Origin of the sequence: Pseudomonas sp. ICMP 10191 (assembly GCF_001467335.1) — a bacterium.
GTDB classification, from domain to species: domain Bacteria; phylum Pseudomonadota; class Gammaproteobacteria; order Pseudomonadales; family Pseudomonadaceae; genus Aquipseudomonas; species Aquipseudomonas cerasi.
Map to the genome: position 1 here is coordinate 1 of NZ_LKGW01000146.1, position 57,671 is coordinate 57,671.

At 59.9% G+C, this 57,671-nt stretch carries 36 protein-coding genes (1 of these 36 running past the window's edge); 21 read left to right on the plus strand and 15 right to left on the minus strand.

The features are described from left to right. Nucleotides 1–318 precede the first annotated feature (318 nt). A complete protein-coding gene (locus AO388_RS21960) occupies nt 319–813 on the minus strand; it encodes a DUF934 domain-containing protein (protein ID WP_003369387.1) in 495 nt (164 codons plus the stop codon). After that, nucleotides 797–2,455, minus strand: coding sequence for a nitrite/sulfite reductase (locus tag AO388_RS21965; protein WP_003369389.1), 1,659 nt, complete (start codon nt 2,453–2,455; stop codon nt 797–799). The genes AO388_RS21960 and AO388_RS21965 overlap by 17 nt, the downstream gene beginning before the upstream one ends. A 553-nt stretch (nt 2,456–3,008) precedes the next feature. Here AO388_RS21965 and AO388_RS21970 point away from each other — a divergent pair. Beyond that, the gene (locus tag AO388_RS21970; RefSeq protein ID WP_003434136.1) at nt 3,009–4,109 is read left to right on the plus strand and encodes an ABC transporter substrate-binding protein; all 1,101 of its coding nucleotides are present in this window, start codon (nt 3,009–3,011) and stop codon (nt 4,107–4,109) included. Between the two features lie 11 nt (nt 4,110–4,120). On the opposite strand, the gene metH is transcribed toward AO388_RS21970, so the two are convergent. Further along, the gene (gene metH, locus AO388_RS21975; protein WP_058417115.1) at nt 4,121–7,840 is read right to left on the minus strand and encodes a methionine synthase; all 3,720 of its coding nucleotides are present in this window, start codon (nt 7,838–7,840) and stop codon (nt 4,121–4,123) included. Nucleotides 7,841–7,997: 157 nt separating this feature from the next. Here metH and AO388_RS21980 point away from each other — a divergent pair, with 157 nt between their 5' ends. From AO388_RS21980 to nfuA, 3 genes are all read left to right on the plus strand, one after another. Next, entirely contained in the window at nt 7,998–10,310 is a 2,313-nt protein-coding gene (locus tag AO388_RS21980; protein ID WP_058417116.1) for a fatty acid cis/trans isomerase, read from the plus strand. A gap of 180 nt (nt 10,311–10,490) precedes the next feature. Then, complete coding sequence (locus AO388_RS21985; protein ID WP_003369396.1) at nt 10,491–11,513, plus strand: acyltransferase family protein; 1,023 nt, start codon at nt 10,491–10,493, stop codon at nt 11,511–11,513. Between the two features lie 70 nt (nt 11,514–11,583). Beyond that, nucleotides 11,584–12,177, plus strand: coding sequence for a Fe-S biogenesis protein NfuA (gene nfuA, locus AO388_RS21990; protein WP_002553665.1), 594 nt, complete (start codon nt 11,584–11,586; stop codon nt 12,175–12,177). A gap of 82 nt (nt 12,178–12,259) precedes the next feature. Here nfuA and AO388_RS21995 read toward each other — a convergent pair whose 3' ends face one another. The 4 genes from AO388_RS21995 to AO388_RS22010 are packed head-to-tail and all read right to left on the minus strand — an operon-like array spanning nt 12,260 to nt 17,880. Next, nucleotides 12,260–14,209, minus strand: a complete 1,950-nt coding sequence (locus AO388_RS21995) for an acetyl-CoA carboxylase biotin carboxylase subunit (protein ID WP_058417117.1) — start codon at nt 14,207–14,209, stop codon at nt 12,260–12,262. Further along, nucleotides 14,206–15,081 (minus strand): gamma-carboxygeranoyl-CoA hydratase, encoded by an 876-nt coding sequence (locus AO388_RS22000; RefSeq protein ID WP_058417118.1) that lies wholly within the window; start codon nt 15,079–15,081, stop codon nt 14,206–14,208. Before AO388_RS22000 ends, AO388_RS21995 begins: the two co-directional genes overlap by 4 nt. Before the next feature lie 14 nt (nt 15,082–15,095). Beyond that, complete coding sequence (locus tag AO388_RS22005; protein ID WP_054081473.1) at nt 15,096–16,703, minus strand: carboxyl transferase domain-containing protein; 1,608 nt, start codon at nt 16,701–16,703, stop codon at nt 15,096–15,098. A gap of 13 nt (nt 16,704–16,716) precedes the next feature. Next, on the minus strand, nt 16,717–17,880 hold the full coding sequence (locus tag AO388_RS22010; RefSeq protein ID WP_058417119.1) for an isovaleryl-CoA dehydrogenase: 1,164 nt from the start codon (nt 17,878–17,880) through the stop codon (nt 16,717–16,719). A gap of 216 nt (nt 17,881–18,096) precedes the next feature. Between AO388_RS22010 and AO388_RS22015 the strand changes: the two genes are divergently transcribed. Next, nucleotides 18,097–18,354 carry a hypothetical protein gene (locus tag AO388_RS22015; protein WP_058417120.1) on the plus strand — a complete coding sequence of 86 codons (258 nt, stop codon included), beginning with the start codon at nt 18,097–18,099 and terminating at the stop codon, nt 18,352–18,354. 285 nt (nt 18,355–18,639) lie between these two features. Here the strand turns inward: AO388_RS22015 and AO388_RS22020 are convergent, their stop codons facing one another. The 3 genes from AO388_RS22020 to AO388_RS22030 form a co-directional block, all read right to left on the minus strand. Further along, nucleotides 18,640–19,539, minus strand: a complete 900-nt coding sequence (locus AO388_RS22020) for a hydroxymethylglutaryl-CoA lyase (protein ID WP_003369418.1) — start codon at nt 19,537–19,539, stop codon at nt 18,640–18,642. 29 nt (nt 19,540–19,568) lie between these two features. Continuing rightward, the gene (locus AO388_RS22025) at nt 19,569–19,961 is read right to left on the minus strand and encodes a MerR family transcriptional regulator (protein ID WP_042930746.1); all 393 of its coding nucleotides are present in this window, start codon (nt 19,959–19,961) and stop codon (nt 19,569–19,571) included. 164 nt (nt 19,962–20,125) lie between these two features. After that, the gene (locus AO388_RS22030) at nt 20,126–21,055 is read right to left on the minus strand and encodes a LysR family transcriptional regulator (protein WP_003434117.1); all 930 of its coding nucleotides are present in this window, start codon (nt 21,053–21,055) and stop codon (nt 20,126–20,128) included. A gap of 184 nt (nt 21,056–21,239) precedes the next feature. Between AO388_RS22030 and AO388_RS22035 the strand changes: the two genes are divergently transcribed. Beyond that, complete coding sequence (locus AO388_RS22035; RefSeq protein ID WP_003369425.1) at nt 21,240–22,469, plus strand: acyl-CoA dehydrogenase; 1,230 nt, start codon at nt 21,240–21,242, stop codon at nt 22,467–22,469. A gap of 11 nt (nt 22,470–22,480) precedes the next feature. On the opposite strand, the gene AO388_RS22040 is transcribed toward AO388_RS22035, so the two are convergent. Continuing rightward, nucleotides 22,481–23,824 (minus strand): substrate-binding domain-containing protein, encoded by a 1,344-nt coding sequence (locus AO388_RS22040; RefSeq protein WP_003369427.1) that lies wholly within the window; start codon nt 23,822–23,824, stop codon nt 22,481–22,483. Between the two features lie 154 nt (nt 23,825–23,978). Beyond that, nucleotides 23,979–24,791: an exodeoxyribonuclease III gene (xthA, locus tag AO388_RS22045; RefSeq protein ID WP_003369429.1), complete on the minus strand. Its 813-nt coding sequence runs from the start codon at nt 24,789–24,791 to the stop codon at nt 23,979–23,981. A gap of 191 nt (nt 24,792–24,982) precedes the next feature. On the opposite strand from xthA, the gene AO388_RS22050 reads away from it, so the two are divergent. From AO388_RS22050 to AO388_RS22100, 11 genes are all read left to right on the plus strand, one after another. Beyond that, entirely contained in the window at nt 24,983–25,654 is a 672-nt protein-coding gene (locus AO388_RS22050; protein ID WP_003345438.1) for a GNAT family N-acetyltransferase, read from the plus strand. Between the two features lie 59 nt (nt 25,655–25,713). After that, nucleotides 25,714–27,438 carry an autotransporter assembly complex protein TamA gene (locus AO388_RS22055; RefSeq protein WP_003369431.1) on the plus strand — a complete coding sequence of 575 codons (1,725 nt, stop codon included), beginning with the start codon at nt 25,714–25,716 and terminating at the stop codon, nt 27,436–27,438. Next, complete coding sequence (locus AO388_RS22060) at nt 27,435–31,124, plus strand: translocation/assembly module TamB domain-containing protein (RefSeq protein ID WP_058417121.1); 3,690 nt, start codon at nt 27,435–27,437, stop codon at nt 31,122–31,124. The genes AO388_RS22055 and AO388_RS22060 overlap by 4 nt, the downstream gene beginning before the upstream one ends. A gap of 119 nt (nt 31,125–31,243) precedes the next feature. After that, nucleotides 31,244–32,161 carry a LysR family transcriptional regulator gene (locus AO388_RS22065; RefSeq protein WP_058417122.1) on the plus strand — a complete coding sequence of 306 codons (918 nt, stop codon included), beginning with the start codon at nt 31,244–31,246 and terminating at the stop codon, nt 32,159–32,161. Between the two features lie 89 nt (nt 32,162–32,250). Further along, entirely contained in the window at nt 32,251–32,751 is a 501-nt protein-coding gene (gene tpx, locus AO388_RS22070) for a thiol peroxidase (RefSeq protein WP_003369437.1), read from the plus strand. 153 nt (nt 32,752–32,904) lie between these two features. Further along, nucleotides 32,905–34,209 carry an MdtA/MuxA family multidrug efflux RND transporter periplasmic adaptor subunit gene (locus AO388_RS22075; RefSeq protein ID WP_058417123.1) on the plus strand — a complete coding sequence of 435 codons (1,305 nt, stop codon included), beginning with the start codon at nt 32,905–32,907 and terminating at the stop codon, nt 34,207–34,209. Beyond that, a complete protein-coding gene (locus AO388_RS22080; RefSeq protein WP_058417124.1) occupies nt 34,206–37,316 on the plus strand; it encodes an MdtB/MuxB family multidrug efflux RND transporter permease subunit in 3,111 nt (1,036 codons plus the stop codon). Before AO388_RS22075 ends, AO388_RS22080 begins: the two co-directional genes overlap by 4 nt. Next, the gene (locus tag AO388_RS22085; RefSeq protein WP_003369446.1) at nt 37,313–40,420 is read left to right on the plus strand and encodes an efflux RND transporter permease subunit; all 3,108 of its coding nucleotides are present in this window, start codon (nt 37,313–37,315) and stop codon (nt 40,418–40,420) included. Before AO388_RS22080 ends, AO388_RS22085 begins: the two co-directional genes overlap by 4 nt. After that, the gene (locus AO388_RS22090; RefSeq protein ID WP_058417125.1) at nt 40,417–41,880 is read left to right on the plus strand and encodes an efflux transporter outer membrane subunit; all 1,464 of its coding nucleotides are present in this window, start codon (nt 40,417–40,419) and stop codon (nt 41,878–41,880) included. Before AO388_RS22085 ends, AO388_RS22090 begins: the two co-directional genes overlap by 4 nt. 167 nt (nt 41,881–42,047) lie before the next feature. Next, entirely contained in the window at nt 42,048–44,159 is a 2,112-nt protein-coding gene (locus tag AO388_RS22095; protein ID WP_058417126.1) for a putative bifunctional diguanylate cyclase/phosphodiesterase, read from the plus strand. A 112-nt stretch (nt 44,160–44,271) separates the two neighbouring features. Next, entirely contained in the window at nt 44,272–45,018 is a 747-nt protein-coding gene (locus AO388_RS22100) for an SDR family oxidoreductase (protein ID WP_058417127.1), read from the plus strand. Between the two features lie 48 nt (nt 45,019–45,066). Here AO388_RS22100 and AO388_RS29410 read toward each other — a convergent pair whose 3' ends face one another. Then, nucleotides 45,067–45,225 (minus strand): hypothetical protein, encoded by a 159-nt coding sequence (locus tag AO388_RS29410; protein WP_072366551.1) that lies wholly within the window; start codon nt 45,223–45,225, stop codon nt 45,067–45,069. Between the two features lie 294 nt (nt 45,226–45,519). Between AO388_RS29410 and AO388_RS22105 the strand changes: the two genes are divergently transcribed. Genes AO388_RS22105 through glgB form a run of 3 tightly spaced genes read left to right on the plus strand, consistent with a single transcriptional unit; the run spans nt 45,520 to nt 53,106 of the window. Next, nucleotides 45,520–47,538: an alpha-1,4-glucan--maltose-1-phosphate maltosyltransferase gene (locus AO388_RS22105; RefSeq protein ID WP_058417128.1), complete on the plus strand. Its 2,019-nt coding sequence runs from the start codon at nt 45,520–45,522 to the stop codon at nt 47,536–47,538. A gap of 19 nt (nt 47,539–47,557) precedes the next feature. Beyond that, the gene (gene treS / locus AO388_RS22110) at nt 47,558–50,884 is read left to right on the plus strand and encodes a maltose alpha-D-glucosyltransferase (RefSeq protein ID WP_058417129.1); all 3,327 of its coding nucleotides are present in this window, start codon (nt 47,558–47,560) and stop codon (nt 50,882–50,884) included. Then, entirely contained in the window at nt 50,881–53,106 is a 2,226-nt protein-coding gene (gene glgB, locus AO388_RS22115) for a 1,4-alpha-glucan branching protein GlgB (RefSeq protein WP_058417130.1), read from the plus strand. Before treS ends, glgB begins: the two co-directional genes overlap by 4 nt. 30 nt (nt 53,107–53,136) lie before the next feature. On the opposite strand, the gene AO388_RS22120 is transcribed toward glgB, so the two are convergent. Then, nucleotides 53,137–55,821, minus strand: coding sequence for an autotransporter family protein (locus AO388_RS22120; protein ID WP_058417131.1), 2,685 nt, complete (start codon nt 55,819–55,821; stop codon nt 53,137–53,139). 267 nt (nt 55,822–56,088) lie between these two features. Further along, the gene (locus AO388_RS22125; RefSeq protein WP_003434094.1) at nt 56,089–57,273 is read right to left on the minus strand and encodes an MFS transporter; all 1,185 of its coding nucleotides are present in this window, start codon (nt 57,271–57,273) and stop codon (nt 56,089–56,091) included. Between the two features lie 163 nt (nt 57,274–57,436). Here AO388_RS22125 and AO388_RS22130 point away from each other — a divergent pair, with 163 nt between their 5' ends. Further along, on the plus strand, nt 57,437–57,671 hold the start of the coding sequence (locus AO388_RS22130) for a lactonase family protein (RefSeq protein ID WP_058417132.1). 899 nt of this gene lie beyond the right edge of the window; only the first 235 of its 1,134 coding nucleotides appear in the window; it begins with the start codon at nt 57,437–57,439; its stop codon lies off the right edge, out of view.

The window sequence follows — 57,671 nt, forward strand, 5'->3', positions numbered from 1 at the left end:
TGCTTTAAAGTGCTTTTCAACCACGATGGCACTGACGACGCAGAGTGCGACGTTAGTGACAGGCGAAGGAACACGACGAAGTCGGGCCGGAAACAGGAGCGAGGACTTTGCCTACTTTGGTCCCTCAAAGTAGGGCGCCGAGAGGCGAAAAGGGGGCTTGAGTCTTATCTGAATCTACCTGGCATCGAAGAACCCTTTTGTGACGCGCAGCGCCACAAACGAGGACGCAAAGCGTCCAGAACTGCGCTCCCACGCTGGAGCGTGGGAACGATAGTCATCTTAGGTGAACACCGGAGCGATGACTCAACGTCGCCTGAATCAGCGGCGGCGGAACAGCGGCAGCGGCTCGTCGGTCGCGGCCTGATAGGTGACCGAGAAGTCCTTCAGGCCTTCCAGCGCCTCGTATGGATCCTTGTCGGCACGCACCGCAAACGCATCGAAGCCACAGCGGCGCATGTAAAACAACTGATCACGCAACACGTCGCCGATGGCGCGCAATTCACCCTTGTAGCCAAAACGATCACGCAGCAGGCGCGCATTCGAAAAGCTGCGGCCGTCAGTGAACGCCGGGAAATTCAAGGCGATGACCTGAAACTGGTCGACGTCCTCGCCGATCTCCTCGGCTTCCTCATCGCTGTCCAGCCACACACCCAGACCGCCGTCACGTGCCTTCAGCGAATGCGCGTGTTCGCGCCACAGCGCCAGCGGCACGATCAGGTCGTCGCAGTTCGACAGGCTGTCAAAGGCAGTATCCTTGGGCAGCAGATGCCAGGTTTCATCGATGACTTCGTTGTTCTTAATGATTCGCTGCATAGACGCGCTCCTTGAAAGGGTCAATGCCAATACGTTGGTAGGTATCGATGAAACGCTCGTCTTCAGTCCGTTTTTCAACGTAGACGTCGATCAGCTTCTCGATCACGTCCGGCATCGCCTCCTGGGCAAAGGAAGGGCCGAGAATCTTGCCCAGGCTCGCATCACGGCTGGCACTGCCGCCGAGCGAGACCTGATAAAACTCTTCACCTTTCTTATCCACGCCCAGCACGCCGATATGGCCGACATGGTGGTGGCCGCAGGCGTTCATGCAGCCGGAGATATTCAGGTCCAGCTCGCCGATATCGAACAGGTAGTCCAGATCGTCGAAACGACGCTGGATGGATTCGGCGATCGGGATCGACTTGGCATTGGCCAGCGAGCAGAAATCACCGCCCGGGCAGCAGATGATGTCGGTCAGAAGGCCAATGTTCGGCGTGGCGAAACCATTGTCGCGCAGCTCGTTCCACAGCGTGAACAGCTCACTCTGCTCGACATCGGCAAGAATGATGTTCTGCTCGTGAGAAGTGCGCAGTTGACCGAAGCTGTAGCGATCGGCCAGGTCGGCAATGGCGTCCAGTTGCTTGTCGGTCACATCGCCTGGGGCGACGCCGGTTGGCTTGAGCGACAGGGTCACGGCAATGTAGCCGGGCTTCTTGTGCGCCAGCACATTGCGTTGACGCCAGCGAGCGAAGCCGGGGTGCTGAGCGTCCAGCGCTGCCAGTTCGGCGTGCTGATCGCTGAGGGTCTTGTATTGCGGGTCGACGAAGTGGCGGGAAACGCGCTGCACTTCGGCTTCGGTCAGGGTGGTCTGACCGCCGCGCAGGTGCGCCATTTCAGCGTCGACCTTGGCGGCGAACACTTCAGGGGTCAGCGCCTTGACCAGAATCTTGATTCGCGCCTTGTACTTGTTGTCGCGACGGCCATAGCGGTTGTAGACCCGCAGGATGGCGTCGAGGTAGCTCAGCAGGTCCTGCCACGGCAGGAACTCATTGATGAAGGCACCGACGACAGGAGTACGGCCAAGGCCGCCACCCACCAGAACACGGAAGCCCAGTTCGCCCGCTTCGTTGCGCAATGGCTCGAGGCCGATGTCATGCACTTCGATGGCTGCACGGTCACTGGTCGAACCGTTGATCGCGATCTTGAACTTGCGCGGTAGGTAAGCGAATTCGGGGTGGAAAGTGGTCCACTGACGGACGATCTCGCACCATGGGCGCGGGTCTACCAGTTCGTCTGCCGCCACACCGGCAAACTGGTCGGTGGTGACGTTGCGCAGGCAGTTGCCACTGGTCTGGATAGCGTGCATCTGCACGGTCGCCAGTTCAGCGAGAATATCGGGAACATCTTCAAGCGCAGGCCAGTTGAACTGTACGTTCTGGCGGGTACTGATGTGCGCGTAGCCTTTATCATAGTCGCGCGCGATTTTCGCCATCATGCGCGCCTGGCGCGAGGTCAGCTGACCGTATGGAACGGCCACGCGCAACATGGGCGCGAAGCGCTGAACATAAAGACCGTTTTGCAGGCGCAACGGTCGAAACTCTTCTTCGCTCAGTTCCCCGGCCAGGTAGCGTCGGGTCTGATCCCGGAACTGCTTGACGCGGTCCTCGATGATCTTCTGATCGTAATCGTCGTATACGTACATATAGGTCCTGTTCTCAGGCTTCGTCATGAAGCAGGGCAGTGGCGTCAGTCTGGAAAAAGCCCGCTGCTCGTTGTTTCCTGCTTCATCTGGTCAATTCTGCGCGCACGGCCGCGCACTCTTTGGGGAGCGAAGGCGACGATAGCAGTTTGCAGTTATCGATAAAAGTGATGTTTATATATATGCAAATCACTAAAAGCGATAAGCAAAACCGCGTCCGTGCATATCCCTGCTTGCCGTGTGGGCAAGACTCGACTTAACTGAATGTTGACCGATGCCGAGCAGGTGTCGTGACACTCCTATTCATGTGCAATCACCCACAAGACCGACAAGAGGCGATGCGATGAGCAAGCACCCGAAAGTAGCCAAGCCAGGCAGATCCGTGGACACCTGGGCCATTTTATTCATTGTCATTCTGGTGGTAGGCGCAGCGATGTTCTGGGCCAGCAGCCAGTGAAGGGCTGATAAAGAATCTGCCGGAGTCTCCAGAATCTTGCTGCCGCAGCCGATAACACGCTCGTAGTGCTAAATCCCTGCTGCTTCAAGGTTCGTTGATATGAAGGCGTTACATGCTGGCTGGCTGTTACTGTGCAGTTGTCTCTGGGGCGGGGCGACACATGCCGCCTCGGTGGTATTTCTGAACCCCGGCGCACCATCCGATGGCTATTGGCAGAGTTACTCCCGGGTCATGCAGACGGCTGCCGACACCACCGGCATGTCACTGAAAATACTCTATACCGAGCGCGACACTCGCAAGTTGCTCGATCTGGCGCGAGCGGCGCTGCAAGGTGATGAGCGCCCGGATTACCTGTTGTTTTCCAATGAGTTGAATATCGCCCCTGAAGTCCTGCGTATGTCCGTGGGCAGCGGGGTCAAGCTGTTTGCCGTCAACAATACGCTGACCGAGGACCAGATTCGGATTCTCGGTGATCTGCCATCGCGTTATCCGGACTTCATCGGCAGCCTGGTGGGCAACGATGAACAGGGCGGCTATCTGACGGCAAAGCGGCTTATCAGTCTCGCGGCGCCTGGCGCAGACGGTCAGGTCATCGACATGCTCGCGTTTTCCGGGACCAACACCACGCCCGTTTCCCTGCTGCGTGAAAAAGGCATGCTGCGGGCCTTGTCAGAGCACCCAGAGGTGCATCTACGGCAGATTGCGCTGGGTGGCTGGCGCCGTGATCGCGCGCTCGAGCAGGCGCGCGTGCTGTTCAAGCGCTATCCGCAGACACGCTTGGTGTGGGCTGCCAACGAGCAAATGGCGTTTGGTGCGATGGATGCATTGCGCGAGAGCGGCGGCAAGCCGGGGCAGGACGTACTGTTCAGTGCGATCAACGGCACGTCGCTTTCACTGCGGGCTCAGCTCAATGGCAGCCTGAGTGTCGTGGCTTCAGGGCATTTCACCCTGGGCGGGTGGGCCATCATTCTCTTGCACCACTATGACACTGCTCAATGGCAGGCCCGGCAACAGATCGGCACACGAATCATTGATGTGATTCACGTGGTCGAGCCACAGGATGCGCAGCGCTTTCTGGATGCCGCCCGGGACGAGCATTACAGGCTCGATATCCAGGCATTCAATATGGAAACTTCTGGCGAAGCGTCGCCATTTTCGCTGAAAGGCATGTTGCCGCCTGACCACTCAGGCGGCAGATAACCGGTCAGGCGTTACTCGTCGTAGCCCAGGTTGGGTGCCAGCCAGCGTTCGGTGACGCTCAGGTCCTGACCCTTGCGGGCGGTGTAGCTTTCGACCTGATCCTTGTCGACCTTGCCCACTGCAAAATACTGCGCCTGGGGGTGGGCGAAATACCAGCCGCTGACCGCTGCAGCCGGGAACATCGCATAGTGCTCGGTCAGGAACACGCCGCTCTTGCCTGCGATATGTTCGGCGCTGCCTTCCGGCAGTGGATCGAGCAGGGCGAACAGGGTGCCCTTTTCCGTGTGATCGGGGCAGGCCGGGTAGCCCGGCGCCGGGCGGATGCCCATGTATTGCTCCTTGATCAGCGCTTCGTTGTCCAGCGCTTCGTCCTGCGCATAACCCCAGTATTCCTTACGCACCTGCTGGTGCAGCCACTCGGCGCAGGCTTCGGCGAGACGATCGGCAAGCGCCTTGACCATGATCGAGTTGTAATCGTCGCCCTTGTCCTGATAAGCCTTGGCGACTTCCTCGGCGCCGATGCCGGCAGTGGCGATGAACCCGCCGATGTAGTCGGTCAGGCCGCTGTCCTTTGGTGCAACGAAGTCGGCCAGCGAGAAGTTCGGCTTGCCGTCGGGCTTGATGGTCTGCTGGCGCAGGTGATGCAGCCTGGCCAGCGGCTTGCCGTCGTCGCCATAGACTTCCAGATCATCGTCATTGACCTGATTGGCTGGCCAGAAGCCGAATACCGCGCGGGCGCTGATCAGATTCTCGTCGATCAGCTTGCGCAGCATCTGCGTGGCGTCAGCATACAGCGCAGTGGCCGCTTCACCGACCACTTCGTCGGTGAGGATGCGCGGGAACTTGCCAGCCAGATCCCAGGAAATGAAGAACGGCGTCCAGTCGATGTACTCGGCCAGCACGTTCAGATCGATATCCTGCAGCACCCGGGTGCCGGTGAACGTCGGTTGGGCAGGGGTGTAGTTTTCCCAGTCGAACTGCGGCTTTTTGGCCACCGCAGCACCGTAGCTCAGGCGTTCGGTGCGCGCGCTGCGTGCCGAGGTGCGCTCACGCACTTCGACGTATTCGAGTCGGGTCTTTTCAATAAAGGCCGGCTTCAGCTCTTTCGACAGCAACTGGGTCGCGACGCCGACCGCTCGGGAAGCATCGGTGACGTAGATTACTGCGTCATTGCTGTATTTAGGCTCGATCTTCACCGCCGTGTGCGCCTTGGACGTGGTCGCGCCGCCGATCATCAATGGCAGGTGGAAGTCCTGGCGCTGCATCTCTCTGGCGACATGGACCATTTCGTCCAGTGACGGCGTGATCAGGCCGGACAGGCCGATAATGTCGCATTTCTCGTCGCGGGCCACTTGCAGGATTTTCTCTGCAGGCACCATCACGCCCAGGTCGACAATGTCGTAGCCGTTACAGCCCAGTACTACGCCGACGATGTTCTTGCCGATGTCATGCACGTCGCCCTTGACGGTGGCCATCAGGATTTTGCCCTTGGCTTCGGGCTTGTCGCCCTTTTCCAGCTCGATGAACGGAATCAGGTGCGCCACTGCCTGCTTCATCACGCGCGCGGACTTGACCACCTGAGGCAGGAACATCTTGCCTGCGCCAAACAGGTCACCGACCACGTTCATGCCCGCCATCAGCGGGCCCTCGATCACTTCGATAGGGCGGGTGAATGCCAGGCGCGACTCTTCGGTGTCCTGGACGATGTGCGTGGTGATGCCCTTGACCAGCGCGTGCTCCAGACGCTGATTGACCGGCCAGCTGCGCCATTCCTCGGTTTCGGCCTCCTTGACGCTGCCATCACCCTTGAACTTGTCGGCAATTGCCAGCAACGCATCCGTGCCCTCGGGATTGCGGTTGAGCACTACGTCTTCGACGCAGTCACGCAGTTCAGCGGGAATCTGGTCGTAGATTTCCAGCTGCCCGGCGTTGACGATGCCCATGCTAAGGCCATTGCGGATTGCATGCAGCAGGAACACCGAGTGGATCGCTTCACGCACCGGGTTGTTGCCACGGAACGAGAACGACACGTTGGACACGCCACCCGAGGTCAGCGCATACGGTAGCTCGTCACGGATGTAGGCGCAGGCGTTGATGAAGTCCACGGCGTAGTTGTTGTGTTCTTCGATACCGGTGGCGATGGCGAAGATGTTCGGGTCGAAGATGATGTCTTCCGGCGGGAAGCCCACTTCGTTGACCAGAATGTCGTAGGAGCGTTTGCAGATTTCCTTCTTGCGCGCCTCGGTATCGGCCTGACCCTGTTCGTCGAAGGCCATGACCACCACGGCCGCGCCGTATCGCTTGCACAGCCGCGCGTGATGAATGAACTGCTCGACGCCTTCCTTCATGCTGATGGAGTTGACGATGCCCTTGCCCTGGATGCACTTGAGGCCGGCCTCGATCACTTCCCACTTCGAGGAGTCGATCATGATCGGTACGCGGGAGATGTCCGGCTCACCTGCGATGAGGTTGAGGAAGGTCACCATGGCCTTCTTCGAGTCGAGCATCCCTTCGTCCATGTTGATATCGATCACCTGGGCGCCGGCTTCGACCTGCTGCAGGGCGACTTCCAGGGCTTCGGTGTAGTTGTCTTCACGGATCAGGCGGGCGAAGCGGGCAGAGCCGGTGATGTTGGTACGCTCGCCGACGTTGACGAACAGCGACTGGCGATCGATGGTGAACGGTTCGAGGCCCGACAGGCGGCAGGCCTTGGGGATGTCCGGAATTTCCCGCGGCGAGTAACCCGAAACCGCCTCGGCAATCGCCTTGATGTGCGCCGGGGTGGTACCGCAGCAGCCGCCGACGATGTTCAGGAAGCCGCTCTGGGCGAACTCTTCGATGATCTTCGCCGTCTGGCTCGGCAGTTCGTCGTATTCGCCAAATGCATTCGGCAAGCCGGCGTTGGGGTGCGCGGACACATGGGTGTTGGCTTTATTGGCCAGCTCTTGCAGGTAGGGGCGCAGTTCGCTCGCGCCCAGTGCGCAGTTCAGGCCGACCGAGATCGGTTTGGCATGACTGATCGAGTTCCAGAACGCTTCGGTGGTCTGGCCGGACAGGGTGCGCCCCGAGGCATCGGTGATGGTTCCGGAGATCATGATTGGCAGTTCAAAGCCCACTTCTTCGAATACACCCTGTACGGCAAAGATCGCCGCCTTGGCGTTGAGTGTGTCGAAAATGGTCTCGATCAGGATCAGGTCGGCACCGCCCTCGATCAGCCCCTTGGTCGCTTCGGTGTAGTTCTCGACCAGTTCGTCGAAGGTCACATTGCGATAGCCGGGGTTGTTGACGTCCGGCGACAGCGAACAGGTGCGGCTGGTAGGGCCCAGCACGCCCGCCACGAAACGCGGCTTGTCCGGGGTTTCCAGTGTCTTGGCGTCTGCGACCTTGCGCGCCAGGCGTGCGCCTTCGACGTTCAGCTCGTAGACGATCGATTCCATGCCGTAATCGGCCTGAGACACCTGGGTAGCGTTGAATGTGTTGGTTTCGAGGATGTCGGCACCGGCATCCAGATAAGCCTTCTCAATGGCGCCGATCACGTCAGGGCGGGTCAGGATCAACAGGTCGTTGTTGCCTTTGACATCGCTAGGCCAGTCGGCGAAACGCTTGCCGCGGTAATCCTGTTCTTCGAGCCTGTAGCTCTGGATCATGGTGCCCATGCCGCCATCGAGGATCAGGATCCGCTGTTTCAGAGCAGTGAGAAAGGCTTGATGGCGGGCGCTGCGGTCAGACATGGGGGCTACCTTGAGAAGGTCGATTCTTTAAAGAACGGGATGATAGCAAACCGGAACGGTTTTGGTGTTGTTGCGCCTTTTGCATGAAAATCATTCATGTTGGAGCGAGTGATGCCCTTGTAGAATTATGCCATTTTAATATCAGAGCCCACGGGATATGCCACACCGTTTGTTGGCAAGCGTCGCCTTGCTTTTTATCTGCTGTGCTGCCAAGGCTCAGACTCCTGCACCCCCCGTCATACCGGCATCCCCGGCGATTTCCTATGTGAAGGACATCCAGCCGATCCTCACCGAGAAGTGCGTGGCCTGCCACGCCTGCAATGACGCTCCCTGCCAGTTGAATCTGGGCAGTGGCGAAGGTGTGAGCCGTGGCGCCAGCAAAGTCCCTGTCTATCAGGGCGAACGCAGCGAGGCGGTTGCGCCGACGCGTCTGTTTTATGATGCACGTGATACCGACGCGTGGCGCGGCAAGGGCTTCTATTCAGTACTGGAAGCCCAGGGCAGTCAGGCGGCATTGATGACGCGCATGCTTGATCTGGGCCGCAGCGCACCTTTGCCAGCCAACAGCAGGATTCCGGATGACATCGCCCTGGGGATCAATCGCGAAAACGTCTGCCCGCTGCCCGGCGAATTCAATGCCTATGCGGCTGCCCACGCGCAACAGGGCATGCCGCTGGCGGTCGCCGGACTGACCGATGCCGAATACCAGACCCTGCAGCGCTGGCTGGCCGCCGGTGCGCCGGTCGAGCAGCAGACCATTACCCCGAGTGTCACCGAGGCCGCGCAGATCAATGCCTGGGAGGCGCAGCTCAACGAACCTGGCGCGAATCAGGCGCTGGTCGGTCGCTGGCTGTTCGAGCATCTGTTCCTGGCGCACATCTATTTCGAAGGCGGTGAGGCGGGGCACTTCTTCCAGTGGGTGCGCTCGCGAACGCCGAGCGGCAAACCTGTGGACCTGATCGCTACCCGTCGTCCCGACGACGATCCGGGCAGCGACTTCTATTACCGGTTGATCCCCGTGCAAGGTGTGATCGTTCACAAGACCCACATTACCTACGCCATGAGCCCGCAGAAACTGGCGCGGGTCAGGCAGTTGTTCTATGGGGCCGACTGGAAAGTCAGCGCATTGCCGGGTTACGGCCCTGGCCATCGTGCCAATCCGTTTCTGACCTTCGAAGCCATCCCTGCGGTGGCGCGTTATCAGTTCATGCTCGACAACGCCGAGTATTTCGTTCGCACGTTCATTCGCGGGCCGGTCTGTCGCGGGCAGATCGCCACAGACGTGATTCGCGATCAGTTCTGGGTGCTGTTCCAGGACCCGTCGCACGATCGCTACATCACCGACGCGACGTATCGCGGGGAGGCCACGCCATTGCTGGCCATGCCGGGGCAGAACGATGACGTGGGCAGCGTGCTGAGCCTGTGGCTGTCCTACCGCGACCGGCGCAATGAGTATGAAGATCTGCGCCGCGACAGCTACGCGAAAATGCCAGCGCCGGGCTGGAGCACGCTGTGGGCAGGAAATGACAACGCCTTGCTGACCGTTTTCCGCCATTTCGACAGTGCGTCGGTCAATAAAGGGCTGATTGGCGACGTGCCGCACTCCATGTGGCTGTTCGACTACCCGCTGCTGGAGCGCACCTATTATCAGTTGGCGGTGAACTTCGATGTCTATGGCAATGTTTCACATCAAGCCCAGACGCGGCTGTATTTCGATTTGATCCGCAACGGTGCCGAGATCAATTTCCTGCGCCTGATGCCTGCCGACCTGCGTGAAGACATGCTCAGTGATCTTTATCAGGAGGGCGGCAAAATCAAGATGTGGCTGGATTACCAGAAGATCGACGACGATACGCCGACTGGCATCAAGCTCGATGAAAAGGCCGCAAAGCGTGACTTTGCGTCCAGGCTGATCGAGCGCTTCGGCACTTTGAATGCCGCACCTGACCCGATCAACCGCTGCATCGGGGCGTATTGCTCGCGGCCTGGCCTCGACAGCAGCTTTGCCCAGGCAGAACAGGCGCTGAGCCGATTGACGTCGCGTCCTGCTGCGGGTCTGAAGGTCATCGATCAGTTGCCGGAAGCGAGCATGCTGCGCATCGAGGGCGGCAATGGCAAGCGCGTGATCTACAGTATGTTGCGCAACCGCGCACACAGTAATGTCGCGTTTCTGCTGGGCGAGTCGTACCGTTATATTCCGGGCCTGGACACACTGACTGTCTACCCGGGCGTGCTCAGCAGTTATCCGAATTTCATCTTCAATATTCCGGTCGCACAGGTGCCGGCCTTTGTCGATGCCATGCAGCAGAGCAAGGATCAGGCGAGTTTCGAACAAATCGTCCAGCGTTGGGGCATCCGTCGTACTCATCCACTGTTCTGGAGTTACTTCCACGATCTGAATCGCTACGTTCAGGAAACTGAACCGCGCGAAGCGGGCGTGCTGGACATGAATCGCTACGAGAACCTCTGAAAAACCGGGGCTTCACGCCGCAGGCCCTTGTGCAACATGGCCTGCGGCCATCTTTACTTCCTGAACGAAATGTATCTTGCGCGACCTTTTTTTCAAAAAGGTGGTCCGAAATGGTGCGCGTCATAGGCCGGTTTATTCAGCGGCTCATGATTGAAAGTCAGGAAGTAGAGGTTTTTAGTGATGTTGATTTCAGTTCAGGCCCTACGGGCGTTCGCAGCGTGGGTCGTGGTGTGTCATCACTTCATGCAGATTTTTTTCGATTTCAAAGCCAGTGGTCCGGTAGGGCAATTCTTTGTGTCAAAGGGCGCGGTCGGCGTCGATATCTTCTTCGTCATCAGTGGTCTGGTGATCTTCTTGTCGACGCAGAACAGCGACATGCCAGCACGGCGCTTTATTCTGCATCGTCTGATTCGCATCGTTCCGGCCTATTGGCTGTACACCGCCGCCATGGCGTTGCTGCTGCTGATTGCAGCGCCGATGCTCCCGCACCAGGTCATCGGGTGGCAGAACTTCCTCTTGTCACTGGTCTTCATTCCTTCCGAAAACCCCGGTGGTTATGGTCTCTACCCGACGCTCAACGTTGGCTGGACGCTCAACTATGAGATGTTTTTCTACCTGCTGTTCTCGATGGTGTTCCTCTTCCAACAGCGTCACCGGCCGCTGATCATTGCCGCAGCGCTGTTTGCGGTCAGTGAGGTTCTGGCTCGCGCCGGGCTGATCAGCCGCTTCTACGGCAACGACATCATTTACGAATTCCTGCTGGGTATCGGCATCGGCATCCTCTATCGCCGTGGCTGGATCAAACCGGCGCTGTGGCTGCCGATGGCAGGCATTGCGGTCGGGCTGTATGCGATCAATAACCTGACCAACGAGCAGCGCCTGCTCAACTGGGGCCTGCCGAGTGCCTTGATCGTGCTGTCGTGCATCTCGCTGGAACCGTATTTCCAGGGCAATCGCCTGCTCAAGGTGCTGGGTGACTGCTCGTATTCGGTGTACCTGCTGCACGTTCTGGTGCTGTACGGCGGCTTGCTGATGGCGCAGCGCTTTGGCCTCAGCCCCTATGTGGTTTTCGCGTTCTGCGTGCCGATCATCGCCATCGGTGCCTGGGTCAGTTATGAGTGGATCGAGAAGGGCCTCTACCGCCGGATGAAAGCCTGGCTGGATGGACGCCGGGCGCTCGGTCAGGCGCAGGCATTAACCTGACAAAAATACTAGGACTTTGTGTGAGGCGGCCGATTGGCGTAAACTGCACGCACGTCTGCGAGGAATTTTCATGACCGCTATCACTATTACCGATGCCGCCCACGATTATCTGGCCGATCTGCTGGAAAAGCAGAATACCCCGGGCATTGGCATCCGCGTATTTATCACCCAGCCCGGCACTCAGTACGCCGAAACCTGCATTGCCTACTGCAAGCCGGGTGAAGAAAAACCGGAAGACAAGGCCATCGGCCTGAAGAGCTTCACGGCCTGGATCGACGGCTTCAGCGAGGCCTTTCTGGACGATGCAGTGGTCGACTACGCCACCGACCGGATGGGCGGCCAGCTGACCATCAAGGCGCCGAACGCCAAAGTGCCGATGGTCAATGCCGACAGCCCGATCAACGAGCGTATCAATTACTACCTGCAAACCGAGATCAATCCGGGCCTCGCCAGTCATGGCGGTCAGGTCACGCTGATCGACGTGGTCGAGGAAGAGGCGAAGAATATCGCCGTGCTGCAGTTCGGTGGCGGTTGCCAGGGCTGTGGTCAGGCCGATGTTACGCTGAAGGAAGGTATCGAGCGCACACTGCTTGAGCGTATTCCCGAGCTGTCGGGCGTTCGCGATGTTACCGACCATACGCAGAAAGAAAACGCCTACTACTAAGCGGCTCTTTTTGGCAAGTAAGTTGCTGCACGAAAACGCCCTGACTGTTCAGGGCGTTTTCATGTGCGGCGGTTGACGAGCGTCAGTCCAGCTCCACCAGTATCGCGCCTTCGTTGACCATCTCGCCCTCATGACAGTAGAGCGCGGTAATCACCCCGGCGCTGGCGGCGCGGATGCTGTGTTCCATCTTCATGGCTTCCAGCACCACCAGTTGCGCACCAGATTCGACAGCCTGACCCACTTCAACCAATACCCGTACGATGCTGCCATTCATCGGTGCCGTCAGGCCTGCATGCTGACCGTCACCGACGTCTGCCTGAGCGATGGCGTCCAGCCGGATGACGCTGTGTAACTCGTCTTGCCATTCGAGATACAGCGTATTGCCGCGCCGTATCGCCAGGTGTCGTTGGCGCATACCGTTGTGCTCGACCTGCAGATGCTCGCCACTCAGGGTGAATAACGACGGGCTGCTGTTGTGCAGGCAGGTGTTGCGGGTCTGACCGTTGCAGCTCAGTCGCAGATCCGTCTGCGCGGGCAGGCCGGCGCGAAAGCCACTGCCGACTGACCAGGGCGAATACGGATCGGCTTGATCGATGCGTGCCGGTTCGCTCTGGCTGAAGGCCTCGGCGGCGGCCTGCCAGAATGTCTCGTCCGGCTCATCGGTTTGCGGCAGCAGTTGCGTCTGATAACGGGGAATGAATCCGGTATCAAGCTGCGCGGCGGCGAATGCTGGATGCGCGATGATTCTGCGCAGAAACGCCAGGTTGGTCCGAACTCCGCCCACGGCAAACTCATCGAGCATGGCCAGCAGGCGCAGACGGGCTTGCTCGCGGTCTTCACCCCAGGCAATCAGCTTGCCGAGCATCGGGTCGTAGAAGGGCGAAATGTTATCGCCCTCGGCAACGCCGCTGTCCACCCGCCTGCCGGGGCCGGGGGCAGGCTCTCTGTAGAGCTCCAGGGTGCCGGTTGCCGGGAGAAAGTCGTTGGCCGGGTCTTCGGCGTATAGACGGACTTCGATGGCGTGGCCGGTGAGGGGCACCTGCTCCTGGGTGATGGGCAGCGATTCGCCCCTGGCGACGCGGATCTGCCATTCCACCAGGTCCAGCCCCGTGATGTACTCGGTGACCGGGTGTTCCACCTGCAGGCGGGTATTCATTTCCATGAAGAAAAACTCGCCGCGTGCGTCCAGAAGGAACTCGACTGTACCTGCACCCACGTAGCCGATGGCTTGCGCGGCTTTTACTGCGGCTTCGCCCATGGCTTTGCGCAATGTAGGTGTCAGGCCGGGCGCTGGTGCTTCCTCGACGACCTTCTGGTGTCGGCGTTGAATGGAGCAATCGCGCTCATTGAGGTACAGGCAGTGGCCATGCCGGTCGGCAAATACCTGTATCTCGACGTGGCGCGGGGTGAGCACGTATTTCTCCACCAGCATTCTCGCGTCACCGAACGAGGACAGCGCCTCGCGTTGCGCGGAAGCCAGCGCTTCGGCCAGTTCGCCAATGTGCTCGACCACTTTCATGCCTTTGCCGCCGCCACCTGCGGTGGCTTTCAACAGCACCGGGTAGCCGATGCGCTCGGCCGCAGCGCGGAATGTTTCGATGTCCTGTGCTTCACCGTGGTAGCCAGGCACCAGAGGCACACCTGCCTGTTCCATCAATGCCTTGGCGGCGGATTTGCTGCCCATGGCATCGATGGCCGAGGCGGGTGGACCGAGGAAAATCAGCCCGGCGTTTTCGATGGCGCGTGCAAAATCGGCATTTTCAGACAGAAAACCGTAGCCGGGATGGATCGCGTGCGCGCCACTCGCCCTGGCGGCTTCGACAAGCTTGTCTATCGCCAGATAACTCTCTGCGGCCTTGCTGCCGCCAAGGTCCACGCAGATATCGGCCTCGCGGCTATGCCGTGCGTTACGGTCAATGGCGCTGTGCACGGCGACCGTGGTGAGGCCCATGTTTTTCGCCGTGCGCATGATGCGACAGGCAATCTCGCCGCGGTTGGCAATCAGCAGCGTGGTCAGCTCGGGCGTGCTCATGACTGCGAGTCCTTGTGTGGGTCGTGCCGGGCTGCCGAGGCTACGGCAACGGGATCGCCAGGTGGCTGATGGATGACTGGCTGCCAGCCGGGCGTACGTTTTTGCAGGAAGGCGCGCAGGCCTTCCTGTCCTTCGACACTGGTACGGATGCGCGCGATGGCGCTTTCACAGTAGCGACGCAGCGCTGGGGTCAGCTCACCGTTGCCGACTTCGCGCAGCAGCTCCTTGCTGACGCGCATGGCCTGCGGGCTGTTGAGCAACAGGTTGTCGACCCATTGCTGCGTTTGGTCTTGCAGCTCTGCAGCCGGGTAGCACTCGGCGACCAGGCCGATCTGCTGCGCCCGCTGGCCGTCGAAGCGCTCGGCCGTGAGGGTGTAGCGTCGCGTGGCGCGTTCGCCGATGGCCTGTACCACGAAAGGACTGATGACCGCTGGCGCCAGGCCGATGCGCACTTCAGACAGGCAGAACTGCGCATCCACCGCTGCAATAGCCATGTCACAGCAACCGATCAGGCCCAGCGCACCGCCGAATGCTGCGCCCTGTACCACGGCGAGCGTCGGGATTTTCAGCTTGGCGAGGCCGTACATCAGCTCTGCCAGTTCGCGGGCGTCATCCAGGTTGGTGTTGTAGTCCAGGTCTGCTGCCTGCTGCATCCACGCCAGGTCGGCACCGGCACTGAAATGCCGGCCACGGCCGCGCAACAGCAGGAAACGCAGGCTGGCATCGCCTTGCACCTGCTCCAGCGCGATAATCAGCTCGCGGATCATCTGCGCGTTGAAGGCGTTGTTCTTGTCTGGTCGATTCAGCCACAGCGTGGCAAAGCCACGTGGGTCGTTGATCAGCTCTATGGTTGCGAAGGAGGTCGAAGTCATGGTCATTTCCCGGCTCACATTCGGAACAGGCCGAAAGTGGTAGGTTCGATGGGCGCGTTGAGCGAGGCGGAAAGGGCAAGCGCGAGAATGTCGCGGGTTTGTGCCGGGTCGATGACCCCGTCGTCCCACAGGCGGGCGCTGGAATAGTAAGGATGACCCTGATGCTCGTACTGATCGAGAATCGGCTGCTTCAGTTCGGCCTGCTGTTCGGCGCTGAACGCCTGGCCAGCCCGTTCCGCCTGTTCGCACTTGACCTGCACCAGCACGCCGGCAGCCTGTTCGCCGCCCATCACGCCGATCCGCGCGTTGGGCCACATCCATAGAAAGCGCGGGTCGTAAGCGCGGCCACACATGCCGTAGTTTCCTGCGCCGAAACTGCCGCCAATGATCACCGTGAATTTCGGCACCCTGGCGCAGGCCACGGCGGTCACCAGCTTGGCGCCATGCTTGGCGATGCCGCCGGCTTCATACTTCTGGCCGACCATGAAGCCGGTGATGTTCTGCAGGAACAGCAGGGGGATGCCTCTCTGGCAAGCGAGCTCGATGAAGTGCGCGCCTTTCTGGGCTGCTTCTGCGAACAGGATGCCATTGTTGGCGAGAATCGCGATCGGGTAGCCGTGCAGACGCGCGAAGCCACACACCAGCGTGGTGCCGAACAGGGCCTTGAATTCGTCGAGTACCGAGCCGTCCACCAGGCGTGCGATGACTTCCCGTACATCGAAGGGCTGTTTTGTGTCGACGGGGATGATGCCGTACAGGTCATTGCCGGGGTACAGCGGTGCAATGGGCGCGACCGTGTTCAGTTGACCCTGCTTGCGCCAGTTCAGATTGGCGATGCTGCGTCGCGCCAATGCAAGTGCGTGATCGTCGTTGTCCGCGTAGTGGTCGGCCACACCGGACGTGCGGCAGTGCACATCGGCACCACCCAGCTCTTCGGCGCTCACCACTTCGCCGGTCGCTGCCTTGACCAGTGGCGGGCCGGCCAGGAAGATCGTGGCCTGCTGGCGGACCATGATCGCCTCGTCGGCCATAGCCGGTACGTATGCGCCACCGGCGGTGCAGGAGCCCATGACCACCGCGATCTGGGCAATTCCTTGTGCACTCATGTTGGCTTGATTGAAGAATATCCGTCCGAAATGTTCGCGATCCGGAAACACCTCATCCTGACGTGGCAGGTTGGCGCCGCCTGAGTCCACCAGATAGATGCATGGCAGGCGGTTCTGCTGGGCGATCGTTTGCGCGCGCAAATGCTTTTTGACGGTCAGCGGGTAATAGGAGCCGCCTTTGACCGTGGCATCGTTGGCGATGATCATACATTCGACGCCCTCGACCCGGCCGATTCCGGCGATCACGCCAGCGGCCGGCACCTCTTCGCCGTACACCTCATGCGCAGCCAGTTGGCCGATTTCCAGAAACGGCGAGCCGGTGTCCAGCAAGCGGTTGATACGCTCGCGCGGCAGCAACTTGCCGCGTGAAGTGTGACGCTCCTGGGCTTTGCGGCCGCCCCCTTGCTGGACGTTGCTCAACAGCGAGCGCAGTGCTTCGACCTGCTTGAGCAGGGCGTCGCGATTGAGGATGAATTCCGGCGAACGGGTGTTGATTCGGGTCTGCAGGATGGTCATGGTGGCTCCGCAATCAACGGGTTTCGTTGAACAGTTCGCGACCGATGAGCATGCGCCGGATTTCACTGGTGCCTGCGCCGATCTCGTAGAGTTTGGCGTCGCGCAACAGTCGGCCCGCCGGGAACTCGTTGATGTAGCCATTGCCGCCCAGAATCTGGATGGCTTCCAGCGCCATCTGCGTGGCGCGCTCGGCGCTGTACAGGATCACCCCGGCAGCGTCCTTGCGAGTGGTCTCGCCGCGGTCGCAGGCCTGGGCCACCGCGTACAGGTAGGCCCGGCTGGCATTGAGCTGGGTGTACATGTCTGCGACCTTGCCCTGAATCAGCTGAAACTCGCCGATACTCTGGCCGAACTGCTTGCGGTCGTGAATGTAGGGCACCACCACGTCCATGCACGCCTGCATGATCCCGGTGGGACCGCCGGAGAGCACGACGCGCTCGTAATCGAGGCCGCTCATCAGCACCCTGACGCCACCATCAAGCACGCCCAGCAGGTTCTCTTCGGGCACCTCGACATCATCGAAAAACAGTTCGCAGGTGTTGGAGCCGCGCATGCCCAGCTTGTCGAACTTGCTGCCGCGCGAGAAGCCTTTCCAGTCGCGTTCGACGATAAACGCACTGATGCCGTGGGCTGCCTTTTCCAGGTCGGTCTTGGCGTAGATCACGTAGGTGTTGGCATCCGGCCCGTTGGTGATCCAGGTCTTGCTGCCGTTGAGCACATAGCGACCACCGCGCTTGTCGGCGCGCAGTTTCATCGACACCACGTCCGAGCCGGCATTGGGTTCGCTCATGGCCAGTGCGCCAACGTGTTCGCCGCTGATCAGCTTGGGCAGGTAACGGGTCTTTTGCGCCGGGCTGCCATTGCGATTGATCTGGTTAACGCACAGGTTGGAATGGGCGCCATAGGACAGCGCCACGGATGCCGAGCCACGGCTTATTTCTTCCATCGCCACGACGTGCGCCAGATAACCCAGGCCCGCGCCACCATATTCTTCGCTGACAGTAATCCCCAGTACGCCCATTTCACCGAACTTGCGCCACATGTCGGCGGGGAACAGGTTGTCCTTGTCGATCTGCGCTGCGCGCGGGGCAAGCTCTGCGGCGACGAAAGACTGCAGCTGATCACGCAGCATGTCGATGGTTTCGCCCAGGGCGAAATTCAGGCTGGGGTAACTCATGGGGCGTTCCTTTTTGTTCTTGAATGACGCTTTGTTCGTGGGTCGGTTGTGGCGTGTGCCAGCTATGACCTTTACGTTAACGTAAACCTGTAGGATTGTGCTGTCAACGCCGATGCCGATGTGAACAAAGCGTGATCGGACTGTAGTGTTCAATCATGAGAGAAGAGGGCGGAACGCCGGAAAGCACGAAGGGGAGCCTGGGCTCCCCTTCAAGGTATGTTGCTATGCTCTTTTTTGTTTTTCGGGAGGCCTGTTGTTGTTTTTGGCGACCTGGCCCTTCACATCTTTTTTGAGCGATCCGCATGCGGGACCAAGAGCAAACGTATTTTTTTGAGCGCTGATGACACTTTCATCGTAGTGATCCGACCAGTTCGGCAGCTGCCTTGGGGCAGTTTTATTATTCTCTGTCTGGCTGCGAACGACTTGCGAGGCAAGCGGTTCAGAAAAGCTATCCACTTCAAAAAAATCTGTTAGCTACGTCTCTGTCCGTGTTGTTCTTGTTATGTCAGAGCCGGTACGTGTTGTTTTTATTGGGTTACTGCGTGTTTTTATTTTTGTTGTACGAAGGATATAGCAGGACCCGTGCCAGTTTTTCAAAACCCCTGTAATACCGGGGGATGACCTTGTTTTTCCGGCATCGGACCGTTTGATTCTGCGGCCGAGTGTTTCCGTGTTACCCGTTTGTCTCGACTCGACGCGGGGCAGAGTAACACTCTGTGGCAAGTTGTCGCACCCTGTTACCGACAGACGACGACAGCGTTACGCAGACAATCTGGCCTTTGCTACACGAGAGCCATTGCTACGGTGCAGCACGTCGCAGATGCGCTGGCCCGCCGCGATGACCTGGTCCAGATCGACGCCGGTTTCGATACCCAGCCCCTGCAACATATACAGCACGTCTTCAGTGGCCACATTGCCGCTGGCGCCCTTGGCGTAAGGGCAGCCACCGAGGCCGGCCACGGAGCTGTCGAACACCTGGATGCCTTCCTCCAGGCTTGCGTAGATATTCACCAATGCCTGGCCATAGGTGTCATGGAAGTGGCCAGCCAGCTTGCCGCGCGGTATCTGCGCAGCCACGGCGTTGAACAATGCCCGTGTAGCGCCCGGCGTGCCGGTTCCGATGGTGTCGCCCAAGGAAATTTCATAGCAGCCCATCGCGTGCAGTTCGTTGGCGACCGTCGCGACCTGTTCGGGCGAAACACTGCCCTCGTAAGGGCAGCCCAGCACGCATGACACATACCCTCGAACCTGCACACCATGCATGCGTGCTGCTTCCATGACAGGCGCGAAGCGCTCCAGGCTTTCGCTGATCGAGCAGTTGAGGTTGCGTTGCGAGAACCCTTCGGTCGCCGCCGCGAACACCGCGACCTCCCTGACGCCGGCCGCCAAGGCATCTTCAAAGCCACGCAGATTTGGCGCCAGCGCCGAGTAGATGACGCCCTCACGACGCTGGATGCGTTCGAACACCTGTGCAGAGCCCGCCATCTGCGGGACCCATTTGGCCGAGACAAAACTGCCGACCTCGATATGGCCCAGCCCGGCTGCCGTCAGGTCATCCACCAGGCGCACCTTGTCGTCGACACTGATGGGTTGTGCTTCATTCTGCAGGCCGTCACGCGGGCCGACTTCAACGAGATTCACCTTTTGCGGAAGGGACATGGCAGCGCCTTTGTAGTCAGTGCGAATGGTCAGAGTGGGGCGGCAGCGGTTTTATCGAGTGCGGCTCGGCAGCGCTCTTCGGCGGTGTCCAGCTCCAGCTGCATCTGGTGGATGTCCAGCAACTGCTGTTCCAGCTGATCACGGCGTTCGGCGATCTTGTCCAGCATGGTCTGCAACTGCTTCTGGTTACCGCCGGCAGGGTCGTATAACGAGATCAGTTCCTTGCACTCGGCCAGGGAAAAACCGATGCGTTTGCCACGCAGGATCAGTTTCAGGGTGACCTTGTCACGCGCCGTATAGATACGCTCCAGGCCCTTGCGTTCAGGGCTGAGCATGCCTTGCTCTTCGTAAAAGCGTATGGCGCGGGTGGTGATGTCCAGCTCGCGGGCGAGCTCGGAAATACTGTAGGTCTGACTGCTCATGGCGTGGCTCGGAAAGGTATACAGCCGCAAAGCTAAGGGTTGCTTTACGTATACGTCAAGCTGTGTGGCGGTGCCAAAGGTCGAGAGGTCACACTCCGGCACTTAGAAATCACATTAACTAAGCGATTTAAATGCTTATAAATCATCGGCTTGTATTTTCTATTTCATGTCTTTTCGAGGCTCTGCTCCTGCGCCACAACCCGTTGCGAAAGCTCGATGATCTGTTCTCGCATCCAGCGATTGGCCGGGTCCTGATCGGTGCTTTCATGCCAGTACAGGTGGGTTTCGACCGAGGGAACATCGGCGACTGGCAGGTAGACATAGTGCAAGTCGTTACGACGGGCGAAGCGCTCGGGTACGGTCATGACCATGTCGGTCTGCTGCAGCACCTGAGTTGCCATCATGTAATGCTGCGAGCGCAAAGCGATCCTGCGCTGGATGCCCATCTTGCCGAGCGCCAGATCCACATGACCCAGCCCGCTGCGGCGGCTGGAAATATGGATATGCGCCTGGCTCAGGTAATCGTCGAGGGTCAGAATGGCCTTGTTCGCCAATGGATGGCCCTTGCGCATGCCACACACATAACGGTCCTCCATCAGCTTCACATGCCGCACTTGCGGGTCAGTGTTGAGCGGCGCGTCCACGGCGAAGTCGAGGCGCCCGGCAGCCAGTTCCTTGGTGGTTTCCCGGCGCTTGGACAGAAAGCTTTCGATGGTCACCGCAGGTGCCAGGCGTCGCAGGCGCTGGAACAGCGCCGGCAGGATCACCGCTTCGGTCAGGTCGGTCATGCTGATGCGGTAGTTCTTGTTGGCCTGTAACGGGTTGAAGATGCGGCTTTCCTGCACCGATACCCTGAGCAACGAAAGCGCATTGCGCACCGGGCCAATGATGTTCTGCGCCATCGGTGTCGGCACCATGCCTTGTGCCGTGCGCACGAACAGCGGGTCATTGAAGGTCTCGCGCAACCGCGCCAGTGCGTTGGAGACCGCAGGCTGGGTGATGCCGACAATCTGTCCGGCGCGGGTCAGATTGGCTTCGGTATAAATGGCGTCGAAGACAATGAAGAGGTTGAGATCGACCTTGTTCAGGTTCATTGATGGGGCGCCTCGTGCCGTTATTGTGATTGACTGTTTAGAGGGGCGTAATGCCGCAATGGTGATGGATCATATATCGGTTATGAATGTTTATACACGCTGAGAATAGATTAGATAAATGTGCAGCGGTTCTCTAGCATCGCGTTCATGACTTCGACAACCCGATCGACACGGTGGCGACCCCATGGATTTTGCGTATTCCCCGAAGGTGCAGGCCCTGCGTGAGCGCGTCACGGCGTTCATGGATGCATACGTCTATCCGGCCGAGCCGGTTTTCGAGCGGCAAGTGGCCGAAGGGGATCGCTGGCAGCCCACGGCAATCATGGAAGAGCTCAAGGCCCGTGCCAAGTCGGAAGGCTTGTGGAATCTGTTCCTGCCAGACTCCGGGTTTGGCGCCGGCCTGAGTAATCTGGAGTACGCGCCGCTGGCGGAAATCATGGGTCGCTCACTGCTCGGTCCCGAGCCCTTCAATTGCTCGGCGCCCGACACCGGCAACATGGAGGTACTGGTCCGCTATGCCAGTGAGGACCAGAAAACCCGCTGGCTCGAACCGCTGCTGCGCGGTGAGATTCGCTCTGCCTTTGCCATGACCGAGCCCGACGTGGCCTCATCGGACGCCACCAATATGGCCGCACGCGCTGAGCGTGACGGTGACCAATGGGTCATCAACGGACGCAAGTGGTGGACCTCCGGTGCCTGCGACCCGCGCTGCAAAATCCTGATATTCATGGGCCTGAGCAATCCTGAGGGGCCGCGCCATCAGCAGCATTCGATGATTCTGGTGCCGGTCGATACGCCCGGCGTAAAGATCGTGAGGCCACTGCCGGTGTTCGGCTATGACGATGCGCCCCATGGCCATGCCGAAGTGCTGTTCGAAAACGTCAAGGTCCCGTTCGAAAACGTGCTGCTTGGTGAAGGGCGAGGGTTTGAAATCGCTCAGGGAAGGCTAGGACCAGGGCGCATTCACCACTGCATGCGCTCGATCGGCATGGCGGAGCGGGCGCTGGAGCTGATGTGCAGGCGTTCCATTGACCGCGTTGCGTTCGGCAAACCGTTGGCCAGGCTGGGCGGCAATATCGACCTGATCGCCGACTCGCGCATGGAGATTGACATGGCACGCCTGCTGACCCTGAAAGCGGCGTACATGATGGACACCGTCGGCAACAAGGTTGCCAGGAGCGAAATCGCGCAGATCAAGGTGGTTGCCCCCAACGTGGCGCTGAAGGTCATAGACCGAGCGATTCAGATGCACGGTGGCGCCGGGGTTTCCAATGATTTCCCGCTGGCCTACATGTACGCCATGCAGCGTACCCTGCGTCTGGCTGACGGCCCGGATGAAGTGCATCGCGCTGCCGTCGGCAAGTATGAACTGGGCAAATATATGCCGGCAGATCTGGCGCGCAGCCAACTCTAGCTGTCAGCCAATTACTGCACCCAGACTTCGACGCGACGGTTCTTGATCCGGCCGTCGTCGATATCATTGGTGGCCACCGGCATCTCGTCACCCAGGCCAACGATATCGCGGAACGTCACGCCACTTTTCAGCAGTTCCCGGCGCACGGCCATGGCACGCAGCCTGGAAAGCAGGGCGGCACGCTCCGGGTCGCTCTTGGCGTCGCCGAAGCCGACCAGCGTCACATGCCGGTCCAGTTTGTCGCTGGATTTCAGGTAATCCGCGACCCGCTTGAGGTCCTGCTGCGCCTTGTTGTCCAGGCGTGCGCTGCCTTGGGCAAAGCGGAAGTTGACGGACAGGCGTTCGGCCTTGCGTGCCAGCGCCTGGTAATCGGCGGGCATCTGCGCGGTAGGCTGCACCTTGAGCACCTGCACGGTCTGCGCAACAAAACCGCTCTGCGCGACGATGGCCTGGCCTTCGGCGCTCTGCGCGAAACGGACCAGCGCCTGCGCCCAGCGCTGATGGGCCGAGGTGGGCACATAAAAGTACAGTCGTCGCGACAACGGATAGTCTTCGGTGGCAATCAGGCTGACGGTCGGCAGCATGGGCCTGGAATCGCCGTCGGCTATGGCCACCGCCTTGGCGCGGCGGATGGAAGGCAGGCCGATGAAGCCGATGCCATTGATGTCCTTGCTGACTTCGTCGGAGAGCTGTTCGCTGGATTCGAATCGCGCGGCGCTGCCGAGCAGGGTCTTACCGTATTTGCTCAGTACCAGGTCCTTGAACGTCTCGTAGGTGCCGGACTTTTCATCGCGAACATAGAGATGGATGGCGCCTGGATTGCCACCGATTTCACTCCAGTTTCTGACTTCGCCACTGAAAATGCGCGCCAGTTGAAGGGTATCCAGTTGTCTCAGCGGATTGGCGGGATGCAGGATCACTGCAACGCCGTCGATGGCAATGGTTTGTTCGCTGGCTGCGCTTTTCAGGTCACCGAGGCTGGCCAGATCTTTGGCCTCCTGATCCTTGATCGGTCGAGAGGAGGCCGCGACATCCGCACTGCCGGCTTTAAGCGCAGTGAAACCGGTGCCTGAGCCATGTGCGGCGACTTCGACACTGACGGGTTGACCGGCGGCCGTGGTTCCGATGACGCGCTGTTCATTGAGGGTGTTGCCGGGAAGGGTCTGTACCGATTGCAGACCTTGCTGGCGCATCAATCCTTCGACCAGCGCAGGTCCGAGTTGGGCATTGATGGTGTTGGAGCCTTGAATGCGCAACGCCGGTATATCGCCAGCAGGCAGCGGCAGTGCGGCTTGCGCGAAAGCGGGCAGGGTGGCGCTCGACAGGATGAGCGCCGTAAGCAAAGCGCGCAGCATCGGCGTCACCATGAATCACGGGAGGGTGCCGGGAGAATAAGTCAGAGAGATTGCCGGAATATGACAATTTCAGGGTCTGTGCGTGTTTCAGCTTTCAGCGCGACCCACCCCTTATAAGGAAGGATCGCGCAGGAGGAGCCCGGGAGGGGATCAGTCAGCTGAGTTCCAGCCAGATGGGCGCGTGATCGGACGGTTTTTCCATTCCGCGCAAATCGTAATCCACACCCGCTTCCTTGATGCGTGGCTGCAGACCGGTAGAGGTCATGATCAGATCGATGCGCAGGCCGCGTTTGGGCTCGTCTTCAAAGCCACGGCTGCGATAGTCGAACCAGCTGAAGCGGTCGACGACTTCCGGATACAGGTGCCGAAAGCTGTCCACCAGCCCCCAGTTTTTCAGGCGCTCCATCCACTCCCGCTCTTCAGGCAGAAAGCTGCACTTGCCGGTTTTCAGCCAGCGTTTGGCGTTGTCGGCGCCAATGCCGATATCGCAGTCCTGCGGAGAGATATTCACGTCGCCCATGACGATCAGCGGCTGATCGTTACTGAAGTGGCCCTCGAGCAGTGTTTGCAGGTTCTCGTAAAAGCGCTGTTTGGCGGGGAATTTGGTCGGGTGGTCGCGGCTCTCGCCCTGTGGAAAGTAGCCATTCATGATGGTTACCGGCTGGCCGTTGCTGTCGGCGTAAGTCCCCCAGATGAAACGCTTCTGGGATTCCTCGTCGTCGCCTTCGAAACCCTTGTGCAGGGCCAGTGGTGCGTTGCGAGACAGCAGAGCGACACCGTAATGGCCTTTCTGGCCGTGGAAGTGAACGTGATAGCCCAGCGCTTCGACTTCCGCCTGGGGGAATTGCTCGTCCGAAACCTTGGTTTCCTGAAGACCGATCACGTCAGGTTGATGTTTGTCGATCAGCGCCGCCAGCTGATGCGGTCGAGCGCGCAGACCATTGATGTTGAACGAGACGATTTTCATAAAGCAGCGGTCCTGAGCAAAAACAAACAGCGATGCTAGCCGACCTGTGGTTTCAGGACCAGTGCCGTGTCGGAAGCGCAGGCCAGGGGGGGCTGGATAATTCGTTGGAACTGTTATCAATGGCCATCACTCGAAAGCCTGCTTGCCAAAACCGCTGCGCCAGACGCAGTTCCGTTAACACGAGGCCCTTTATGTCCCTACCTGCTGCCATCACGGGTGAAATTCGCCAACTCGACAGTGGTTATTCCCGTGAAACCCGCTCCTTGCTGTTCAGGGCCTACCGGCACGATCCGACATTTGCCTATCTGTTCAACGCCGAGCGTGAGGGATATGAGCAACGTGTGTTGGCGACCATTCGCCAGCTGGTCAAACAACACTTTCTACAAAACCAGCCTGCGCTGGGCCTGTTCCTGCAGGACCGTTTGGTCGGCGTAGCGCTGATCGCACCGCCGCAGCGTCGTCTGGGTGTCACCGAAAGCTGGGCTTGGCGTCTGCGCATGGTGATGGACACCGGTCTGGGCTGCACTCAACGCTATCTGGCCTATTACAACGCTGTGCTCGCCTGTGTGCCTTCGGAAACCGTGCATGTGCTGCCGTTGATAGGCCTTGATCCGGAGTTCCAAGGGCAGAAGCTCGGCCAGGACCTGAGCGAGCAACTGCTGGCAGCGTTGCATGACTGGTGCGCAGTGGATGAGCATTCTCAGGGCATCGTGGTCGATACCGGCAATCCGCGTTATCTGGAATTCTATAAGCGACAGGGCTACGAAGAGATCGGTGAAATTGCTGTAGGCCCTGTCCGAGAGCATGTGTTTTTTCATCCGAACCCTCAGGTTTCACTGCCGGTCCCTGACGTAATGGCCTGAATATCCGACAATTCGTGGGCTTCCAGTGCAGCCTGTCGATCGTGGTAGCATCTACGCCCATGAAGCTTTTCAGACTATTCAGCAGCGTGTTCCTGATGACCATGAGTGCGGCAGCGCTTGCCCAGGCCCGCCTCGACGTCAGGATCAAGCCTGCCAATCCGCAACTCAAGGCCAACGTCGAAGGGTATGTCGGTGATTTGGGCGAGCGTGACGTCCAGGCGCTGCGTAATTTCAGCCTCGGCGCTGAGCAACAGGCGGAAAAAGCCGCTCAGGCGCTGGGTTATTACCAGGCGCAGATCGACAGTGAGATCAAGGACGGAGATCAACCCAGCCTGGTGATCAACATCCAGCCGGGCGAGCCCATTCACCTGCGTAACGTGGTGATCCGGGTCGAAGGGCCGGCGGCAGCAATGAAGGCCTTTCGTGTGCCGAGCAGCGACGCGCTGAAAAGCGGCGCGGTGTTGAACCACGGCAACTATGAAGACGCCAAGCGCCTGATCCAGAATCAGGCCTCGCGCTACGGATTTTTCAGTGGCCATTTCACCAGTCAGCGTCTGGCCATCGATCCGCGGGCCGGTGTGGCCGATATCGAACTGGTTTATGAAAGCGGACCGCGCTACACGCTCGGCAAGGTCATGTTCAGCGGCGACGCGCCATTTGATGACGATCTGCTCAAGCGCATGGTGCCGTTCAAGGAGAACACGCCCTACGACTCCCAACTGATTGCCGAACTGACCCAGGCGATGCAGGGCAGCGGCTATTTCGAGGGCGTACGGGTCGATGCGGCGCCCACCGCAGCGCAAAACCAGGTCATTCCGGTGACCGTCCAGCTCGAAACCCGTAAACCTCGTACCATGGGCCTGGGTCTGGGCTATTCGACCGACGTCGGCCCGCGCGGCAAAGCCAACTGGACCCGGCACTGGGCCAACCCGCAGGGCCACAGTTACGGTTTCGAATCCGAGATATCCGCGCCACGGCAGAATATCGGCCTGTGGTACGACGTGCCACTTGATCCGCCGCTGACCGACAAATTGCGCTACGCCGGCGGGTATCAGTACGAAGAGATTGCCGGAACCGACAGCCTCAGCAAGTTGCTGACTGCCGGGCCGGAATGGCACAGCAAGCTGCCCAGCGGTTGGGAACGGGTCATATCCCTGAAATGGCAGCGTGAAGAATATCGCCTGGGTGATGACGCCGGCCTCAGTACGCTGCTGATGCCCGGTATCAGTTACTCGTATCTGCGCAGTGACAATCGCATCGACCCGCACCAGGGTTATCGCCTGCAATTCGATACGCAGGTGGCCAAGGAGGGCATGTTGTCTGACGCTAACCTGGTGCATGCCAATGTGCTGCTCAAAGGGCTGACCACCGTCGCGCAAAATCACCGCTTTCTCGGTCGCGTGCAGTTTGGCGGCAACCTTACGGACGGTTACACCTCGATACCGCCATCGCTGCGCTTTTTTGCCGGCGGCGATCAAAGCGTGCGCGGCTATGACTATCAGAAGCTGTCACCGACCAATTCTGACGGCGACCGTATCGGCGGCCGGTATATGTTTGCCGGTAGCGTCGAATACCAATATTCCATTGCTGACAAATGGCGCCTGGCGACCTTCATCGATCAGGGCAACTCGTTCAACAGCCTGGACAAGCCAGACCTGAAAACCGGGGTGGGTTTCGGCGTGCGCTGGGTATCTCCAGTGGGCCCGCTGCGTCTCGATCTGGCCCACGCGCTGGACGATGATGGCGGAATCCGTCTGCACTTTTCGATGGGGCCGGAGCTTTGAACACGTCGAACATCACCCGCGGAGCCAAGGTCGTCGGGCTGGGACTTGTCGCATTACTGCTGCTTGTGGTCATTATTGTCGCGCTGCTGCTGGGCACCCACACGGGCAGCCAGTGGGCCCTGGCTCGGGTACCCGGCGTACAGCTGGAAAACTTTCAGGGGCGACTGGGTAGCCAGTGGAGCGCCGAGCGTCTGGTATGGCAGCAGGGCGCAGACCATGTCGAGGTTCAATCCGTCGATTTCGCCTGGACGCCTGCCTGCCTGTTGAAGATGACGCTGTGCATCGACCGTCTGCATGCGCAGCAGGTGCTGATGCACTTCCCGCCGAGCGATACGCCCGCCAGCGACGGCCCGATCCAGTTACCGACGCTCAGGTTACCGCTGGCGCTGCAACTGGGTGATATACAGCTGGGTGGTCTGCAACTGGATGGCGTCGAACAATTGCGCGATCTCAAGCTGGCAGCGCACTGGACAGCCGAAGGCTTGAAGATCGACAGTGCGCACCTGCAACGTGATGCGCTTGTGCTGGACCTCAATGGCCTGCTGAAACCCGAGAGCGACTGGCCACTCAGCGTGCAAGGTCAACTGCAACTTCCACCACAGGATGGCCAGCCCTGGGCGCTGGCGCTGGATATTCAGGGCGACCTGCTGAAAACGCTGCAACTCAAGGCGGACAGCAGCGGCTACCTGCCGGGTTTGCTGACCGGCGAGTTGCAACCCCTGGCCGAACACCTTCCTGCACGCATCAAGCTGACGGCCGAGCACTTCAAACCCAGTGCTGCATTGCCTGATACGTTGCAACTGGACCAGTTGCTGCTGACCGCCGAAGGCAATCTTGACTCGGGCTATCTGATAGATGGCAGCGCCAACCTTCCCGCAGAGAAAGGTCCTGTCGCGTTGTCATTGAAAGGAAACGTGGATGCCAACGGCGCAACCATCGCCGGACTCGATCTGGCCGCCGATGATCAGCAGCGTCTGGCCATCAACGGCAAGATGAACTGGCAGAGCGTTTTTTCTGCAGATGCGAGCATCGACTGGCTGGATTTCCCCTGGCAGCGCCTGTATCCATTGGCGTCAGAGCCTCAAGTGGCATTGCATGCCTTCAAGGGCGATATTTCCTATACCGATGGCAAATACCTCGGCAATTTCAACGCCAGCCTCAAAGGGCCTGCCGGTGCATTCACCCTGGTCAGCCCGTTCAGCGGCAATCTGCAAGAGATCCATCTGCCGCAACTGGAACTGGTCGCAGGGCAGGGCAAGGCCAGCGGTTTCCTGAACCTGCAATTCGCTGACGGCATCGGCTGGGATACGGCTCTGGACCTGAGTGCGCTGGACCCTTCATTCTGGGTTGCCGAACTGCCCGGCACACTGGCAGGCCCGTTGCGCAGCAAAGGTCAGATGCGCAACGAGCAGCTTGAACTCAGCGCAGACCTCGATTTGAAAGGGCGTTTGCGTGGTCAGCCGGCGCTGCTGCAAGCCAAGGCTGACGGCCATGATCAGCAATGGAATGTCAGCAGCCTGAGCATCCGCCTCGGCGACAACCGTATTCAAGGTGCGGGTAGCCTGCAGGAGCGTCTCAAGGGGCAGCTGGACCTGGATCTGCCGCGTCTGGCCCAGCTTTGGCCACGCTTGCAGGGGCAAGTCAAAGGCCGGCTGGACCTGGCCGGAACGCTACAGGCGCCCCAGGGGCAATTGGCCTTGCAGGGCAGCCAGCTCGCCTTGCAGGACAATCGTCTGCAGACCCTCACGCTCAACGCCAGACTGGATCAGGCGCAGCGCGCGATCATCAACCTGAAAGGTGCCGGTATTCAGGCTGGCGATACCCAGCTGGGCACCTTGCTGGTAGACGGTCAGGGCACACTCAAGAGCCAGCAGCTGAAGCTGGACCTGCAAGGACCGCTGCTCAAGCTGGCCATCGGCCTTGACGGTAGCCTGGACAAGGGTGATTGGCGAGGCCGACTGGCCAGCGGTACGGTGCAGAGCGGCGGGCAGAACTGGCGTTTGCAGCAGCCGGCGAAGATCGAGCGTCTGGCCGATGGCCGGCTCAACTTCGGTGCCCATTGCTGGTTGTCCGGGGGCGCCAGCCTATGTGGCGGCGATCAGCGCCTGATGCCGGAGCCTCATCTGCGTTATCAGCTCAAGAATTTCCCCCTGGACAGCCTGGCGCAATGGATGCCCAAGGATTTTGCCTGGAAGGGCGCGTTGAATGCAGACGTGCAGCTCGACATTCCGGCAGCCGGCCCCAGCGGCAAGGTCACGATTGACGCCGGAGACGGCACGCTGCGGGTACGCAACAACAACCAGTGGCTGGACTTCCCTTATCAGACGCTGAAACTGGCCACCACGCTGGCGCCCAAACGCATCGACACGCGTCTCGATTTTGAGGGCGGCAAGCTGGGAAGGCTGTTGCTCAACGCACAGATCGACCCGCTGGCCAAGGACAAGACCCTGGCGGGCGACTTCAATCTCTCGGGGCTGGATATCTCGGTGGCACGTCCTTTCGCGCCGATGGTGCAGAAACTCAATGGGCGTCTGAATGGCAATGGCCGGTTGTCAGGCACGTTGCTGGCGCCACTGGTCAACGGCAACGTGACGCTTGAAGGGGGTGAAGTGGCGGGGGCAGAGCTGCCTGTGGAACTGCATGACCTCAAGGTCCAGGCGTTGATTGCCGGAGAAAGCGTACAGCTCAACGGCGGCTGGAAAAGTGGCAGCACCGGGCAGGGCAGCATAGGCGGTCAGGTGGCTTGGGGGCAAAGCCTGAATGTCGATGTGAGCCTCAAGGGCTCGCGCCTGCCGATCAATGTCGAACCCTATGCGGCGGTAGAGGCGGCGCCTGACCTGAAAATCTCCATGCAGGGCGAGCGACTGGCGATCTCCGGCAAGGTGCTGTTGCCCAAGGGCGCGATTACCGTACGCGAGTTGCCGCCGTCCACTGTGAAGCTCTCCGGTGACACAGTGATCGTCGGACAGCAGACCGAGGAGGGCGCTCCGCCGCTGGCCGTGGCGATGGATATCGATGTGGAAGTCGGCCAGGAAAAGCTCAGTTTCAGCGGGTTCGGGCTCACCGCCAATCTGGTCGGGCATGTACACATTGGTGACAATCTGGACACTCGTGGCGAGCTCAACCTGAACGACGGTCGTTATCGTGCCTACGGTCAAAGGCTGACCATACGCAAGGCGCGTCTGCTGTTTGCCGGCCCGGTCGACCAGCCTTATCTGGACATCGAGGCGATTCGCCAGACCGACGACGTGATTGCCGGTATCCGCCTGACCGGCAGCGCCGAGCAGCCCACCACCGAGGTGTTTTCCGAGCCTGCGATGAGCCAGGAGCAGGCGCTTTCCTATCTGGTCATGGGCAGACCGCTCAGCACTTCCGGCGAAGACAACAACATGGTCGCTCAGGCTGCGCTGGCACTGGGTGTTGCGGGCAGCTCGTCGACCACCGGCAAGCTCGCGGACAATCTGGGTATCAAGGATTTCGAGCTGGACACTTCGGGAACCGGCGACAAGACCAATGTGGTTGCCAGCGGCAAGATCACCGACAAGCTCAGCCTGCGTTATGGCGTAGGCGTGTTTGAACCGGCCAATACCATTGCCTTGCGCTACCTGCTCAGTAAGCGCGTGTACCTCGAGGCCGCGAGTGGTGTTGCCAGCTCGCTGGATATTTTCTATAAAAGGGACTTCTAGGCGAGGGCTGGTGGCGGTAACGGCGCGGCCCTGTGCCGAACCGCCTGGCCTTTCTCGAGCGTCCCTCTTGCAACTGCAAGTCCCTTCACACGTCATTTACCTTCAGGTTGCCGGTCATCATGGATCGATTCAACGCCATGCGCGTGTTCACCCGTATCGTCGAACTCGGCGGTTTCGCCAGGGCGGCCGAGAGTCTGCACATGCCTCGTGCTTCGGTAACGATCCTGATCAAGCAGCTGGAAGCGCACCTGGGCGTACAGCTTTTGCAGCGTACGACGCGTCAGGTCAGCGCCACCCCTGACGGCAAGGCCTATTACCAGCGCTGCGTCAGCCTGCTGGCCGATCTGGACGATGCCGAAGCATCGTTTTCGGCGACGGGGGCCGAGCCCAAGGGGTTGCTGCGTGTCGATCTGCCCGTCAGTCTGGGGCGCATGATCATCATCCCGGCGTTGCCTGAATTCAGCCGGCGCTATCCGCAGATCCGCCTGGAAATCGGCATGAGCGACAGGCCGGTCGATCTGATCCGCGAAGGCGTGGACTGCGTGCTGCGTGCCGGCGCCGCACTGGATGAAACGCTGGTTGCCAGGCCGCTGGGCAGTCTGACCCAGATCACCTGCGCCAGTCGTGAATACCTGGAGCAATACGGCACGCCACGGAACCTGAATGAGCTCGCGCAACATCAGGTAATCGAATATTTTTCGACCAGTACCGGCAAGCGCTACGGTCTGGAGTTCATGGCCGATGGCATGGACGTTGAGCACGCCTCGGCCTGCTCGATCGCTGTCAACAGTGCCGATGGCTATGTCGCGGCGTGCGAAGCGGGATTCGGCCTGATTCAGGTGCCGCGCTACCATGTCTCCGCGCAATTGCGCAGCGGTGTGCTGGTGGAAGTGCTGCGATTGCATCGTCCGCCGCCACTGCCACTGACGGCCCTTTACCCCCCGCATCGACAGTTGTCACGACGAGTGAGGGTATTCGTTGATTGGCTGGTGGAATTGTGTGCCCACACAGATATCAGGGACAGACTGGTTTCCTGAAAAAATTCAGAATTATCCCATATAGGCCGCGGCACACTTTCGTGTTTAACTTCCGGCTCTTTCATCCATTTTGAAAAGGAACGTGTTTCATGGCTCAAGTGACCCTCAAAGGCAGCCCCGTTCAGGTCAGTGGCAACCTGCCTGAAGTCGGTAGCAAGGCACACGATTTCACGCTGGTTGGCGCAGGTCTTGCCGATAAGACCCTGGCGTCCTTCGCCGGCAAGCGCAAGGTATTGAACATCTTCCCGAGCGTCGATACGCCGACCTGTGCCACCTCGGTACGTAAATTCAACACCCAGGCCAATGACCTGAGCAACGCCGTTGTTCTGTGCATCTCGGCTGACCTGCCGTTTGCCCAGGCCCGGTTCTGCGGCTCCGAAGGTCTGGAAAATGTCCAGAACCTGTCCTCGTTCCGCAGCGCCGATTTTGCTCAAAATTATGGTGTTGCCATTGCAGACGGCCCGCTCACGGGTCTGACAGCACGCGCCGTGGTCGTTCTGGACGAGAACGATAAGGTACTGCACAGCGAACTGGTGGCCGAGATTGGCAGCGAGCCCAACTATGACGCTGCATTGGCTGTGCTGAAGTAACTTTCCGCAACCTGTCGACGGCCTGAATCCGCTCAGGCCGTTTTTTTTGTTTGTGCGTCATACGTTTATCCAAAGTAAGCGCTTGGTAAAGCCGCTTTGCTTGTAACGTAACTGTGCTTATTGTTCAGCCTTCTGAACAAACCCCCACCTGTAATGGTTGATTTATTCATGCAATTGTCTGGCTCCCGTAAATCCCGTCGCTGGTTGATCAGTTTGTTGGTCCTGTTGGTCATTGTTGCCTTGTGCTGGTGGTTCTGGCCTGCGTCCACTGCCGGCAAGGGGGCCGAGAGCAACAAGAAGCCGGCTGCAAGCGGCATGGCACGACCCGGCTTCGGCGGATCGGCTGTCGCGGTCCCGGTGCGTGTGGCCCCGGCTACCGAAGGTGATTTTCCGATCTACTACAAGGCGCTTGGCACCGTGACGGCAATGAACACCATCAATGTGCGCAGCCGCGTGGCGGGGGAGCTGGTCAAGCTTTATTTCCAGGAAGGGCAGATGGTCAAGGCCGGTGATCTGCTGGCTGAAATCGATCCGCGCAGCTATCAGGTGGCGTTGCAGCAGGCCGAAGGTACCCTGGCCACTAACCAGGCGCTGCTCAAGAATGCTCAGCTCGATGTGCAGCGTTACCGAGGCTTGTATGCCGAGGACAGCATCGCCAAGCAGACCCTCGACACTGCCGAGTCGCTGGTCAATCAATACAAGGGCACGATCAAGACCAATCAGGCTGCTGTGGCTGACGCAAAACTGAGCCTGGACTTCACTCGCATCCGTGCCCCGATTGCCGGGCGTGTCGGCCTCAAACAGCTGGACGTGGGCAATCTGGTTGCCGCCAACGACACCACTGCACTGGTGGTGATTACCCAGACCCAGCCTATTTCCGTGGCGTTTACGCTGCCTGAAAAGGACCTGTCGAAAGTCATTTCCCGCTACCGCACCGGCGACAAGCTGCCCGTTGAAGCCTGGGACCGTGGCGATACGAAGATGCAGGCCAGCGGCGTACTGGCCAGCCTCGACAACCAGATCGACGTGGCCACCGGCACACTGAAGTTCAAGGCACGTTTCGATAACAGTGACGAGGTCCTGTTCCCCAATCAGTTCGTCAATGTACGGCTGCGCGCCGACACGCTGAAAAAAGTCACGCTCGTACCGACTGCGGCGGTGCAGTTCGGCACCGACGGGACCTTTGTCTATGTGCTGGACGGTGACAAGAAGATCAAACTCAAGCTGCTGAAGACCGGCCCGAGCGACGAGACATCCACGGTGATTACCGAAGGCCTGGCAGCCGGCGAGCGGGTGGTGCTCGAAGGCACCGACCGCCTGCGCGACGGTGCCGAAGTCGAGGTCGTCAACGACAGCAAGGAAGTGCCGGCCGGCCCGGCTCAGAAGCTGCAAGGCAAGCCTGACAGCAAGACCGACAAGTCGGCGGCGCTCGGCAAGGTGGAAAAACCAAGCGTATGAACATGTCACGCCTGTTCATCCTGCGTCCGGTTGCCACCACGCTGAGTATGTTGGCAATCGTCCTGGCGGGTCTGATCGCCTATACCTTGCTGCCTGTTTCGGCGTTGCCCCAGGTCGACTATCCGACCATCCGGGTGATGACCCTGTACCCGGGCGCCAGCCCGCAGGTGATGACCAGCTCCGTGACTGCGCCTCTGGAACGTCAATTCGGACAGATGCCCGGCCTGACCCAGATGGCCTCGACCAGCTCGGGCGGTGCGTCGGTCATTACGTTGCGCTTCAGTCTCGAAATCAATATGGATGTCGCCGAGCAGCAGGTGCAGGCGGCGATCAATGCGGCCACCAACCTGCTGCCGACCGATCTGCCGGCGCCTCCGGTCTACAACAAGGTCAACCCGGCCGACACACCGGTTCTGACCCTGGCGATCACCTCGAAAACCATGTTGTTACCCAAGCTCAATGATCTGGTCGATACGCGCATGGCGCAGAAGATCTCGCAGATCAGCGGTGTGGGCATGGTCAGCATTGCCGGCGGGCAGCGGCAGGCGGTACGGATCAAGGTCAACCCGGAGGCGCTGGCCGCCAACAGTCTCAACCTGTCCGATGTACGTACCCTGATCAGCGCCTCCAACGTCAACCAGCCGAAGGGCAATTTCGACGGGCCGACCCGGGTGTCGATGCTGGATGCCAACGATCAGCTGAAGTCTCCGGAGGAGTACGCCAACCTGATTCTGGCTTACAAGGATGGCGCACCCTTGCGCCTGAAGGATGTGGCCGAAATCGTCAATGGTGCCGAAAACGAGCGGCTCGCGGCCTGGGCCAACCGGAGCCAGGCGGTGCTGCTCAACATTCAGCGTCAGCCGGGCGCCAACGTCATTGAGGTGGTCGACCGGATCAAGGCGTTGCTGCCGTCGATCACCGAAAACCTTCCGGCAGGGCTCGACGTCGTGGTCCTGACGGACCGTACGCAGACCATCCGTGCGTCGGTGACCGATGTTCAGCACGAACTGCTGATCGCGATCGTCCTGGTGGTGCTGGTCACCTTCCTGTTCCTGCGTCGTTTCAGCGCGACGATCATTCCGTCTATCGCCGTCCCACTGTCGCTGGTAGGCACGTTCGGCGTGATGTACCTGGCCGGTTTTTCGGTCAACAACCTGACGCTGATGGCCATGACCATTGCGACCGGTTTCGTCGTCGATGACGCCATCGTCATGCTGGAAAACATCTCCCGACACATCGAAGAGGGCGAGACGCCCTTGCAGGCCGCACTCAAGGGCGCGAAGCAGATCGGTTTCACCCTGATTTCCCTGACCCTGTCGCTGATTGCGGTATTGATCCCGCTGTTGTTCATGGCCGACGTGGTCGGGCGGCTGTTCCGCGAGTTCGCGATTACCCTGGCGGTCGCGATATTGATATCGCTGGTGGTCTCGCTGACCCTGACGCCCATGATGTGCGCGCGCTTGCTCAAGCGCGAGCCCAGGGAAGAAGAGCAGAGCCGTTTTTACCGGGCCAGCGGTGCCTGGATCGACTGGCTGATCGACATCTACGCGGGCAGACTGCGCTGGGTGCTCAAGCATCAGCCACTGACCCTGCTGGTTGCCGTGGCCACCCTGGCCTTGACTGTGTTGCTTTACATCGTCGTACCCAAAGGCTTTTTTCCGGTGCAGGACACCGGAGTGATTCAGGGTATTTCGGAAGCGCCGCAGTCGGTGTCGTTCGCAGCGATGAGCCAGCGTCAGCAGGCACTTGCCGACATCATTCTCAAGGACCCGGCAGTGGTCAGTCTGTCGTCCTACATCGGTGTCGACGGTGACAACGCCACGCTCAACAGTGGGCGCCTGTTGATCAACCTCAAGCCTCACGGAGCGCGCGACCTGACCGCGTCCGAGGTGATCCAGCGCCTGCAACCCGAGGTCGACAAGCTGTCGGATATCCGCCTGTTCATGCAGCCGGTGCAGGACCTGACCATTGAAGACCGCGTCAGTCGCACCCAGTATCAATTCAGCATGTCGTCGCCCGACGCCGAGCTGCTGACGCTGTGGAGCGAAAAACTGGTAGACGCGCTCGGCAAGCGGCCCGAGCTGACGGATGTGGCCAGCGACCTGCAGGATAAAGGTTTGCAGGTGTACCTGAACATCGATCGTGATGCGGCCAGCCGGGTCGGGGTCACGGTGGCGAACATTACCGATGCGCTGTACGACGCATTCGGTCAGCGCCAGATATCCACCATCTACACGCAGGCCAGCCAGTACCGCGTGGTGCTGCAGGCTGCGTCGGGCAGTGAACTCGGCCCGGCGGCGCTCGAGCAGATCCACGTCAAGACCACCGATGGCGCGCAGGTGAAGCTATCCAGCCTGGCAAGTGTCGAGCAGCGCCAGGCACAGTTGGCCATCGCCCACCTCGGGCAGTTTCCGGCGGTGATGATGTCGTTCAACCTGGCGCCCGATATTGCCTTGGGCAAGGCGGTGAAGGTGATCGAGGAGGTCGAGCAGGAGATCGGCATGCCGATCGGCGTGCAGACTCAGTTCCAGGGCGCTGCCGAAGCGTTTCAGGCTTCGTTGTCCAGCACGTTGCTGCTGATTCTGGCGGCGGTGGTCACCATGTACATCGTGCTGGGCGTGCTCTACGAGAGCTACATTCACCCGATCACCATCCTCTCGACCCTGCCGTCGGCAGCAGTGGGGGCCTTGTTGGCTCTGCTGATCAGCGGCAACGATCTGGGGATGATCGCGATCATCGGCATCATTCTATTGATCGGCATCGTCAAGAAGAACGCGATCATGATGATCGACTTCGCGCTCGACGCGGAGCGCAACCGCGGTGTTGCGCCCGAGCAGGCGATCTACGACGCGGCACTGTTGCGCTTCCGGCCGATTCTCATGACCACCCTGGCCGCATTGTTCGGCGCCATCCCGCTAATGCTCGCCAGTGGCTCCGGCGCCGAATTGCGGCAACCACTGGGGCTGGTGATGGTTGGCGGACTGTTGCTCAGTCAGGTGCTGACACTGTTCACAACGCCGGTCATCTACCTGTATTTCGACCGCCTTGGCCGTCGCTGGAGTCGCAAACCGGCTGACCCGGACCGACTGGAACGGGCTGACGCATGAACCTCTCAGCGCCGTTCATCAGTCGCCCCGTTGCGACCGTTCTGCTAAGCCTGGCGATCATGCTGCTGGGCGCGGTGAGCTTTCGCTTGTTGCCGGTGGCACCGTTGCCGAACATGGATTTCCCGGTGATTGTGGTCTCGGCCAGCCTCGCCGGTGCCAGTCCGGAAGTGATGGCGTCCACGGTGGCAACGCCGCTGGAGCGATCGCTGGGCAGTATTGCCGGTGTCAACACCATGACCAGCAATTCAAGCCAGGGCACCACGCGGATCATTCTGCAGTTCGATCTGAATCGCGACATCAACGGCGCCGCGCGGGAAGTGCAGGCGGCGATCAATGCCTCACGCAATCTGCTGCCCAGCGGTATGCGCAGTATGCCGACCTACAAGAAGGTCAACCCGTCCCAGGCGCCGATCATGGTCTTGTCGATGACGTCGACGGTGCTGGAAAAGGGCCAGCTTTACGATCTGGCGTCCACCATCCTGTCACAGAGCCTGTCACAGGTTTCCGGGGTCGGCGAAGTGCAGATCGGCGGCAGCTCGCTGCCTGCTGTGCGTATCGAGCTGGAGCCGCAGATGCTCTCCCAGTACGGTGTATCGCTGGACGACGTACGCACTGCCATCACTGGCACCAACGTACGACGGCCGAAGGGCTTTGTGGAGGACGACCAGCATAACTGGCAGGTGCAGGCCAACGACCAGCTGGAAACCGCCGAGGATTATGCGCCGCTGATCATTCGCTACAAGGACGGAGCGACCTTGCGCCTGAAGGACGTGGCGAAAGTCAGCGATGCCGTGGAAGACCGTTACAACAGCGGGTTCTACAACAATGACCGTGCCGTGCTGCTGGTCGTCAACCGCCAGGCGGGCGCCAACATCATTGAAACCGTGGCGCAGATCAAGGCGCAGTTGCCGGCGCTGCGAGCGGTGCTGCCGGCCAGTGTCAGTCTCAATATCGCGATGGACCGCTCGCCGGTGATCAAGGCGACGCTGCACGAAGCCGAAATGACCCTGCTGATTGCCGTGGTGCTGGTGGTGATGGTGGTGTTCCTGTTCCTCGGCAGTTTTCGCGCCTCGCTGATCCCCACCCTGGCGGTTCCGGTATCGCTGGTCGGCACCTTTGCGATCATGCACCTGTTCGGCTTCTCCCTGAACAACCTGTCACTGATGGCGTTGATCCTCGCCACCGGTCTGGTGGTGGACGATGCCATCGTTGTGCTGGAAAACATATCCCGGCATATTCACAACGGCCTCGACCCCATGAAAGCGGCTTTTCTGGGCGCCAAGGAGGTGGGGTTCACCTTGCTGTCGATGAACGTCTCGCTGGTCGCGGTGTTCATTTCCATCCTGTTCATGGGCGGTCTGGTCGAAAGTCTGTTTCGCGAGTTTTCCATCACCTTGTCCGTAGCGATCATCGTCTCGCTGATTGTGTCCCTGACCCTGACGCCGATGTTGTGCGCGCGCTGGTTGAAGCCACGCGAAGCCCATGGGGAAAACGCCTTTCAGCGCTGGAGCGAGCGGGTCAACGATCGAATGGTGGCAGGCTACGACCGCTCGCTGGGCTGGGTGATGCGGCATCGACGGCTGACGCTGCTCAGCCTGCTGGTTACGGTGGTGGTCAATATCGCGCTGTATGTGGTGGTGCCCAAGACCTTTCTGCCGCAGCAGGACACCGGGCAACTGATGGGTTTTGTTCGCGGTGACGACGGTCTTTCGTTTTCGGTCATGCAGCCGAAAATGGAGACCTTCCGCCTGTCGATTCTCGCTGACCCTGCGGTGGAAAGCGTTGCCGGTTTTATCGGTGGCAGCGGTGGCACCAATAACGCCTTCATGATCGTGCGCCTCAAGCCGATTGCCGAGCGCAAGCTGTCTGCCGAGAAAGTGGTCGAGCGCCTGCGCAAGAACATGCCGCATGTGCCGGGCGGCAGGTTGTTCCTGGCCCCGGATCAGGACCTGCAACTGGGCGGCGGTCGCGAGCAGACCAGTTCACAGTATCAATACATCGTGCAGAGCGCTGATCTGGGCAGTCTGCGTCTGTGGTACCCCAAGATTGTCGCAGCGCTCAAGTCGGTGCCCGAGCTGACCGCCATCGACGCACGGGAAGGGCGCGGGGCACAACAGGTGACCCTGGTGGTCAACCGTGACACGGCCAAGCGACTGGGTATCGATATGAACATGGTCACGGCGGTGCTCAACAACGCTTACAGCCAGCGCCAGGTATCGACCATCTATGACAGCCTCAACCAGTACAAGGTGGTGATGGAGGTCAATCCAAAATACGCCCAGGACCCGGTGACGCTGGAGCAGGTTCAGGTCATTACCGCAGACGGGCAGCGTGTACCGCTATCGAGCATCGCCCATTACGAGCGCAGCCTGGCCAATGACCGGGTATCGCATGACGGTCAGTTCGCGGCCGAGAACATCTCCTTCGATCTGGCCGAAGGGGCCAGCCTCGACAAGGCCACCGTGGCGATAGAACGGGCGATTGCCGCCATCGGGCTGCCGTCCGACATCATTTCCAAGATGGCCGGGACCGCCAACGCCTTCGCTTCCACGCAGAAGAGTCAGCCGTGGATGATCCTCGGTGCGTTGCTGGCGGTGTACCTGGTGCTGGGTATCCTCTATGAGAGCTACATTCATCCGCTGACGATCCTCTCGACGCTCCCGTCCGCAGGCGTTGGCGCATTGCTGACGATCTATGTGCTGGGCAGCGAATTCAGCCTGATTTCCCTGTTGGGGCTGTTCCTGCTGATTGGCGTGGTGAAGAAAAACGCGATCATGATGATCGACCTTGCCCTGCATCTGGAGCGCGAACAGGGAATGACGCCGCAAGAGTCGATTCGCAGCGCCTGCCTGCAGCGCCTGCGGCCCATTCTGATGACCACGATGGCCGCCATCCTGGGTGCCTTGCCGCTGCTGCTGAGTACCGCCGAAGGTGCCGAAATGCGCAAGCCGCTGGGTTTGACCATCATTGGTGGCCTGATCTTCAGCCAGGTCCTGACCCTCTATACCACCCCGGTGGTTTACCTTTATCTCGACCGTCTGCGCCATCGTTACAACAAATGGCGTGGCGTGCGCACCGATGCTGCTCTGGAAACTCCGCTATGACCGAACGCCTGGCATTTACCTCCCGCCCGACAGGGCTGATTTGTCCATTCGCGCTGGGGCTTTGCGTCGTGCTGCTCAGCGCCTGCGCTGTGGGTCCGGATTACCAGAAGCCGTCGATGGCCGCGCCCGCGCAGTTCAAGGCTGCGCAGGGCTGGCGTGCGGCCACGCCAAGTGACGGGATGGCCAAAGGTGCATGGTGGGAGGTGTACAAGGACCCGCAGTTGAACGCTCTGGTCGAGCGCCTCAACACCTCCAACCAGACAGTCGCCCAGTACGACGCGCAGTATCGACAGGCACAGACACTGGTGCGCAGCTCCAGGGCTGCCTTCCTGCCGACCCTCGACCTGACGACCGGCAAGACGCGCTCGGGGCAGGGCACTGGCACCTCGAACACCGGCACCAGTGCTTCGGGGATTCGCAACAGTTACAACGCGCAGTTGGGCGTCAGTTGGGAGGCCGACGTCTGGGGCAAGCTGCGTCGTGGGCTGGAAGCCGACACCGCCAATGCGCAGGCGAGTCTTGCCGACCTGGCGGCGATGCGCCTGAGCCTGCAATCGGAACTGGTGCAGAATTACCTGCAATTGCGCGTGATCGATGAACAGAAACGCCTGCTGGAGTCCACAGTGGATGCCTACCAGCGCTCCCTGACCCTGACGCAGAACCAGTACCGCGCCGGTATTTCCGGAAGTGATGCTGTTGCGCAGGCACAGACGCAATTGAAAAGTACCCAGGCCGATCTGATTGACCTGGCCTGGCAACGGGCGCAATACGAGAATGCCATCGCCGTACTGATGGGCATGGCGCCGGCAGACTTCAATCTGCCCGTCACCACTTCGATTCCGCAGTTGCCGCAAATCCCGCCAGGCCTGCCTTCGCAGTTACTCGAGCGCCGCCCTGACATCGCCGCAGCCGAGCGCTCGGTAATGGGCGCCAATGCCAACATCGGCGTGGCCAAGGCGGCTTATTATCCGGACTTCACGCTGAGCATGAGCGGCGGTTACAGCAGCAGTACCTTTGCCAACTGGATCAGCCTGCCCAACCGCTTCTGGTCGGTGGGCCCGCAGTTGGCGCTGACCCTGTTCGACGGCGGAAAACGTTCGGCCGAGGTCGATCGCACCGAAGCGGTGTATGACCAGACTGTCGCCCAGTACCGGCAGACCGTGCTGAACGGCTTCCAGGAGGTCGAAAACTATCTGGTTCAGCTCAAGGTATACGAGCAGGAAGCGGCGGTACGCCAGGAAGCGCTGGTCTCGGCTCGTGACTCGCTGCGCCTGACCAACAATCAATACAAGGCCGGGTTGATCGGTTATCTGGACGTCGTCAATGTCCAGGCCACCGCATTGAGCAACGAGCGCAGTGTGCTCAGCGTGCTGCAAAGCCGTTTGATTGCCAGCGTTCAATTGATCGCCGCACTGGGCGGGGGCTGGAATGCCGAGACAGGCCTGACGCTCCGGGAGTAAATATTTCGGGTTCAAACACACTTTTTCAGTGAACTGTTCGCAGTAACCGGAAAAATAATAGCTATTCGCCATCTTTGCGACCAAGTGCCGCGACATTCTGCCGCGAATGCGTACAATCTCCCGCACAAGATCGGCATGGACGCGCTCATTGGTTTCCAGGTGCGTTTATGTTGATTGGCAGTTACATCCCTTCACTCGTCGTAATCTCGATTCTCGTCGCTATTCTTGCTGCGTACACGGCCCTCGATCTGGTTGGCCGCATCGTCTCGGCAAGGGGCCGTGCCGTTCACGTATGGATCGCGGGAGGCGCGATCGCGATGGGCGTCGGTACCTGGTCAACGCATTTCATCGGTATGCTGGCGTTCGTATTGCCCATCAACCTTGGCTATGACGTGCCACTGGTGCTGCTTTCGCTGTTGATCGCCATCGGCTTTTCAGGGTTCGCCCTGTGGCTCGCCACCCAGCCGCGATTGCCCGCACTGCAACTGAGCCTGGGGTCGTTGTTGCTGGGGCTTGGCATCAGCGCCATGCACTACACCGGCATGGCGGCCATGCGCATGCAGCCGGGGATTCAATACACGCCGTGGCTGTTGGTACTTTCGTTGGTGATCGCTGTCGCTGCGTCCGCGGCAGCACTGCGAATATCCTTCCATCTTCGCCAGCGACGCCCTAGGGTCTACCTGCTACGCGCCTCGGCGGCGCTGTTGCTCGGGCTGGCTGTCATTGGCATGCATTACACCGGTATGGCCGCTGCGAATTTTGCTGATGGCAGCTTTTGCGGGGCGCTGCCGCAGGGGCTGAGCAGCAACGGGCTGGACAGATTCGTGCTGGTCGCCAGCCTGTCGATTCTGGGGATTGCGCTGTTCAGCTGCATTCTCGATTCTCACCTGGAAACACGTACCGCGGTTCTGGCCGATTCCCTGACTGAAGCCAATCTGGAACTGACCCACTTGGCCCTGCATGACAACCTGACCGGTTTGCCAAACCGTGCGTTGTTGACGGAGCGCATTGATCGGGCAATGAAGAGGGCCAATGAGACGGGTGGGTGCTTTGCATTGATGTTCATGGACCTCGATGGCTTCAAACCGGTCAACGATGCATTCGGCCACCACACCGGCGACCTGCTGTTGCGGCAGGTCGCCTTGCGTCTTCGCAACAGCCTGCAGCGGCGTGACACGCTGGCAAGAGTCGGCGGCGATGAGTTCGTCCTGCTGGTGGAGCTTCAACACCCTGAGGATGCATTGGCCGTTGCCAGACGACAGGTCAACGAAGTCGGCAACCCGTTCACCATTGGTGAACATCAGTTGCAGATTTCACTGAGCATCGGCATCTGCATCTACCCGGGCAATGGCAGCACCCAGCATGAGCTTCTGATCAATGCCGACGCCGCTATGTACCACACCAAGGCTGCCGGCAAGAACGGCTACAGCTTTTTCGATGCGTCGATGAACAGTAACGCCCGCAATCAGCTGCAAATGTCGCAGGATTTGCACAAGGCGATCAAGCATCGACAGTTCTGTATCTATTACCAGCCCAAGTTCGATGCCATGACCGGACTGCCCGTAGGGGCAGAGGCGTTGTTGCGCTGGAACCATCCGGAACAGGGGATCCTCGCTCCCGACCTGTTCATCGCCATGGCAGAGAAAACCGGTCTGATCATTCAGATCGGCGAGTGGGTCCTGGATGAAGCCTGTCGGCAAATGCGTGAGTGGTACGCGCAGGGTTACTCGCACTGGCGCATTGCAGTCAACCTGTCAGCCTTGCAGTTCTGTCATTCCGGGCTGGTCACGGCAGTGGCGGACACACTGGCGCGGCATCAGTTACCGGCCAACTGCCTGACCCTGGAAATCACCGAAACCACTGCCATGCATGATGCGGATGCCAGCCTGGCGGTGTTGAGAAGGCTTTCGGAAATGGGTGTGGACCTGTCGATCGATGATTTTGGCACCGGTTACTCCAGCCTGATGTACCTGAAGCGATTGCCTGCCAATGAAATCAAGATTGATCGAGGCTTCGTCCGCGATCTGGAGCATGACACCGACGACGCTGCCATTGTTTCGGCCATCGTGGCGGTAGGGCAGGCGCTGAATCTGCGGATAGTCGCCGAGGGCGTCGAAACCGCCGTTCAGCAGCGTTTCCTGACTCATTTGGGGTGCCACTCGCTGCAGGGCTTCCTGCTGGGTTATCCGTTGCCGGCCCAGCAGTTTCTCGAAGAAATCCATGCTGCCGAGGCAAAAGCTGCGGTGGATGAGTCCGATACCGGGCAATCCGATTTCTGAAACGCACAGATGGCGCTGGACGGTAAAGGCTGGCACGATCTGAACCGGCTGGTTAACCTGCGAGGGTTGGCTGGATCCTGATGTCGGCCTTTAAAAAAACACGAGACACTCCATGGAAAAAGTCCTCATTATCACCGGTGGTTCGCGCGGGATCGGCGCTGCCACGGCGCGTCTGGCCGCCTCACAGGGTTATCGGATCTGCATCAATTACCTGTCGGATCATGCCGCCGCCGAAAAGACCGCAGTCCAGGTAAGGGCGATGGGCGCCAGAGCGATCACCGTGCAAGCCGACGTCAGCAACGAAGATGAGATCATGCGGCTGTTTGCCCGGGTCGACGCCGAACTCGGTCGAGTCACTCATCTGGTCAACAATGCGGGCACCCTGGCGCAGGCTTCCAGAGTCGAGGACATGTCGGAATTTCGCATGTTGAAGATGATGATGAACAACGTCGTCGGCCCGATGCTGTGCAGCAAACACGCCTTGTTGCGCATGTTGCCGGCTCACGGGGGGCACGGCGGCAGCATCGTCAACGTATCCTCGCTCGCGGCGCGCCTCGGCTCGGCAGGCGAGTATGTCGACTATGCGGCATCCAAAGGGGCACTGGACACCTTCACTATCGGACTCTCCAAAGAGGTCGCGGCGGAAAACGTGCGCGTCAACGCAGTACGTCCGGGTTTCATCTTCACCGACTTTCACGCCCTGAGCGGCGATCCGTTCCGCGTCAGCAAGCTTGAGGGTGCATTGCCCATGGGCCGTGGCGGTACCGCGGAGGAAGTGGCCGAGGCCATTCTCTGGTTGCTGTCGGACAATGCGTCGTATACGACGGGAACGTTCATCGATGTAGCGGGAGGGCGCTGAAGGCGTCCATGCTCGGACAGACGCCTTCAGATCCCGTTTACTGACTCGTCACACCGTAACCGGTGGCGCATTGGCAGGCGGGTCGCCGACTGGCGTTTCATTGGGTGGTGGCGTGGATGGCGGCGGCTCCTGTTCGGGGATTGGCTCGGGCAGGGCGGGGTCATCGATGTTTGGATCGGGTACTTCTACCGGATTGGGTAGGGTCATGGTTGCAGCCTCCTTGTCGACCCTGTTTACGACCGCCCGGCAGGGCCGATGATTCAATTGATTTGCTTCCCGCTACAGTCGCCTCGTTGATCCGCTCGATGGCTGCTTCATCTCTGCGCACGACCACCAAACATCCTCAAAACCTTTGAACTTTACCCTCGTTGACCGCTCGGAACCTAGGCAGCGGAAATAGACGAGTCGCCAGCACAGTGCGATCGTACGCTGCCATACCGTCAATTTTTCCATTGCATGGAATGCACAGGAGCGTCCCTGGGGCGTGAGGAGTGATGCTCGATGAATGAACAGCCATACGGTCCGGATTCCCTGGCCACCGATGTCCCGCAAGCAACCCTTCCGCTGTCACTGACCCAGGCGCTGCAATTACCCCGCATCGTGATCGAAGACACGTTGCCGGTGATCGACGGTGGCCTGTTTGCGGCCAAGGCGATCATCGGGCAACCGGTTACCGTGACCAGCAAGGTCTATGCCGATGGGCACGACAAAATGGCGGTGAATATCCGCTGGCGTGCTGCCGATGAAGAACACTGGCACAGCGCGCCAACGCGCGAGCTGGGCAATGACAGCTGGGTTGGTGAATTCACCCCGACCTCCGTAAGCCGCCATGTGTTTCGCCTCGAAGCCTGGATCGATCAGTTCGGCAGCTACCGCTATGAACTGGAGAAGAAGTTCGGCGCTGGCGTTCCTGTCGATCTGGAGCTGGAAGAGGGCCGCATTCATCTGGTCCACGCCGCCGAGCGCAGCCAGAACGAACAGCGCCAGCAGATCGAAAGTCTGCTGAGCCAACTTGAACAGGGCGACAAAGACGAGAAAGTAGCGCTACTGTTGCACAGCGAAACCGCCAGCCTGATGAAGCTGGCCGATAATCAGGCCTTCCTGAGCCGCAGTGTCGAGTTCCCGCTTGATGTCGAGCGGGAGTTGGCACAGTTTGCCAGCTGGTACGAGCTGTTTCCCCGTTCGATGACCGACGATCCGGCGCGCCACGGGACGTTCAACGACGTCCATTCGCGTCTGCCGATCATTCGCGACATGGGCTTCGACGTGCTGTATTTCCCGCCGATTCATCCTATTGGCCGTGCCCACCGCAAGGGGCCGAACAACTCCCTGACCGCCGGACCTGATGATCCGGGCAGCCCGTATGCAATCGGCAGCGGGGATGGCGGCCATGAGGCCATTCACCCACAGTTGGGCAGCCGTGAAGATTTCCGTAACCTGGTGAAAGCTGCAGCCGACCATGGTCTGGAAATCGCGCTGGATTTCGCCATTCAGTGTTCCCAGGATCACCCGTGGCTCAAGCAGCATCCGGGCTGGTTCTCGTGGCGTCCGGACGGCACAATCCGTTATGCGGAAAACCCGCCGAAAAAGTATCAGGACATCGTCAACGTCGACTTCTACGCACCAGACGCCATCCCCGGCCTGTGGACGGAGTTGCGCGACATCGTTCTGGGCTGGGTCAACGAAGGGGTGAAAATCTTCCGCGTCGACAACCCGCACACCAAACCGCTGCCGTTCTGGCAGTGGATGATCGGCGAAGTGCGCAGTCAGCACCCTGAGGTGATGTTCCTGGCCGAAGCCTTTACCAAGCCAGCAATGATGGCACGCCTGGGCAAGGTCGGTTACAGCCAGAGCTACACCTATTTCACCTGGCGTAACACCAAGGCGGAACTCTCCGAGTATTTCACCCAGCTCAATGAAGTCCCGTGGCGTGATTGCTATCGCCCGAATTTCTTCGTCAACACGCCCGATATCAACCCGCGCTTCCTGCATGAGTCCGGTCGCCCCGGGTTTCTGATCCGGGCGGCACTGGCCACTATGGGCTCCGGACTGTGGGGTATGTATTCGGGGTTCGAGCTGTGCGAAGCGGCACCAATCCCTGGCAAGGAAGAGTATCTGGACTCGGAGAAGTACGAGATTCGAGTTCGCGACTACGCGGCGCCGGGCAACATCATTGCCGAGATCGCTCAACTCAACCGCATTCGTCGGCAGAACCCTGCGCTGCAAACGCACCTGGGGCTGAAGCTGTATAACGCGTGGAATGACAACATCCTGTATTTCGGCAAGCGCTCTGCGGATGGCAGCAACTTCATTCTGGTTGCCGTCAACCTTGACCCGTACAACGCACAGGAAGCGGATTTCGAGTTGCCGCTGTGGGAAATGGGTCTGCCGGATGACGCCGCTACGTCGGGTGAAGACCTGATGACGGGGCACCGCTGGACCTGGTATGGCAAGTATCAGCACACGCGTCTCGATCCAGCTCAACCGTTTGGAATCTGGCGTATCCAGGCCGCGCAATAACACTCCCGAGGAGTCAATAATGGCCAAAAAGCCCGGTGACGCGACATTTATCAAAGACCCGCTCTGGTACAAGGATGCGGTGATTTATCAGGTTCACGTGAAATCGTTCTTTGATTCCAACAACGACGGAATCGGCGATTTCGCGGGCTTGATCGAAAAGCTCGACTACATTGCCGCGCTGGGCGTCAACACCATCTGGTTGTTGCCGTTTTATCCGTCGCCGCGCCGGGACGATGGCTACGACATTTCCGAATACCGCGATGTGCACAGCGACTACGGCACCATGGCCGACGCCAAGCGTTTCATCGCCCAGGCACACAAGCGCGGCCTGCGAGTGATCAGCGAGCTGGTCATCAACCACACGTCCGATCAGCATCCATGGTTTCAGAAAGCCCGCAATGCCAAGCCCGGTTCCAAGGCGCGGGACTTCTATGTGTGGTCGGACACTGATCAGAAGTACGACGGCACGCGGATCATTTTTCTCGATACCGAGACGTCCAACTGGACCTGGGACCCGGTTGCCGGCCAGTACTTCTGGCACCGTTTCTACTCGCACCAGCCGGACCTGAACTTCGACAACCCGCACGTGCTGGATGCGGTACTGGAAGTCATGCGCTTCTGGCTGGATCTGGGCATTGACGGCTTGCGTCTGGATGCCATTCCGTACCTCATCGAACGGGACGGCACCAACAACGAGAACCTGCCGGAAACCCATCAGGTGCTCAAGCGCATCCGTGCCGAGATCGACGCTAATTATCCTGACCGCATGCTGCTGGCCGAGGCCAACCAATGGCCGGAAGACACCCAACTGTATTTTGGCGACAGCAAAGGCCCGGATGGCGATGAATGCCACATGGCTTTTCACTTTCCGTTGATGCCGCGCATGTACATGGCGCTGGCTCAGGAAGATCGTTTTCCGATCACCGATATCCTGCGGCAGACGCCGGAGATTCCAGAAAACTGCCAGTGGGCGATTTTCCTGCGCAACCACGATGAACTGACCCTGGAAATGGTCACCGATCGTGAGCGTGATTATCTGTGGAATTACTACGCCGCCGACCGCCGTGCACGGATCAACCTGGGCATCCGTCGGCGCCTGGCGCCGTTGGTGGATCGCGACCGCCGTCGGGTCGAGTTGCTCAACAGCATGTTGTTGTCGATGCCCGGCACACCGACGCTGTATTACGGCGACGAGATCGGCATGGGCGATAACATCTACCTGGGCGACCGGGACGGTGTGCGCACGCCCATGCAATGGTCCATCGACGGCAACGGCGGCTTTTCGCGCGCCGATCCGGCCAGTCTGGTGTTGCCACCGATCATGGACCCGATGTACGGATTCCAGTCGGTCAACGTCGAAATTCAGGAACGTGATCCGCATTCTCTGCTGAACTGGAACCGGCGCATGCTCGCCGTGCGTAAACAGCAGAAGGCATTCGGGCGTGGCACGTTGAAAATGCTCTCGCCGTCGAACCGCCGCATTCTTGCCTATACCCGCGAATACACAGCGCCTGACGGACACAGTGAAGTTGTGCTGTGTGTCGCCAACGTTTCCAGCGCTGCCCAGGCTGCAGAGCTTGAGCTGTCTGCCTATGCAGGCACGGTGCCGGTGGAAATGCTCGGCGGCAGCGCATTCCCGCCTATCGGCCAGTTAAGCTACCTGCTGACGCTGCCGCCGTACGGCTTTTACTGGTTTTTACTGGCTTCGGAGAATCAAATGCCCAGTTGGCACGTCGAACCCGCGCAGAGCATGCCGGACTTCCCGACCCTGGTGCTCAAGAAGCGTCTGGAAGAGTTGCTCGAAGAGCCACTGCGCAGCACCATGGAAAACACCTCGCTGGCGGTTTACCTGCCCAAACGACGCTGGTTCGCGGGCAAGGACAAGGCGATCGAGCAGGTCAGCATTGCCTACGCCGTGCGCTTCGGCGACGAAGCGAATCCGGTATTGCTCAGTGAAATAGAAGTCACCGCAGGCGGGCAGACCGATCGCTATCAATTGCCGTTCGGCTTGCTGGCCGAAGACGACATCAGCAGTGCATTGCCGCAGCAGCTGGCGCTCGCCCGAGTACGTCGCAACCGCGATGTCGGGTTGATCACGGATGCATTCACTCTGGAAACCTTCATCCGCGCCGTGATTCAGGGCATGCAGTCGGATACCGTCATACCCTGTGCCGACGGCGAGTTGCGTTTTGAGCAAAGCTCGCAGCTGGCGCCCCTCGGCCTGAACGCCGAGTCGGAAGTGCGCTACCTGTCTGCCGAGCAATCGAACAGTTCAGTGGTGGTGGGCAGCAGCCTGGTGCTCAAGCTGATTCGCAAAGTCAGTGCCGGGACGCACCCTGAGCTGGAAATGGGCGCATTCCTGACTCATGCCGGCTTCAAGAACATTTCACCGCTACTGGGTTCTCTGGTACGCGTCGGCAAGGACGGTCAGTCCAACCTGCTGATGATTGCCCAAGGCTACCTGAGCAATCAGGGCGATGCGTGGGAATGGACCCAGAACAATCTCGAGCGTGCGGTACGCGACGAGCTGGCACATGGTGTTTCCGGCCAGGAACAGCACTACAACGCGTTGCTCGAACTCGCGGACTTCTCGCGCAGTCTTGGCCAGCGCCTGGGTGAGATGCATCAGATTCTGGCATCGCCCACCGACAATGCCGACTTTGCCGTTGAGGTCACCAGCAGCCAGGACAGCAAGGCCTCGGGTGCCAGCGTCAACGCTCAGCTCGAGCGCGCCTTGCAGTTGCTGGAGCAGCGCATGGGCGAGCTGGAGCAGGACGATCAGCAACTGGTCAAAGACTTGCTCGCGCAGCGCAAGCAGATCCGTCAGCGCGTCGAAGGCCTGGCCAAGCGCTCGGCCGGTGGCCTGCGCATACGTGTGCATGGCGATCTGCATCTGGGGCAGGTACTGGTGGTCAAGGGCGATGCCTACCTGATCGATTTCGAGGGCGAGCCGGCCCGCGCACTCGAAGAGCGCCGTGCCAAGCACAGCCCGTTCAAGGATGTCAGCGGTGTCCTGCGCTCCTTCGACTACGCTGCGGCGATGGCTGTACGCAGTGCGCAGAGCGTAGACACGTCTCCCGAGGCTGCCGGCGCGCGCAAACGTGTTGCCGATACCTACCTGGCGCAGGCGCGAGAAACCTTCATCGAAGGTTATCGCTCGGCGACCACCGGCATTGCCCATGCCTGGAAAGATGCGAAAGGGGAGGACGCTGCACTCGAGCTGTTCACCCTTGAAAAAGCTGCTTATGAAGTGATCTACGAAGCCGAGAACCGTCCAGCGTGGCTGGCCGTTCCCTTGCAAGGCTTGCGTGGACTGCTGCAACCGTCTGATGGAGAGTCAATATGAATGCGCCTGACAAAACCGGCACGCGCCGCCGCGCGATTTCCGCTGCTGTGGACCTCGACGCGCTGATCCGTGCTGAACATCGTGATCCGTTCTCTGTCCTCGGCCCGCATGGCGATGGCGGCAGCGGGCAGTTCGTTCGCGCCTATCTGCCCGCAGCCTTGAGTGTGCGCTTGCTGGCCAGGGATGACGGTCGTGAACTGGGCGAGATGGAAATGAGCGAAGTGCCGGGGTTTTTCGTCGGCCACCTTGAGCACCCGCAGCCTTACTTGCTGAAAATCAACTGGGCCGGTGGTGAACAGATCACCGAAGACCCTTACAGTTTTGGCCCGCTGCTGGGCGAGATGGACCTTTACCTGTTTGCCGAGGGTAATCATCGCGACCTGAGCAGCTGTCTGGGCGCACAAGTCACCCGCGTCGATGGCGTGGACGGTGTGCGTTTTGCGGTCTGGGCGCCCAATGCGCGTCGTGTATCTGTCGTTGGCAGCTTCAATAGTTGGGATGGCCGTCGCCATCCGATGCGCATGCGCCACCCGACCGGCGTATGGGAGATTTTCGTCCCGCGTCTGCAGCCAGGTGAGCTCTACAAGTACGAGATTCTCGGTGCTCACGGTATTCTGCCGCTGAAAAGCGACCCGATGGCCCTGGCCACCACGTTGCCGCCTGACACCTCCTCGAAGATCTCTGCGCCGCTGCAATTCGAGTGGAATGACCAGGAGTGGCTGCAATCAAGGGCAGGCCGTCACCAAGTGACTGCACCCTTGTCGATCTACGAGTTGCACGCAGGCTCCTGGCAGATGGAGCAGGTCGACGACAATCAATGGCGGCAGTACAACTGGCGTGAACTGGCTGATCGCCTGATTCCTTACGTCAAGGAGCTTGGCTTCACGCACATCGAGCTGATGCCGATCATGGAGCACCCGTTCGGTGGTTCGTGGGGCTATCAGTTGCTGGCCCAGTTCGCGCCAACTGCCCGCTACGGTTCGCCGGAAGATTTCGCCTTCTTCGTCGATGCCTGCCACCGGGCTGAGATCGGCGTCATTCTCGACTGGGTTCCCGCGCATTTTCCGACCGATACCCATGGTCTGGCGCAGTTCGACGGTACTTGCCTGTATGAGTACGCGGACCCCAAGGAAGGCTTCCATCAGGACTGGAACACCCTGATCTACAACCTGGGGCGCACTGAGGTTCACGGCTTCATGCTGGCCTCGGCATTGCACTGGCTCAAGCATTACCACATCGACGGTCTGCGCGTGGATGCAGTGGCGTCGATGCTGTACCGCGACTATTCGCGTAATGCGGGCGAATGGGTGCCGAATCGCTTCGGCGGCCGCGAAAATCTCGAGGCCATCGACTTCCTGCGTCATTTGAACGACGTGGTTGCGCTGGAAGCCCCCGGGACCATGGTGATTGCCGAAGAGTCGACGGCGTGGCCGGGCGTCAGCGAGCCGACCCAGCAGGGTGGGCTTGGCTTCAATTACAAGTGGAACATGGGCTGGATGCATGACTCGCTGCAGTACATGGAAGAGGACCCGATCAACCGCGGGCATCACCATGGCAAGCTGAGCTTCAGCCTGGTGTATGCGTGGTCCGAGCGTTTTGTACTGCCTATTTCCCACGACGAAGTGGTGCACGGCAAACATTCGCTGATCGACAAGATGCCGGGTGATCGCTGGCAGAAATTCGCCAACCTGCGCGCGTATCTGTCTTTCATGTGGACGCACCCCGGCAAGAAGCTGCTGTTCATGGGCTGCGAATTCGGCCAATGGCGCGAGTGGAATCACGACAGGGAACTGGACTGGTACTTGATGCAATACGCCGAACACGTGGGCGTGAAGAATCTGGTCGGCGATCTGAACCGCCTCTATCGAGACGAAAAGGCGCTGCACGAGCGCGATGCAGACCCTGCCGGCTTCCAGTGGCTGGTCGGCGATGACAGTGCCAACAGCGTGTTTGCCTACCTGCGCTGGAGCAGCGAGGGTGAACCGCTGCTGGTGGTCGCCAACATGACCCCGGTGCCGCGCCTGGACTACCGTCTCGGCGCGCCGATGCGAGGTGCCTGGACGGAGCTGTTGAACAGTGATGCGGAAACCTACGCAGGCTCCAACTTTGGCAATGGTGGCGAGGTCATGACTGAAGCCGAGCCGGCGCATGGGATGGAAGATTCGCTGGTGCTGAATCTGCCACCACTTGCGGTGTTGATCCTCAAACCGAAGAAAGACTGACCAAGGCGCGTTCCCGCGTTGATGGTCGCGTTACCACACCAGCCTGAACCCCAGGCTGGTGTTCACTCCCTCCGCTCCACGCTCGTTCAGATCGCCAAGGTAATCAGCGCTCCAGTGCAGACTGGCGTTGCTGCTCAATGTCGCTATCATCCCTGCGCCAATACTGCCCGTCGTTGATCGATGCGCGGTTTTTATCTGCTCTGCGTGATCGAAGGTCAGCGTGTCATGGCCGTCTTTGGTGTGCCAAAGGTTGGCCCGCAGATAAGGCTCTATCGGTACGCTGCTCAATTGATAGCGTCCCTTGAAACGCACGCCGATGCGCCCTGTGGTGTAGGCCTGACTGTCGAACCCGAGATGGGCAATGCCGTCATCCTGATCCTGCAGGTCTACGCGCTGGTAGATGATCTGTAACTGCGGCTCGGCAACCCAGCGCTGTGAAAGCGGCAGCGGATAACCTGTCTCGACAGACAGGCTCATGACGTGGCCTTCAGTGTCGACACCGATGCCCCTGACAGAACGGCTGCGGCCATCCAGGCGTGTGCCCATCGCTACTGCGTCGACGTATCCGCCACTCGGTGTGGTCAGCGTCCAGTAAGCGCCCAGGCTTTCTCCCTGCAGTTTCAGACGCCCTGTTTCGTAGTCGCTGAAACCGTCTGCAAAACCCTTCACCTTGCCGTCCAGACGGTTATGCGCGACGAACAGGCCGACGCGCTGAGTCTGTCCGCTGTCCTGTTGCCAGGCATACAGGTCATGGCCAATCTGATAACCCTTGAATGAAGCGTCCAGGCCAGGCCTCACGTCCCCGGACCAGCGTTGCCTGAAGTCACTGCCGAACACGCGTGCCCAGCCTGCCGACGTCGCGCCGTTTTGTGTCAGCAGGGCTTGATCACCCTGACGCTCATGAAAGGTGCCCAGTGAACTCAGCGCGAGTACCGCAGCAGTTGGCGCCAGGACGGAGTAATTGGCGACCTCGGGTCGGTACAGCGCGATCGGCGCGGCTCCACGAACCGGTTCAGGTAGTGGCGGGGTTCCAATGGCAGGCACCGGCAGTGTGGCTGCTGGCAGGACAGGGGGTGGGCTGTTCGGCCCAGGCTCAGGGTTTGGGGGAGGGGCAGGTACAGGTTGTGGCGTGGGTGCAGGTTCGGGAGCAGGTTCAGGCTGCGGTGTAGGTGTCGGCTCGGGAACAGGAACAGGTGTTGGCAGTGGCGTTGGCTGTGCCGGTTCTGGGGTGGGCTCGACAGGCGCTGACGTTGGCGGAGCAATCACCGCAGAGCGCAGGAACCAGCTGTTCTCCGAGCCGGCAGTGGCGCCGCCCTTGAACAGGTAATACTGATAAGCGCCTGCAGACAGCGGATTTTGCAACAAAAAGGCGCCGCTATCGCTGGTTGCACCGTTGATGGTTTGTACCACTTCAATGCCGTTGCCACGGGTCAGGGCGCCCAGCCCACCCGAGTTGCTGACGATCATGCGCGTAAACCCACTGATACGACCCTGTGCAACCACCAGTCGGTCGCTGGCGGATGCATCATCGCCCAGTGCCGAGAGCAACAGCAGCCGTCCGTTCTGGCCGGTGTAATTGCCGGTCACCGTCAATGTGCCAGTGAGCGAACGGCCTGCATCGCTGACGTCCAGCGTTCCCGCATTCTCCAGTAACGCAAGGGATCCGGCGCTGAAGGGGAGAATACTGCCCGAAGTCGAGATCAATGTGCTGGTGGAATCGATGTTCAGAACGCCGGTGTTACTCACGTTGTCACCAAGGACCAGCGCGCTGGCCAGGTCCAGCTGCGAGCCGTTGCTCACATTGATCGTTTCCCAGTTGGCATAACGACCCGGCTGCGACGATACAGTGTTATCGAAGGTCAACACGTCGTTGCCCGCGCCGCCGTCGAGCAGCGGGTTGGCGCTCAGGTAGTATTCGCTCAGGTTGTACAGGCGTGCCGTATCGTTGCCGTCGGCCATCAACACGTTGCTGCGTGCGTAACCGCCGTTCAGCCAGTTGAAGTTGTCATTGCCAACGCTGGTGCGAACTTCGCCGCGAATCTCGCCGCCGCTGAGGGTGATCTGGTCGTCGCCGCCACTGACGCTGACGTTGCCGCCAACAATGCCGCCCGACAAGGTGATCGTGTCCCGGCCAAAGCCGGTGACCAGGTTGTTGATGATGGTGCCACCGGACATCTCGAATACATTGTTGTCCAGCTTCATGTCCACGCGACCGATGCTGCCACCGCTCATCACCGCCACGTCACCATCCTCGAACGCGCGGGTGATGGTGCCGCCCGTCATCAGAAAGGTATCCCGTCCATCCCCCTGGGCCAGAGCGCTCAGCGTGCCGCCGCTCATGACAAAATCGTCGGGATCATCGCCCTGGTTCAGATCGCCGCTGACCTCACCTGTGGAGAGTGTGAAACGGTCGATTCCGGCCGCTTGGGTGACGTTGCCCAGAATCCGCCCCGACTGCAGGTCCACGCTGTCCATTCCTGGACCGAACAGGATATTGCCGGACACGGTGCCCGTTCCGCCGGCCGGAAATATCAGCACGTGGTCACCGCTCAGCGCGCTAAACGGCCCGCTGCTGCCGCTGTCGCAGACCTGAACGCCTGCCGATGCCAGGGAGGAAAGGCTGCAGGCACCTTCGGCCCAGGAAGGGATGGTTGCCAGTATCACTACCGGTAGCACGTTGCAGGTCTGGTAAAGATGGACACAACGGATTTTCATGACAGCACTCCCGTCCAGGCTGGCAGCAGGGAGGCGGAGGCAATCGAGAGGGATCGAGGTGCCTGACTGCTACGCAAAGCGGCGTCACGCCAAGGCGGCTGACAATCGCTTTGCAAGCCTGTTTCGAGGCTCGCAGTATCAAGTCAAGAAGTCGTTGCTGAATGCGTCAAGAAGTTGACCGACCGATGGCGGACTTTAAGCTTTATCTACTAACTATTGGAACTACAACCGAAAAGCTTATGCGGTAAAGCCACTGTCGAGGGCGATTTACTCAAGTCGAGCGGTGCGCCGCGACAACCAGATTGTCAGGGCCAGCGCGCAAACCGATAGCAGGGCAGCGTAAAAAAATATCCAGTCATAACCCTGGCCCAAGGCAATCGCGCCCATCACCGGACCTGCGATTGCCAATGCCAGGTCAAAGAACACCGCGTAGGCGCTCAGGCCTGCGCCGCGGCTAGGGGTGGGTACGCGCTTGATGGCTTCTACGCCGAGCGCCGGGTAGACCAGCGACAGCCCCACGCCGGTCAATCCGGCCCCTGCAAGGGCAACGCCGCTGCTCGAAGAAAGCCAGAGCATCAACAGCCCGCAGATTTCTACCGCCATGCACACAATGGCCGCGTTGTAGCCGCCCAGCCGGTTGATGGCACCGATGAACAGCAGGCGGGCGAGGATAAAGCACACACCAAACATGCTCAGGCAATAGGCCGCGCCGTCCCAGCCACGATTCAGATAGAACAGGGTGATGAAGGTGGTCAGCGTGCCATAGCCGATCGACGATAGCGTCAGGCCCAGACCATAGGGTGCGATCCGGCCGAATACCGACCAGTAGGGCAGGCGCTCACCGACAATAATGGGCACCGAAGGCTTGTCGCGAATCAGCCTCAGCGCCAGACCTGCCATCACCATCAGGGCAATACCCAGGCTGTTGAAACCAATGCTATCGATGACCACTACGCCCAGCGGTGCACCGATGGCAATCGCCCCATAGGACGCGATACCGTTCCACGAGATTGAGCGGGCAGTGTGCTCCGGGCCGACCTTGCCGATGCACCAACTGATGGTGCCGACCCCGATAAGCCCTTGAGAGACGCCGAGGAACAGCCGCGCGACGATGAGAATTGACAGGCTCAGCGTGGCAAACTCGTGCAGCAGTGTGGCCAGCAAGGTCATGCTGCCACTGATGACGATGCCCCAGAGCCCGAATACGATGGAGCGCTTGCTGCCCAGCGTATCTGTCGCACGACCGGCGAAAGGCCGGCTGAGCAGGGTGGCGAGGTACTGCGAGGCGATGGTCAGGCCGGCAATCAGCGGGCTGAAACCGAGCTGGTCATGAACATAGCCGGGCAACACCGCAATAGGCAGGCCGATGCACAGGAAGGCGATGAACGTGTAAAAGACGATAGAGACGATCTGCAGCGTAATCGTCATGGAACCGGGTTGTGCGGCAGGCATTGGACTCTTCGCTGGCAGGCGGTGGGAGTGCCCCATCATGGCGTGCGTCGTGGATAAATGAAAGCAGGCTAACGGTATTATGCGGCTGCTTATCAGACAGTTGCCGTTGTGAGGAGATGCTCATAGGATGACTGATCACATCACAATAATAAAAAGGTTTGTCATGAGAAATATTCTATTGCTGGCCGCTGCGGTTGGTTGTTCATTCGGCCTGAGCGCCCAGGCAGCCACCTTCGCCTACATTTCCAGCCCCATCGATGGGCTGATCTCTCAATACCGTCTCGATGAGCAGAGCGGGGCGCTCAGCCTGGTCGAGCAGACCAAGGCAGGTGATCAGGTCAATCCGATGGCCATCACGCCGGATGGCAAAGCGTTATTCGCCGCGCTGCGCGCCAAAC

What these genes read in the sequence shown, in the direction of transcription:
- AO388_RS21960 (WP_003369387.1), bottom strand. Translation starts at nt 813, where the DNA reads ATGCAGCGAATCATTAAGAACAACGAAGTCATCGATGAAACCTGGCAT.
- AO388_RS21965 (WP_003369389.1), bottom strand. Translation starts at nt 2,455, where the DNA reads ATGTACGTATACGACGATTACGATCAGAAGATCATCGAGGACCGCGTC.
- AO388_RS21970 (WP_003434136.1), top strand. Translation starts at nt 3,009, where the DNA reads ATGAAGGCGTTACATGCTGGCTGGCTGTTACTGTGCAGTTGTCTCTGG.
- metH (WP_058417115.1), bottom strand. Translation starts at nt 7,840, where the DNA reads ATGTCTGACCGCAGCGCCCGCCATCAAGCCTTTCTCACTGCTCTGAAA.
- AO388_RS21980 (WP_058417116.1), top strand. Translation starts at nt 7,998, where the DNA reads ATGCCACACCGTTTGTTGGCAAGCGTCGCCTTGCTTTTTATCTGCTGT.
- AO388_RS21985 (WP_003369396.1), top strand. Translation starts at nt 10,491, where the DNA reads ATGTTGATTTCAGTTCAGGCCCTACGGGCGTTCGCAGCGTGGGTCGTG.
- nfuA (WP_002553665.1), top strand. Translation starts at nt 11,584, where the DNA reads ATGACCGCTATCACTATTACCGATGCCGCCCACGATTATCTGGCCGAT.
- AO388_RS21995 (WP_058417117.1), bottom strand. Translation starts at nt 14,209, where the DNA reads ATGAGCACGCCCGAGCTGACCACGCTGCTGATTGCCAACCGCGGCGAG.
- AO388_RS22000 (WP_058417118.1), bottom strand. Translation starts at nt 15,081, where the DNA reads ATGACTTCGACCTCCTTCGCAACCATAGAGCTGATCAACGACCCACGT.
- AO388_RS22005 (WP_054081473.1), bottom strand. Translation starts at nt 16,703, where the DNA reads ATGACCATCCTGCAGACCCGAATCAACACCCGTTCGCCGGAATTCATC.
- AO388_RS22010 (WP_058417119.1), bottom strand. Translation starts at nt 17,880, where the DNA reads ATGAGTTACCCCAGCCTGAATTTCGCCCTGGGCGAAACCATCGACATG.
- AO388_RS22015 (WP_058417120.1), top strand. Translation starts at nt 18,097, where the DNA reads ATGTTGCTATGCTCTTTTTTGTTTTTCGGGAGGCCTGTTGTTGTTTTT.
- AO388_RS22020 (WP_003369418.1), bottom strand. Translation starts at nt 19,539, where the DNA reads ATGTCCCTTCCGCAAAAGGTGAATCTCGTTGAAGTCGGCCCGCGTGAC.
- AO388_RS22025 (WP_042930746.1), bottom strand. Translation starts at nt 19,961, where the DNA reads ATGAGCAGTCAGACCTACAGTATTTCCGAGCTCGCCCGCGAGCTGGAC.
- AO388_RS22030 (WP_003434117.1), bottom strand. Translation starts at nt 21,055, where the DNA reads ATGAACCTGAACAAGGTCGATCTCAACCTCTTCATTGTCTTCGACGCC.
- AO388_RS22035 (WP_003369425.1), top strand. Translation starts at nt 21,240, where the DNA reads ATGGATTTTGCGTATTCCCCGAAGGTGCAGGCCCTGCGTGAGCGCGTC.
- AO388_RS22040 (WP_003369427.1), bottom strand. Translation starts at nt 23,824, where the DNA reads ATGCTGCGCGCTTTGCTTACGGCGCTCATCCTGTCGAGCGCCACCCTG.
- xthA (WP_003369429.1), bottom strand. Translation starts at nt 24,791, where the DNA reads ATGAAAATCGTCTCGTTCAACATCAATGGTCTGCGCGCTCGACCGCAT.
- AO388_RS22050 (WP_003345438.1), top strand. Translation starts at nt 24,983, where the DNA reads ATGTCCCTACCTGCTGCCATCACGGGTGAAATTCGCCAACTCGACAGT.
- AO388_RS22055 (WP_003369431.1), top strand. Translation starts at nt 25,714, where the DNA reads ATGAAGCTTTTCAGACTATTCAGCAGCGTGTTCCTGATGACCATGAGT.
- AO388_RS22065 (WP_058417122.1), top strand. Translation starts at nt 31,244, where the DNA reads ATGGATCGATTCAACGCCATGCGCGTGTTCACCCGTATCGTCGAACTC.
- tpx (WP_003369437.1), top strand. Translation starts at nt 32,251, where the DNA reads ATGGCTCAAGTGACCCTCAAAGGCAGCCCCGTTCAGGTCAGTGGCAAC.
- AO388_RS22075 (WP_058417123.1), top strand. Translation starts at nt 32,905, where the DNA reads ATGGTTGATTTATTCATGCAATTGTCTGGCTCCCGTAAATCCCGTCGC.
- AO388_RS22080 (WP_058417124.1), top strand. Translation starts at nt 34,206, where the DNA reads ATGAACATGTCACGCCTGTTCATCCTGCGTCCGGTTGCCACCACGCTG.
- AO388_RS22085 (WP_003369446.1), top strand. Translation starts at nt 37,313, where the DNA reads ATGAACCTCTCAGCGCCGTTCATCAGTCGCCCCGTTGCGACCGTTCTG.
- AO388_RS22090 (WP_058417125.1), top strand. Translation starts at nt 40,417, where the DNA reads ATGACCGAACGCCTGGCATTTACCTCCCGCCCGACAGGGCTGATTTGT.
- AO388_RS22095 (WP_058417126.1), top strand. Translation starts at nt 42,048, where the DNA reads ATGTTGATTGGCAGTTACATCCCTTCACTCGTCGTAATCTCGATTCTC.
- AO388_RS22100 (WP_058417127.1), top strand. Translation starts at nt 44,272, where the DNA reads ATGGAAAAAGTCCTCATTATCACCGGTGGTTCGCGCGGGATCGGCGCT.
- AO388_RS29410 (WP_072366551.1), bottom strand. Translation starts at nt 45,225, where the DNA reads ATGACCCTACCCAATCCGGTAGAAGTACCCGATCCAAACATCGATGAC.
- AO388_RS22105 (WP_058417128.1), top strand. Translation starts at nt 45,520, where the DNA reads ATGAATGAACAGCCATACGGTCCGGATTCCCTGGCCACCGATGTCCCG.
- treS (WP_058417129.1), top strand. Translation starts at nt 47,558, where the DNA reads ATGGCCAAAAAGCCCGGTGACGCGACATTTATCAAAGACCCGCTCTGG.
- glgB (WP_058417130.1), top strand. Translation starts at nt 50,881, where the DNA reads ATGAATGCGCCTGACAAAACCGGCACGCGCCGCCGCGCGATTTCCGCT.
- AO388_RS22120 (WP_058417131.1), bottom strand. Translation starts at nt 55,821, where the DNA reads ATGAAAATCCGTTGTGTCCATCTTTACCAGACCTGCAACGTGCTACCG.
- AO388_RS22125 (WP_003434094.1), bottom strand. Translation starts at nt 57,273, where the DNA reads ATGCCTGCCGCACAACCCGGTTCCATGACGATTACGCTGCAGATCGTC.